Origin of the sequence: Tistrella mobilis (genome assembly GCF_041468085.1) — a bacterium.
In the GTDB taxonomy this organism is placed as follows: Bacteria; Pseudomonadota; Alphaproteobacteria; order Tistrellales; family Tistrellaceae; genus Tistrella; species Tistrella mobilis_A.
The window spans coordinates 1,300,828-1,357,655 of the sequence record NZ_CP121017.1; the positions used below are offsets into that span (position 1 = coordinate 1,300,828).

Sequence of the window (56,828 nt, forward strand, 5' to 3'; positions counted from 1 at the left end):
ACCGGGCTTGCAGTGATGGTGCTGGGGGCGGCATTGTTCCTGATAGGACATGCAGTCGGCCCCAGGCCCGACCCGGGCGTTTACGTTCCACCCAGGGTGGAAGACGGCCGGATCGTGCCGGGCCATTACGGGCAGGCTGGCCATGACGGGCAGGACTGACCGTGTCCCTCATACTTTTTTCGTCCCCCGTTCCAGCGTGACCCCCGCATCATGGCCGACGCCCCTGAACCCTTCTTGCCCGCGCGCACCGATCCCGTCCGAACCGATGTCGTGCTGCCGCCCGAAATGGCGGCGACACCCGTACGCCGGGTGTTCGCGGCCCTGGCGGCTGCCGGCGGCGAAGCGCGCTTCGTGGGCGGCGCCGTCCGCGACCTGATCTCGGGCGACCCCATCGGCGACATCGACGTTGCGACGACGCTGGAACCGCCGGCGGTGATGGCCGCTGCCGCCGCCGCCGGGATCAAGGCGGTGCCGACCGGCATCGAGCACGGCACCGTTACGCTGATCGCCGATCGTCTTCCGGTGGAGGTGACGACGCTGCGCCGCGACGTCGCCACCGACGGGCGGCGGGCGGTGGTGGCCTTCAGCCGCGACTGGGCTGAGGATGCCCGACGCCGCGACTTCACCGTCAATGCCATGTCGCTGGACCTTGCCGGCCGGCTCTACGACCCCTTCGACGGGCTGTCGGATCTGGCGGCCGGGCGGGTGCGGTTCATCGGCGATGCCCGGCGGCGGATCCTGGAAGACATCCTGCGCATTCTGCGCTTCTTCCGCTTTCAGGCGCGGCTGGGTCGCGGCGAACCCGATCATGCAGCGATCGATGCCTGCCGGGAATTCGCCGAGCGCATCCAGGCGCTGTCGGGCGAGCGGATCCGCGAGGAGTTTCTGCGCATCCTGGGCGGCCCGCGCGTCGCCGGCGGTGACGGTATCCTGCTGCTGATGGCCGATCTGGGCGTGCTCGACCAGGTGCTGGGCGGCATCGTCGATACGGGCCCCTTCGATGCGCTGGTCGCGATCGAAGAGGCGCTGGACATGACCGATGCCGCACGCCGGCTGGCGGTGCTGGCGGCCACCTGCGGCCCGGCCCTTGAGGCCATCGACCACTGGCGCCGGCGGATCGAGCGGCTGAAGCCGTCCAACCAGCTGGCGGCCCGGGTGGGGGCTCTGGCCGAGGCGAGCCTCCGCCTGCCGATCCGGCCGCCCGGCCCGCTGACGGTGCGGGTCCAGGCCTATCGCGAGGGCAGCACCACCATCCGTGACCGGCTGTTTGCCGGCTGGGCGCGCGGCCGGGCACGGGGTGTGCTCGATGCTGCCGACGAGGCCGGGTTCCGCACCGCGATCGAGGCGCTGTCGGGCTGGAGCCAGCCGCATCTGCCCCTGGGCGGTGCCGATCTGATCGCGCTTGGCCTGAAACCGGGGCCCGGGCTGGGGCAGGCGCTGTCGGAGATCGAAGCCTGGTGGCTGGACGAAGGCTTCGCCCCCGATCGTGGCGCCTGCCTTGCCGAGGCGCGGCGCCGCTTCGTGCCGCCCGGCGGCGGCACGACCGGGGGCAGCACGAGCGGGGGCAGCTGATTCAGGCGCTGCCGGCGCCGTGCACGGGGCAGCCGGCGGGGGTGAGAGCCGAGGGTTCGAAATGTGCCTCCTCCGCCGCCTCGCCGCCCTCGAACCAGGCGATCCAGCGCCGCAGGATGCGGCCGGTATAGAGCACCGGCATGTCGTGGCGATACAGCTCCTTGCGCATTTCGGCGAAGGCGGGATCCTGGTGGCTGGCATACCAGTGCTGACGATCGGTATCCAGGAAGGTGGGGCAGAGCCCGGTGTCGGTGATCGAGATGTAGTTCCGCACGGTGCGCTCGGCGAAGCGCTGCCAGAGTTCCGAAGCCCGGGTGAACAGGGCGCGGCGGGTGCGATGATCCGTGATCTCGAACACCTCGCAGTCATGCGCCTGCAGGCAGAGATCGCGGGTGAACATCGAAAAGGCATAAACGTCGGAGTTGAGGTTCGCGCAGACCACCGGAGCCGCCATCATCGGATCGTAGAGCGGGTCGGCCGGGTCTGCGGCGGCCGGGCAGAAGGCCACGGCATCGAAATCGTCGAAGAGCAGCCGCCGGTTGGTGACCGGGCAGGTCAGCTCGATCGCACGGTTCAGCTGGCCGCCATCGACCAGCGCCTCGGGCGGGCGGCTGGTCAGCACCGACATCAGATCCGCCATGCGCCGGATGGCGGTGGCGACCGGCTCCGGCGGCAGAATGCCGCCATCGGGGCGGGTGGCCACGAACAGCCCGGCGACCGTGCGGCGCGCCTCCAGGGCTTCCACGAAACCCGTGAAGGCGCGGCGCACGTCGTCGGGGGTCGCGACCGGGGCGATGTAGTAGCGGTTGCGGAGGAACTCGCGGCGGCCGGCGACACAGCCGAGGCCGCTGACCATCCAGTTGCGCAGCGTGTCGAGGGCGTCGTCTCGCAGGTCCGTCCCGGCGGATGTTTCCGGGGCGGCCTCGTCGGCGGGGGATGAGGGGATCATGGGACGAACCATTTCGGTCGTGGATCCGGGGTGCGAATTCATCTATCTATAATAGAACGCCAATGAGAATCATAATTATAAGTTGACGACCATGCCGTGATAATCGTTTCAGCTGCAGGATCGTCTCCCCCCGAACCACGCCCTCCGAGGTCTCTCCCCGATGACCGCCTCTTCGACCAATTCCGACCGGCCGGCGGCCGTGTCCCGCGACGATGATCGCAAGCAGCCCAGGGTCATGGCCGGGCTCGTGGCGGTCAACCTGCTGTCAGGGCTGGCACAGATCGTCCAGATCGGGGCGACTGCGCCGTTGCTGGCGCTTATGCTCGACGGGCGCGGCGTCGATGCCGGCACCATCGGCCTGGTGGCGGCAGCCCCCTGGGCGATGATCCTGCTGGTCTCGCGCTTCGTGCCGGCGATCATCGCCCGGCTGGGGCTGGCGGGAACGGTGGCGCTGGCGCTGATCGTGGGCATCGCGGCGCTTGCCGGCATGGCGGTGGTGGAAGATCCGATCGCCCTGGCGGGGTTGAACGCACTTGCCGGCATCGGGCTGATCCTGCGCTGGATCGCCTGCGACACCTGGATCGTGCGCATCGCGCCAGAGGCGATCCGCGGCCGTGCCATCGGCACCCATGAAACCCTGATGGGGCTTGGCATCGCACTCGGCCCCGGGCTGGTGGCGCTGACGGGGCATCAGGGCAGCCTGCCTTTCCTGGCGGCGGCGGCGGTGATGGTGGCGGCGATCCCGCCGCTGGCGGTGCTGAAACGGCTGGGCTTCGACGGCCGACCGGGTGTGGCCCCGGTGCGCGACGGCGCCGGCCGGCGATCGCGCTGGGGGCTGGTGCGGCTGCTGCCGGTGGCACTGACCGCAGCCTTCGCCTGCGGTGTGGCAGAGACGGCCTCCATTGCCTTTCTGCCGCTTTATGCGGCGGCGGCCGGCATGGGGGCGGTGGCGGCGCCGCTCTTTGCCACGGCCTTCGGCGCCGGCGGCACCATTCTGCAGATCCCGCTCGGCGCCATTGCTGACCGGCTGGGCTTCGACCGGGCCCAGGCGCTGGCGGCGACCGCCGTCATCCTGGGGGCCATCCTGCTGCCGCTGGCCGATGATGCCGTCCTGCCCTGGCTGATCGCCTTCCTGTGGGGGGGCGCGGTCGGCGGGCTGAACACGCTGGCGGTGATCGAGGCGGGCGCCCGGGTCGATGAGATGCGGATGAGCGCTGCCATGACCGCGATCGCCTTCTGCTACACGCTGGGCGGCTTCGCCGGGCCGGCCGCCGCCGGGCTCGCCACCGAAATGCTGTCGATGCACGGTCTGCCGATGGTGGCGGGCGCCGCCGCGCTGGTCGTGCTGGCGGTCTGGGCGGTCAGGCGCGGGGCTGAAAGCTGAGTCGACGGCCCCGCGGCTCAGGGCCACTTCGCATGCGGCGGCATGGACATCAGAATCGCCTCGGTGTTGCCGCCGGTCTTCAGACCGAACTGGGTGCCGCGGTCGTAGAGCAGGTTGAATTCGGCATAGCGGCCGCGGCGGATCAGCTGGTGCTCGCGCTCGGCCTCGGTCCAGGGCCGGTTCATATGTGTGCGGATGATGGCGGGGAAGGCATCCAGGAAGGCAAGCCCGACATCGCGGGTGAAGGCGAAGTCGCGGGACCAGTCGCCGCTGTCCAGATAGTCGTAGAAGATGCCGCCCACCCCGCGGGTCTCACCGCGATGGGGCAGGAAGAAATAGTCGTCGCACCATGCCTTGAAGCGCGGGTAATAGGCCGGATCATGGGCGTCGCAGGCAGCCTTGAAGGCGCCGTGGAAATGTGCGGTATCGGGGGCGTGCGGGGTGATCGGGTTCAGGTCGCCGCCGCCGCCGAACCAGCCGAGCGTGGTGCGGATATGGCGGGTGTTCATATGGGCTGCCGGAACGTGAGGTGACCACATATGGGCGACCAGCGACACGCCTGCGGCCCAGAACTGCGCACCGGCACCATCGGCGCCGCCGGGGGCCGGATCGCGGTCGGCACCGGGGATCTGCTTCGCGAATTCCGGCGAGAAGCTGCCGTGGACGACCGATATGTTCACGCCCACCTTCTCGAACACCCGGCCGCGCATCACCGACATCTCGCCGCCGCCGCCGCCCGGCCGCTCCCAGACCGTGCGTTCGAAGCGCCCGGGGGGCAGATCCGGGTTCATCGGCCCGGCATAGTCGTCCTCGATCGCCTCGAACGCCGCGCAGAGCCGGTCGCGCAGCTCGCGGAACCAGCCCGATGCCGCCGTGCGGCGTTCGGCCGCGATTTCGGGATCTTCCGGCGGGCTGGTGCGGGCGCGGGCGTCGAGCACGGCGCGGGCGTCGAAACTCATCGGCTGGTCTCCTCGGGGAGGACTGGCTGGGAGAGGGGAGGCTGGGAGGGGGCGGACGGTGCAGGAAAGCCGCCGGTCTGGCGCAGAGCCTCTCCCAATATCATGGATGCGGCGACGGCGACATTCAGCGATCGCATCCCCGGTACCATCAGGATCCGCACCCGGGCATCGGCCGCGTCGTGCACCGCATCGGGCACGCCGGCGCTCTCGCTGCCCATCAGCAGCACGTCGTCGGGCCGGAAAGCGAATGCCGTGTACGGCAGGGCACCGCGGGTCGTGGCCAGCACCAGGCGGCTTTCCGGTGCCTCTGTCGCCCGTGTCGCGACGAAATCCGCCCAGTCGGCATGGCGACGGATCGTCGCACGCAGGGCATAGTCCATGCCCGCCCGCTTCATGCGGGCGTCCGACAGGATGAAGCCGCAGGGCTCGATGATGTCGATACCGATCCCCAGGCACGCGCATAACCTTATGCAGGTTCCGGCATTTCCGGGGATGTCCGGTTCGTACAGGGCGAGGCGCATGGCGGGCTCCGGGTGAAGGAGACGTGTCTCTCTTGCCGCGGTCGGCGGAAAAATATCAGGGCGGAACACCGATGACGGGCGACGGACCGTCTGAGCGTCTGTAACATGCCCAGGGGGGCATCCTTTGCAAAGAGGGCGTTTTTTCGGTATACCCCTTTGCGACACGGCAGTAATCCACCCGTTCGGGCAAGAGGTGGTGCCTCGCTTCGGGCGTTGGACGAGTGGCCGTGATCGACGGGAGGAAAAGGAACGACGTCGGGGCTTCGCAAGGCCACCCTATGGTGGTGCGACAACCTGACGCATCCACCAGTCCGGGTGCCGCGGACAGTATCCGTGTATATCGGCGGATCCCCGGGAACGGGGAAACGGCGGGGACGGAGTGAGCGGTGTTCGGCCGGATCCCGTGCGACCGCAGGCGAGACCGAGGCTTTACGCCCGATAAGGTGTGAGAGCGACGAAAGGTTTGCGAAATGGCGAACACGGTGCCATCCGGCGACGGCCACCACGACCATGGTGACGATGCCACGCGCCGCGACTTCCTGATGCTGCTGGCGGGCGGCGGCGCTGCGGTGGGTGCCGCGGCACTGGCCTGGCCGCTGATCGACAGCATGAATCCGGCGGCGGACGTTCTGGCGTTGTCGTCCACTGAAGTGAACATCTCCCAGATCGAGGCCGGTCAGGCGGTGACCATCACCTGGCGTGGCAAGCCGGTGTTCATCCGTCACCGGACCGGGAAGGAGATCGAGGAGGCCCGGGCGGTCAATGTGGCCGACCTGCCCGATCCGCAGCCCGATGCGGATCGCGTCGAAAAGCCGGAATGGCTGGTGGTCGTCGGCATCTGCACCCATCTGGGTTGCGTTCCGCTGGGCTACCAGGGCGATTACGACGGCTGGTTCTGCCCGTGCCATGGTTCGCATTACGACACGTCGGGCCGCATCCGCAAGGGGCCGGCACCTGCGAACCTCGCCGTCCCGGAATATGCGTTCCTGGACGACAACACCATCCGCATCGGGTAAAACCAAGAACAAGGTTGGGGTTAGGCGATGAGCAGTCCCTCGACCGGCAGCCGTGTGTCGAACTGGATCGACCACCGTTTGCCGATCATCTCCTTCGCGCGGGAACACTTGATCGAGTACCCGGCGCCGCGGAATCTGAATTACTGGTGGAACTTCGGTTCGCTGGCGGGCATCGCGCTGGTCCTGCAGATCGTGACCGGCATCGTGCTGGCCATGGCCTACACGCCGCATACCTCGCTCGCCTTCGACAGCGTCGAGCGCATCATGCGCGACGTGAATTTCGGCTGGTTGCTGCGCTATGCGCATGCCAACGGCGCGTCGATGTTCTTCATCGTCGTCTACATCCACATCTTCCGCGGCCTCTATTACGGCTCGTACAAGGCCCCGCGTGAGATCCTGTGGTGGCTGGGCGTGATCATCCTGCTGCTCATGATGGCGACCGCCTTCATGGGTTATGTGCTGCCTTGGGGTCAGATGAGCTTCTGGGGCGCCACCGTGATCACCAACCTGTTCTCGGCCATACCATTGGTGGGTGAGAGCATCGTGACCTGGCTCTGGGGCGGCTTCTCGGTCGACAACCCCACGCTGAACCGCTTCTTCAGCCTGCATTACCTGCTGCCCTTCGTGATCGTCGGCGTGGTGGTCCTGCATCTGGCGGCGCTGCACACGCACGGCTCGAACAACCCGCTGGGCATCGACAAGAAGACCAAGAAGGACGTCATTCCCTTCCACCCGTATTACACGATCAAGGATCTGTTCGGGCTGGGTGTGTTCCTGATCTTCTTCTCCGTCTTCCTGTTCTTTGCGCCGAATTTCTTCGGCGAGCCGGACAACTACCTCCAGGCCAACCCGCTGGTGACGCCGGCGCATATCGTGCCGGAATGGTACTTCCTGCCGTTCTACGCGATCCTGCGTGCGGTTCCGAGCAAGCTCGGCGGCGTGCTGCTGATGTTTGCCGCGATCTTCGTGCTGTTCCTGCTGCCCTGGCTGGACACCTCGCGCGTCCGCAGTGCGAAGTTCCGCCCGGTGTTCAAGGTGTTCTACCTGCTTCTGCTGGTCGACATCCTGGCGCTCGGCTGGGCGGGTGGTCAGCCGGCCGAAGGCGTGGCCGTGATCATCGGCCAGATCGCCACGGTCTGGTACTTCCTGCACTTCCTGGTGCTGCTGCCGCTGCTGGGCTGGTTCGAACGGCCACGGCCGCTGCCCGAGAGCATCGCCTCTGCCGTGCTCGGTGACCGCGCGATGGAGAAGGCGTGATGCGTAAGCTCCTCATCAGCACCCTCGCCGGCCTCGGCGCCCTGATGGGCGTCCAGGCCACCGCGATCGCCGCCGAGGCGGTCGAACTGCCCGAGGTCTCGTTCAGCCATCAGGGTCCGTTCGGCACCTATGACCGCGCGGCGGCGCAGCGCGGCTTCCAGGTCTTCGAACAGGTCTGCTCGGCCTGCCATTCGGCCAAGTATCTGGCGTTCCGCAACCTCGCCGACCTCGGCTACAACGAGGACGAGATCAAGGCGATCGCGGCGAAGAAGCAGGTCCAGGACGGCCCGGACGACAATGGCGACATGTTCATGCGCCCGGCCGTCGCCTCGGATCGCTGGCCCAGCCCCTATGCCAACGAGAAGCAGGCCCGCGCCTCCAATGGTGGTGCCTATCCGCCGGATCTCTCGCTGATGGCGAAGGCTCATCTGGGCGGCGAGAGCTACATCTACGCCCTGATGACCGGCTATACCGAGCCGCCGGCAGGGGTCGAGGTGCGGCCGGGCATGTACTACAACGCCTATTTCGCCGGCCATCAGATCGGCATGCCGCCGCCGCTCGCCGCCGATGTGGTGCCTTATGGCGACGGCACGCCTGCAACCGTCGAGCAGATGGCGCATGATGTCTCCGTCTTCCTGACCTGGCTTGCCGAGCCGAAGATGGAGGAGCGCAAGCAGACGGGTATCAAGGTGATCCTGTTCCTGATCGCGCTCACCATCGTCTTCTATGTCGCCAAGCGGCGGATCTGGGCCCGCATCCATTGATGCAGCCTGGCTGATCCGTCCGGATCGAAACGGGGGTCGCCCTTTTGCAGAGGGGCGGCCCCTGTTGCGTTTGGGGTTGTTGCATTCCGGCCACGGCTCGGCCAGGGTGTGCCGCTCGGGATGTGCAGGAAAGGGCGCCGCGTCGCGGGAACCTGATGGCGGGCGCTTAACGCAGGGTAGAAAATTCCCGCCGAACCACGCAGAATGCGAGCAGCCGGGAAGAGCAGGGCCCCACAGATGGAACCGGGGGCCGGATGACGAGACGAACCAGACGAGGGGTGACGGGCATGGCATCGACCAGTGCAGCGGGCGCAGGCATCGGATTGGGCAGCGACGGCCGCCCGGTGATCGGCATCATCGGTGGCAGCGGCGTCTACGACATTCCGGGCCTGACCGATATCGGCTGGCGGCGGATCTCCTCGCCTTTCGGGGCGCCTTCGGATGAGCTGATGTTCGGCCGGCTGGGCGATGTGCAGCTGGTCTTCCTGCCGCGCCACGGCCGCGGCCATGTCCACGCGCCGTCGGACCTGAACTATCGCGCCAATGTCGACGCGATGAAGCGGGCGGGTGTGACCGAGATCCTGTCGGTGTCGGCGGTCGGCTCGCTGAAGGAAGATCTGCCGCCCGGCACCTTCGTGATCGTCGACGATTTCATCGACCGCACCTTCGCGCGCGAGAAGAGCTTCTTCACCAGGGGCTGCGTTGCCCATGTCTCCATGGCCCATCCGGTCTGCCGGCGTCTGGGCGATGCGGTGGAAGCGGCAGGCCGGCGGCTCGGCCTCGATATCCGCCGCGGCGGCACGTATATCGCCATGGAAGGCCCGCAATTCTCGACGCTGGCGGAATCGAAGCTCTACCGCAGCTGGGGGGCGAGCGTGATTGGCATGACCAACATGCCCGAAGCCAAGCTCGCCCGCGAGGCGGAGCTGTGTTACGCGACGGTCGCCATGGTGACCGATTTCGACTGCTGGCACCCCGAGCACGACAAGGTGACGGTGGAGCAGGTGGTGAAGGTGCTGCTGGGCAATGCCGATCATGCCCGCGCCCTGGTGAAGGAGGTGGCGCCCGCGCTGGCCGACCGCCGCGAGCCCTGCCATGCCGGCTGCCACACGGCACTCGATCATGCCCTGATCACCGCACCCGAGAAGCGCGATCCCGAGCTGCTCGCCCGGCTCGACGCCGTCGCCGGCCGCGTGCTCGGCGCCTGATCCGCCTACAGATCCGGAGCCCCGCCCCATGGACGAGAGCCGTTTCACCCACCGCACCGTCTGGCTGGAAGCCGACGGGCGGACCGTCGGCATCCTGGACCAGACCCGGCTGCCCTTCGAGACCGTGGATGTCCGGCTGACCAGCCTTGCCGACGCGGAAACCGCCATCCGCGACATGCTGGTCCGCGGCGCGCCGCTGATCGGCGCCGTCGGCGCCTATGGTATGGCGCTCGCGCTGGCGGAAGACCCGTCGGATGCCATGATCGCCACCGCCTATGACCGGCTGTTCGCGACCCGGCCGACCGCGATCAACCTGCGCTGGGCGCTGGATGATCTGCGCGAACGGGTGGCACCGCTGCCGGAAGCGGCGCGGGCCGATGCGGCCTATGCCCGGGCGCGGGAGATCTCTGACGAAGATGTGGCGATCAACCGGGCGATCGGCGAGAACGCCTTCCGGCTGATCGAGGCCCGTTACGAGGCGATCGGCCGCAGCCGGCCGGTGGAGATCCTGACCCATTGCAATGCCGGTTTCCTGGCGACGGTGGGCTGGGGCACGGCGCTGGCCGGCATCTTCCTGGCCCATGCCCGGGGCATTCCCGTGCATGTCTGGGTCGACGAGACCCGTCCTCGCAGCCAGGGCGCCTATCTGACCGCCTGGGAGATGCGCTGGGCCGGCGTGCCGCACACGGTGATTGCCGACAATGCCGGTGGTCATCTGATGCAGCATGGCCGGGTCGACATGTGCATCGTCGGCACCGACCGGGTCGCGGCCAACGGCGATGTCTGCAATAAGATCGGCACCTATCTGAAGGCGCTGGCCGCCCATGACAACGGCGTGCCGTTCTATGTGGCGCTGCCCTATCCGACCATCGACTGGCGGATTGCCGACGGCGTGCGCGACATTCCGATCGAGGAGCGCTCGGCCACCGAGGTGACGGTGGTGCGCGGGCGGCTGCCCGATGGCGGCATCGCCGATGTGACGGTGATCGAGGACAGCCCCGCCGCCAACCCCGCCTTCGACGTGACCCCGGGGCGCCTGGTCACCGGGCTGATCACCGAACGCGGCGTCTGTGCCGCTTCGGCCGAGGGGCTGCGCGGCCTTTATCCCGAGCGTGCCGCGGCCGAGTGACCGCGCACCTGCCCCGGCCTGCCCGCGAATTGAAGCTGAGGTGAAGACGATGCAGAACCGCTGGTCCGATGCCGATGCGGCCGCCATGGTCGCCCGCTATGTCGATCGGGGTGTGAACGAGGATCTGGCGCTCAGGGTCTATACCACGCGGCTGCTCGGCTCGGATCCGCGGCTGGTGCTGCATGGCGGCGGCAACACCTCGGTCAAGACGCGGCTGACCGATATCCTGGGCGATCAGCTGGACGTGCTGTGCGTGAAGGGCAGCGGCTGGGATATGGGGGTGATCGAACCCGCGGGCCTGCCGGCGGTGCGGCTGGAGCCGCTGCGCCGGCTGGAACGGCTGGAGGCGCTGACCGACGAGGATATGGTCAATGTCCAGCGGCTGAACCTGCTGGACTCGACCGCGCCCAACCCGTCGGTCGAGACCCTGCTCCATGCCTTCCTGCCGCAGAAATTCATCGACCACACCCATGCCAATGCGGTGCTGTCGCTGACCGACCAGCCGGATGGCGAGGCGATCGTTCGCGAGCTGTATGGCGACCGGGTCGCCTATATCCCCTACATCATGCCGGGCTTTCTGCTGGCCAAGACAGCAGCGCGGATCGTGCGCGAGACGCCGGGCGTGAGGGGCATGGTGCTGCTGAAACATGGCATCTTCAGCTTCGATGATGACGGCCGCACGGCCTATGAGCTGATGATCGACTTCGTGTCGATGGCGGAAGAGCGGCTGGCCCGTGGCCGGCGGACGCTCGTCCAGGCGGCCGTCCCCGCGGGGCTGGCGCCGGTGGCCATGGTGGCGCCGGTGCTGCGCGGCCTGACGGCACTGGCCGACCCCGCCGCCGAGGGCGGGCGCCGGCCCTTCGTTCTGGAGCATCGCGACGGACCGGCGGTGATGGCGTTCGTGAACGCCGCGGATCTGGACCGGATCGCCAATTCGGGGGTTGCCACGCCGGATCATGTGATCCGCACCAAGCCGGCGCCGCTGATCCTGCCGGCTCCGCGGGCGGATGATATCGCCGGCTTCAAGGCTGCGGCGGAGGCGGCGCTCGGCCGCTATGTCGAGGCCTATCACGCCTATTTCGCCCGCAACAATGCGCGGCTCGGCGGCATCAAGACCGAACTGGATCCGATGCCGCGGATCGTGGCGGTGAAGGGGCTCGGCATCTTTGCCCTCGGCAAATCGTCGAAGGAGGCGCGAATCGCCGCCGACGTCTACGAGGCCGCGATCGAGGTGATCACCGGTGCCGAGGGCATCGGCCGCTTCGAGAGCATTTCCGAAGCCGATCTTTTCGATGTGGAATACTGGTCGCTGGAACAGGCGAAGCTGGGCAAGGGCGGCGAGAAACCGCTGCAGCGCCGGGTCGTCGCCGTTACCGGCGGGGCAGGGGGGATCGGTGCCGCCACCGCCCGGGCTTTTGCCGCGGCCGGTGCCGAGGTGGCGGTGCTGGACCTGAACCAGGAGGCGGCGGTCCAGGTGGCGAGGCCGCTGGGCGGTATCGGCATCGCCTGCGACGTGACCGACCCGGCCTCGGTCACCGCCGCGATCGAGGCGGTGGTGGCGCGCTTCGGCGGACTCGACATTCTGGTCAGCAATGCCGGTGCCGCCTGGCAGGGCCGGATCGGCGAGGTCGACGAGGCGGTGCTGCGGCAGAGCTTCGAGCTGAATTTCTACGGCCATCAGCGTGCCGCCCAGGCGGCGGTGAAGGTGATGAAGGCCCAGGGCTTCGGTGGCCAGCTGCTGTTCAATGCCTCGAAACAGGCGGTCAATCCTGGCCCCGATTTCGGCCCCTACGGCCTGCCCAAGGCGGCGACGCTGTTCCTGTCGCGGCAATACGCGCTCGATCATGGCCGCGACGGCATCCGCTCCAATGCGGTCAATGCCGACCGGGTGCGGTCGGGGCTGTTGACCGACGAGATGGTGGCCGCGCGCTCGAAGGCGCGCGGGCTCAGCGAGGCGGATTACATGGGCGGCAACCTGCTGGGGCGCGAGGTGACCGCGGCCGATGTCGCCCAGGCCTTCGTCGATCTGGCTTTGGCGTCGAAGACCACCGGCTCCGTCACCACGGTCGACGGCGGCAATATCGCTGCGGCGCTGAGATAATCGGGTAATCGCGACACAAAACAGAAGAGGGGGCGGCTGCCCCCTCTTCTTAAACGCGGACCAGACCGGGCCGTATCAGGCCGGGCTGCCGGAGCGGCCCAGCGCCTTGCGCAGCTGGGGTTCGACCAGATCGGCGAGTTTGCGCATCGCCCGGCTTTCGATCTGGCGCACCCGCTCTTTCGAGATGCCGAGTTCCGAGCCCAGCGCATCCAGTGTCGCCGAGGCCTCGGCCAGGTGACGGCGGGTGATGATCAGCCGCTCGCGGGCGTTCAGCGCCCCCAGCGCACCGCGGACGATGCGCTTGCGGAACGAGGCGAGATCACTCTCGACCAGCTGTTCCTCCTGGTCGGGCTTGTCATCGGCCAGCTGGTCCAGCCATTCATCGCCGCTGTCGGCCGACATCGGCGCGTTCAGCGACTGGTCGCCGCCGGACAGCCGCATCTCCATCATCCGCACATCGCGGTCGCGCACGCCCAGTGTCGTGGCGATCTGGCCGACATCGGTGGGATCCAGGCTTTCCGAGGCGCGGCTTTCGTCGCTGCGGCGCAGCCGCGCCTTCAGCTTGCGGAGGTTGAAGAACAGCGCCTTCTGGGCAGCGGTGGTACCGATGCGCACCATCGACCAGGACCGCAGGATATAGTCCTGGATCGCCGCCTTGATCCACCACATGGCATAGGTGGCCAGCCGGACGCCGCGCTCGGGATCGAAGCGCTCCACCGCCTGCATCAGCCCGATGGAGCCTTCCTGCACCAGTTCGTTCATCGGCAGGCCGTAATTGCGGTAGCGCGAGGCGACCTTGATCACCAGGCGCAGATGGCTGCGGACCAGAATATCGGCGGCATCCCGGTCGCCGGCCTTCACCCGCATCGCCAGATCGGCCTCTTCCTCGCGGGTCAGCAGGGGCTGACGCTGCACGGCCGAAAAATACCGGGTGTCGCCGCGATCCTGGCTGCGCCCCGCGGCACGGACATTTCTGGTCAGCCGGTCGATCATGACGTCCCTCCAGACTCTCATGGCCTTCGCAACACCGTGAATATACAGGATTCCATATCCCGTGTCCGGTGGGAACGCCAATCCGCACCGGAATGGTCCGAATTTCTCACAGGCTTTCGATCTGGTATGGACCGCCTCATCAACTATGTTTGAACAGAGGCAGTTCCGCCCTCGTCCATCAACCCAGGAGGACGCCCCGTGCCCGAGATCAAGGACGCCGAGACCCGGATCATCGACGCAGCCCTCGCCCGTGCCGCCATCGACGGCTGGGACGGGCTGACGCTGGCCGGCATCGCCGAAGAGGCGGGGATGTCGCTGTCCGAACTTGCGGGGCATGTCGGCTCCGTTTCCGAAATCCTGGACGCCTTCTCCCGGCGCATCGACCGCGCGATGCTCGCCGAAGCCGAAGATGAGCCCGAAGATTTCGCAGCCCAGCCGGTGAAGGACCGTCTGATGGCGCTGATCATGGCCCGGCTGGATGCGCTGGAGCCCCATCGTGCGGTGATGCAGCGTCTGGCCGACCGGTCCGATCGCGGTATCCCGGCGCTGGATCTGATCTGCGGTCAGGGGATGCGCCTGCAGCGCAGCATGGGCTGGCTTGCCGCGGCGGCGGGGCTTGAATCCCGCGGCATCGCCGGGCTGGCCCGCCGCCAGGGGCTGGCGGCGATCTACCTCGCCACGCTGCGTGCCTGGCTGAAGGACGACAGCGACGACCGGGCGAAGACCATGAAGACGCTGGATCGCCTGCTCGACCGGGCCGGGCGCTGGTCGCGCATGGCCGGGCGCATGGCTGGTGGCCGCCGCGGTTTCCGGCCGGAATCGGGGGCAGGTCCGGCGGGATCACCGGCCGCCGATACCCCCGCGGCGGGATGACGATCTGCGCGATTTCAACGCAACCGAAAAGTGCGGTCGCCTGTGACCGTCATCGCGCCGCCATTTTTGTGCAATGCAAAAACCGCCCTTGACCTTCCGGGTCCGATGCCGCATATATGGCTGAGGATTTTGCAGCGCAGCATAAACCCCGACGCTGCGCCGCGAGCGACCAGATGCCACGCCATGCCATCGGTCGCAAAAGGCGAACGGAGGTTTTGAAATGGCCGAGAAGATCAATCCCCTCGACTACACCAAGATGTTCGGCGAGTTCAAGATGCCGGCGGTTCCCGCCGTCGACGTCGAGGCGATGATGAGCACCGCCCGCCGCAACTACGAAGCGGTTGCCCAGGCGAACAAGCTGATCGCCGAGGGCTTCCAGGCCCTGGCCAAGCGCCAGGCCGAAGTCGCCCGCGCCTCGTTCGAGGATGCGTGGAAGGCGACCCAGGAAGTCATGAACGCCGGCACCGTCGAGGCGAAGGCCGAGAAGCAGGCCGAGGTCGTGAAGGCCGCGGTCGAGAAGGCGGTTGCCAATGCCCGCGAGCTGACCGAGCTGGCGACGAAGTCGCAGGGTGAGGCGTTCGACGTCCTCAACAAGCGCTTCATCGAGAGCGTCGACGAGGTCAAGACCCTCGCCGTCGTGAAGTGATCCGGCGCCGGGCTGATCGCCGCCCGGTCTGATCGCTGACAGGTTCCGAAGGGCGCCGCTCCCGCAAGGGGGTGGCGCCCTTCGGCCGTTCCGGGGCAGGATGGCGACATCTTCGATGTCCGCCGAGGTCCCGACCCCATGACCGATGCCAACCCTGCCTCTCAGATCGGCTTCGACGATTTTCTGAAGGTCGACATCCGTGCCGGAACCGTGCGGCGCGCCGAGCCCTATCCCGAGGCCCGCAAGCCCGCGATCAAGCTGTGGATCGATTTCGGCCCCGGGATCGGCGAGAAGCGGAGTTCGGCCCAGATCACCCATCTCTACACACCGGAGACGGTGGTGGGCCGCAAGGTCGCCGCGGTGGTGAACTTTCCGCCCCGGCAGATCGGCCGCTTCATGTCTGAAGTGCTGGTGCTGGGTTTCCCCGATGCCGACGGGCGAATCAGCCTGATCGCGCCGGATCATGACGTCCCGGACGGCGCCCGCCTGGGTTGAACCTGCCGCGTCGTCACCTTTCCGCGCTTTTCCCGTCGCTCTGCCCGGTGTATTTCCTGGTAAGAGAGGAAGGAGCGGTGCATGCAGATCAGGGCCGGGTCCTGGACCCATAAGCTGAGTTCGATGTCGGTTTTCCGGCAGGTGACGCTGATGATCTGCGTCGCAGTGGTCGGTGCCGATCTGCTGACGGCTTTTTTCTACTGGTATTTTGAATTCGATCGCCTGCCGCTGGATATTCTTCTGACCACGATCATCGTTCTGATTGTGGGCTATCCTCTTGGTTTTTTCTTCATCGGACAGAATGTCAAACTGCGCGAGATGGCGCTGGAACTGGACCGGTTGTCGAAGATCGATGACCTGACCGGCCTGTTCAATCGCCGGACTTTCTTTGCCGAGGCCCGGCGGCTGGTGGCAGAACAGGTGGCGTCACGCGATCAGGGCGCGATCCTGTTCATCGATGTGGACCACTTCAAGTCGGTCAACGACGACTTTGGTCATGCCACCGGTGATGCGGTGCTGAGGGAGCTGGGGGCGATCATCCGGACGGTGGTCGGCGAGGCCGGCATCGCCGCCCGACTGGGGGGCGAGGAATTCGCGGTCCTGCTGCACGGCGCCGAAGGGCGGCGGGCCGACGAGATCGCCGAGCGCGTCCGCCGCGGGGTCGCCAACTGCGCCCGGGTGATCCCGGGGCTGGAGCGCAGCGCGGTGACGGTGAGCATCGGCATCGCCTCGATCCGTGCCGGCCATGATTTCGAGGACGCATTGCTGCGGGCCGATCGCAGCCTCTACACCGCCAAGGAAAGCGGCCGTGATCGTGTGGTGCGCGAGGACGAGACGGCGGCGTACGGCTGAGCATTACCGCCTATAAACCATGGTTTACCGGGCGGCTGCCGGTCTGCGTCAGGGGCCCGGGGCCGAACGGATACTGCCTGCGGTCGGCCGCAGAGCCGGTCTTGTCAGCATCCGAGGTCTTCCATGCTTCGCAGCCTCGCCTTGGGCATGATGGTCGCCCTTTCCCTTGCCGCATCCGGCCCGTATTCCGCGGCCCGGGCCGAAAGCTCCATCGCCGGCCGCTACACCTATACCGGCACCGACACCGACGGCAGCGCCTATGACGGCGCTGGCGAGGTGGTCGTGACCAAGGCCCCGTCGGGCGCCTACGAGATCGTCTATGACGGCGGCGCCTATACCGGTGTCGGCCAGGTCACCGGTGACACCTTCTCCTTCGCCTCGATGGCCGAAGGCAAGAACAGCATCTCGATCGGCACTATCCGCCCCGACGGGTCGATCGTCACCCGCTGGTGGCGCTACAGGGACAACGGGTCCAAGGGCACCGAAACCTGGGTCCGGAAATGACCACCGATCAGGGGGATGTGATCAGACCGGCAGGTCGAGCACGACCCTGAGCCCGCCGAGCGGGCTGCCTTCCAGCCGGATATCGCCGCCATGGCCACGCATCACGTCGCGGGCAATGGCGAGGCCGAGGCCGACACCGGTGATGCCCGAGGCAAGGCCGGTTCCCGAGTCGACCGGGGGATCCGTGTCGTCCAGCCGCCGGAAGGGGCGGAAGGCCTCGACGCGCAGATCGGCCGGAATGCCCGGGCCGTCATCGTCGATCAACACCTGGATCGACTGGCGCCCGGGCAGGATGGTCACCTCCACCCGGTCGGCATGACGGATGGCGTTGTCGATCACATTGCCCAGGCAGCGGCGGAAGGCCTGGGTGCGGACCAGGACCATGGCGTGATCGGCGCCCTTCAGGTCGATCCGGGTCTCCGACAGGCCACGGGCGCGGAAAACCACCTGCTGTACCAGCTGGGCCAGATCGGCCAGAACTGCGGGCTCTTCGGCACCCTCGCCGCGGGCAAAGGCGAGATAGCCTTCGACCATCCGCGTCATCTCCTCAACGTCGGCTTCAAGCTCGGCAACATCGGGCGACGGGGGCATCAGGGCCAGTTGCAGCTTCATGCGGGTGAGGGGGGTGCGCAGATCATGGCTGACCCCCGCCAGCATCTCGGTGCGCTGATTCACCTGCCGGTGGATGCGATCGCGCATGCGGATGAAGGCATGTGCAACCTGCCGGACCTCGGTCGCGCCCGAGGGCTTGAAACCGGCCAGATCATCGCGGCCCTTGCCCAGATTGTCGGCCGCCGTGGCCAGCCGGCGCAGGGATCGCATCTGGTTGCGCAGGAAGATCATCGCCACGATCATCAGGGTCAGCGAAATGCCGATCAGCCACATGATGAAGATGTAGGTCGTGGCGCTGGTCACGCGCTTGCGGGGGACTTTGACCCCCAGAACCCCGTCCTGCAGCTGGACGTCGATGATCACCCAGTTCTCGTCCGACACCGCATCCAGCACGAAGGGTCGGTAGACCCGGCTGTCGAGCGCCGAGGTCATCATCCGCTCCAGCAGGGTGTTCACCGTCCGCCGGCCGGTATTGGGCAGGATTTCCCCCGGCCGGAAATCGAAGCGGATATCGGTATAGACCTGGATCAGCCGCAGCAGGCGATCGCGTTCCTCGCCCTCGGGATAGTTGCGCAGCACCTCCACCGTCAGCGCGATGTCGCCGGCCACCGCCAGTGTCATGTGCCGGGTGACATTGTCCCAGTGCCGATTGTAAAACAGATAGGTCGACAGGCCGAGCAGCACCACCAGCGGCGCCACGATCATCAGAAAGGACCGCCCGTAGAGAGAGCGGGGCAATATGGTCCTCAGGATGCGGTCGACAGGGGTCACGCAGGGTCTCCGGGGCGGATCAGCCGTCGGTGCGCAGCGCATAGCCGGCGCCGCGCAGGGTGTGGATATGGCGCGGATTGCGCGGGTCGTCTTCGATCTTGCGGCGCAGCCGGACGATCTGCACGTCCACCGCCCGGTCGCCGCCGCGGATCTGCGCCCGATCGGCCAGTTCATCGCGGCTGATCGGGCGGTTGGGGGCGGCCGCAAGCACGCCCAGAAGGGTGGCCTCGCCCTGGGTCAGATGCACGATCTCTCCATTGCGGCGCAGTTCCTGGCGGCCCAGATCGAAAGTCCAGGGGCCGAAGCGCAGCGTCACCCCCTGAAGCCCGCCGGCGAAGGCCGGTGCCGCCGCGGCCGCGCGTGGTACCGAACGCCGGAGGATCGATTTCACCCGGGCCAGCAGCTCGCGCGGCTCGAAGGGCTTGGTCAGATAGTCGTCGGCCCCGGTCTCCAGCCCGGCGATCCGGTCTTCCGCCCCGTCCATGGCGGTCAGCAGCAGGATCGGCAGGTCGCCGTCGCGGCGCAACGCCTGGGTGAGGTCCAGCCCGCTTTCGCCCGGCATCATCACGTCGAGCACCAGCAGATCGACCGTGAGCATGGCAAGCTTGGCCCGCGCCTCGGCGGCGTCATGGGCGGTTGAGACCATGAAGCCGCTCTCCCGCAGCAACCGGGCGATGAGCCCACACAGCCGGCGGTCATCATCCACCACCAGGATATGGGGGGCATCGGGGTCGGGTGGCGTGGCCACGCCCTGCGCCGGCTGCATGGCAGACGATCCGGCGCCGCAGACCTCCGGCAGCTTGTCCTGACTGTTCTGTCCGCTCATGGACGGTTGAACCCGTCGCGCTCGGGATCGTCCATCACGCCCAGCATCACCTTGCGAAACCCTTCGACCGCTTCGGCCCCGGCCTCACGATAGGCACGGGCCATACGCTTGCGCTGATTTCCCGAGAGTTCGCGTTCCAGCGCCTTGCCGGTCTCGGTCAGATACAAAAGTCTCTGCCGACGATCGCGGAGGCCGGATTGCTGATCGATCAGTCCCTGATCGATCAGCTGTTTCAGAACCCGGCTCAGAGATTGCTTGGTGATGCGCAGGATCCGCAACAATTCTGTAATGGTCGTCCCGGGATTGCGACCCACGAAGTAGATCGCCCGGTGATGCGCGCGGCCCAGGCCATGCTTTTCCAGGATGCGATCCGGCTCGGCGGTGAAGTCGCGATAGCCGTAGAACAGCAGTTCGATGCCCTGGTTCAGCTCCTCCTCGCGGAGGAAGAGCGGATTCGGATTAGCGTTCGGATTGGACATTACGGCAGCCATGTTGACATAGTTGGAACGGAATGTTACTCATCCCATCCAGTTTTTGTTCGCAAATTAGCCAAGGCGCGCGACAATGGCACTCATCCCCTTCGACGACCGCGACGGCTGGGTCTGGTTCGACGGCAAGCTCACCCCGTGGCGCGAGGCACGCATCCACGTGCTCAACCACGGCCTTCACTATGCGAGCTGCGTGTTTGAAGGCCAGAGGGCGTATGACGGTGTGGTTTTCAAGCTCAACGAGCATTCTGAGCGGCTTGCCCGTTCGGCACAACTGCTCGGCTTCGAACTGCCCTATACGCCAGCCGAAGTGAATGCCGCAACCGCGGAACTTCTGGCAGCGAACGGCCTCTCGGATGCCTATGTCCGCCCGGTGGCGTGGCTGGGCAGCGAGCAGATGGGCGTCTATACCCGCGGCTCGAAGGTCCATATGGCCATCGCCTGCTGGGAATGGCCGTCCTACTTCTCTCCCGAAGAGAAGCTGAAGGGCATCCGGCTGGAGATCTCGCGCTGGAAGCGCCCGGCGCCCGACACGGCGCCGACCGAGAGCAAGGCCGCCGGCCTCTACATGATCTGCACCATGAGCCGCCGCGAGGCGGATGGTCGCGGCTTCGACGACGCGCTGATGCTCGACTATCGCGGCTATGTCGCCGAGGCGACCGGTGCGAACATCTTCTTCGGCCGCGGCAAGGAACTGCACACTCCGACCCCGGACTGCTTCCTGGACGGCATCACCCGCCGCACGGTGATGGGCCTGGCGCGCGAGGCGGGCTACACCATCGTCGAGCGCCATATCCGTCCGGAAGAGATGGCAGAGTTCGACGAGTGCTTCCTCACCGGTTCGGCCGCTGAAGTCACCCCGGTCCGGCAGATCGGCGACTACAACTTCAAGCCGGCCGAGGCCTGCTCGACCCTGCTGCACGCCTATTCCGACCTGGTGCGTGCCGAGGGCCGTGCGGCCCGCGCCGCAGCGGCGGAGTGATCGTTCTCCGGTCCTGTCCTCCCCCGCCTGACGGCACCGCCTGACGGAACCGCGCCTGAAACGACGAAGCGCGCCCGCCCCGGGGAACCGGAGCGGGCGCGCTTCGTTGTATGGAAGGTCGGTCGATCAGGGAGGTCGTGGCCGGCGATCAGCGTGGCGCGGAAGCGGCGCGGCGCCAGCCTTCAACCACCAGTTCCGAGGTGAGGTCCTGCATCTCGCGATCGCGGGCGGCGACGCGGGCAAGGGCGTCTTCCAAGGCCTCGGGGCTCGCCATCGGGGTGGCGCGGATCACGGCCTTCAGCTCGCCGCGCGCATCCTTGAGGGCCATGAGCCGCTGCCGAAGCTCGGGCCTGCGGGCCTCGAAGGCCGTCTTCACGGCATCGCGCTGCGGCTCGGGCATGTCGTGGAGCAGGCGATGGATGCCGCGGTCGTGTCCGCCGGGCCGCATCAGCACGCCCGACAGGAAGATGCCGGCCACGAACAGGTTCAGCGCCAGGCTGGCGATCAACGCGCTCACCACCCAGCGGGCCCGGCGTCCGGTCAACGTCATGGCGCCTCCTCCAGGCTGCCCTGTTCGCCATAGAGCACGGCGGCAAGATCGATGTCGGCGCCGTCCAGCGCCAGCGCCGGGGCCGCGACCCAGCCATTGCCGCCGATCAGCAGCCCCATCACCAGGGCCGCCGCGGCGACGGCACCGCCCAGCCGGGCGACGAAGGCGGGGCTGTGCCCGCTGCCCCGGGAGGCGCGCGATGCGGCCGGGCGCGTGGCTCCGAGGGGCGTCGCGATCTTCGGCGGCTGCGGCTGAGATGTCGGCGCGCCCCGGCCGCCTTCGATTACGGTGATCTGGGGCCGGGCGGCCGGGATCGCCTTCAGCCGGTCGAGAAATGCGGTATCGCGGGCTGTCGCATCACGCCCGGCACCGCCGCCTCCGCTGCCCGGTGCGGCGGCGCGGATCAGGCTGTCCAGCCGGCGGGCCTCGTCCAGCACCGCGCGGGCGGCCGGCTCGGTCGCCAGCAGCACCAGGGCGTCGTCGCGGGCGGTTTCGGGCCAGCGCGCCGGATCGCCGCCATGGGCGTCCAGCAACGCCCGGAAGCCGTCGATATCCATCACGCGCCTCCCTCGTCTTCCTCGTCCATCAGGGGTCTGAGCCCGGTGCGCAGGCTGCGCCGGGCCCTGACCAGAAGCTGTTCCATCGCACCGGCGCTGACCCCCATCGCCTCCGCGGCCTCCGCGCCGCTCAACCCGGCGTCGTAAACCAGGGCAATCGCCATGCGCTGGCGTTCGGGCAGGGTTTCGATCGCATCGGTCACCTGGCGGAGCACCCGGTCCCGCTCCAGGCGCTCCAGCGCGCCGGGGGCAGGGTCGGGCGGGTCGATGGCATCGGTGAGTTCACCCATGCGCGGCCGGCGCAACTGGTCCAGGCAGCGATTGGCCACCGCCCGCCAGAGCCAGGTACCGAAGCGCGCGCCGCCCGGTCGCCACCGCGCCGCCGCCCCCGCCCAGAGGCGGGTGAAGACATCCTGAACGGCATCTTCGGCGTCGGCACGGCTGCCGAGCATGCGGGTCGCCACGGCGAGCGCACGCTCGCCATGGCGGTCCACCAGCCGCCCGAAAGCGGCGGCATCACCCGCGGCCACGCGGGCCAGCAGGAGGTCATCCTCGTCATGTGGCCGCCCGGCGGCCCCGGTATCCGACGAGGATGCGACCATGATCACCCGCCGGTCTTCGGCGCATCGGCCGGCTTGTCGGCGGCCGGGCCGTTATTGCGCATGTAGTCGCGCATCCGCTCGCGGGCGGTTTCGCGTTCCGCCTTGGTGATCTGGCCGTCGCCATCGGCATCCAGGCGGGCAAACATCTTGTCGGCGCCGGCCATGAATTCATCGCGCGAGATGACGCCGTCGCCATTGGTGTCGGCCATGCGCGCCATATGGTCGCCGCGCGGGCCCTTGTGGCCCCAGCCGGGCATGCCGTCGCCGGCCTTGCCGTCGTGCATCATCGCGCGCCCGGCCTTCATCTCGTCGCGGCTGACGCGGCCGTCCTGGTTGGTGTCGAGCTTCTGGAAGCGTTCGGCGGTGCGCGCCTGCATCTGTTCCAGCGTCATGCCGTCGGCGTTCGGGCCCTGATTACCGGGCCCGGCAGCGATGGCGAGGCCAGGCAGTGCCAGAAGAGTGGCGAAGCCGGCGGCGAGGGCAGTCCTGCGGAAGCTGTTGCGGGTCATGGATCGGGTCTCCTTGGGAGCCACCATGGATGGTGGGGGGAGCATAAGAGAGCGGCGGTTCGAACCGTTGGAAGAACCGGGCGTCGTCCTGCCCCGTTCCTGCAGCTTTCACGCGCGCGCCGCCGCTTCCCTACGCGGCTCCCCGTTTTCCGCCCGAAGGCGTCTGCCATCTGAGGGCGGCGTCGTCGTCGCTCGACTTCGCGGCCACCCATCGTTCCCCATCCGGTGTTTCTTCCAGTTTCCAGAACGGCGCCCGGGTCTTCAACCAGTCGATCAGAAAGGCGCAGGCATCGAAGGCGGCCGCCCGATGGGCGGAAGCCGCGATCACCAGCACGATCCGTTCCCCCGGCATCAACCGGCCGACGCGGTGGATGATGCGGATGGCCTGAAGCGGCCAGCGCTCGGCGGCCTCCCGCGCGATGCGGTCGATCTCGCGCTCGGTCATGCCGGGATAGTGCTCCAGGGTCATGGCCGCCACCTCGTCGGCGCCGTCCCGGCCGCGCACCTGGCCCACGAACAGCGCGACGCCGCCCGTGGCGTGGCCGTCCGCGGCCGCGGCATATTCGGCGCCGACATCGAAATCCGCCGTCTGGACCCGGATATCGATCGTGCAGCCAGGGGCCTCCGCCCCCGATCCGCCGGTCACCGGCGGGAAAATCGCGATCTCGTCGCCGTCATGCACCGCGGCATCTGGGCCGGCATAATCCTGGTTCACCGCCACCCGCACCGCCGACCGGTCGGCGAGCGCCTGGGCATGGGCGGGGCTTACCCCCGCCAGGTGGTCCAGCAGGGCGCCCACGGTCGACAGAGCCGGCGTCCAGACGATCTCTTCCTCGCCGCGACCGATCCGGGCGCGCATCCAGGCGAAATAAAGGATCTGCAGGGGCATGGGGAGCGTCTCCGTCAGCGTCGGTCGGCGGCAAGAAGATGGCGCATGCCGCCCTGCATATAGCTCCAGCCGGTCACCACCGTCAGCGCCGCCGCAAGCCAGAGCAGGATCTCGCCCGCCCACCAGGCCCAGGCACCCAGCGCCGGCAGCAGCAGCAGGGTGGCGATCGCGACCATCTGCACCGTGGTCTTCCACTTGGCGAGTTTCGAGACCGGCACCGAGACGCGGTCGCTGGCCAGATGTTCCCGCAGCCCGGAAATCAGGATCTCGCGGCAGAGGATGATCAGCGCGGGCAGGGGATGGGCGCGGCCGTCGGCAACCAGCATCAGCAGGGCAGCGGTGACCAGCAGCTTGTCGGCGATCGGGTCCAGGAACCGGCCGACCGCCGAGACCACGCCCCAGCGCCGCGCCAGCCAGCCGTCGAACCAGTCGGTGACGGACGCCGCGGCGAACAGGCCGAAGGTGACCCAGGCGCCGGCCACCGGATCGAGCGTGAACCCCGCGATGAAGAACGGGATCACCACGATCCGCGACAGGGTGAGGAGATTGGGCAGGCTCTGGCGCATGGGATCCGTCGCGATTGGGGTCGCGGGACAGTCTACAGGAAGCGGGCCGTTTCCGTCAGCCTTCGGGGGAGATCATCAGCCGTCGGGATGGAAGAAGCCGTAGATCTGGCGGGCGACGGCGGTCGAGATGCCCTCCACCCGGGCGATGTCGGCCAGGCTTGCCGCCCCCACCGCCTTGGCGGAGCCGAAATGGTGCAGCAGGGCCTTCTTGCGCTTCGGCCCGATACCGGGGATCTCGTCCAGGGCCGAGGTGCCGATGGCGCGGCTGCGCCTCGCGCGATGCTGGCCGCCGGCGAACCGGTGCGCCTCGTCGCGCAGGCGCTGCAGGAAATACAGCACCGGGTCGCGCTCGGGCAGGCGGAAGGGCGCGCGGCCGGGCAGGAAAAAGCGTTCGCGCCCGGCATCGCGGTCGGGGCCCTTGGCGATGGCGGCGACCATGATCCGTCCGGTCAACCCCGCCGCCTCCAGCTCTTCGGTGCCGGTCTGCAACTGGCCTTCGCCGCCGTCGAGCAGCACCAGATCGGGCCAGCCGGCGACGCGGTCGGTCTCGCCCCCGGCCTCTTCCAGCTCGCGGGCCAGCCGGCCGAAGCGACGGCGCATCACCTCGCGCATCATGGCATAGTCGTCGCCGCCGGCTTTGGCCGGGTCGATATCGCGGATGGTGAAGCTGCGATAGGACCTGCGGTCGAAGCCTTCGGGGCCGGCGACGATCATGCCGCAGACGGCATGTGTGCCCGAGATATGGGCGTTGTCGTAGACCTCGATCCGCTGCGGTGCCCGCTCCAGGCCGAAAACCGTGCGCGCACCCTCCAGCAGCCGCTTCTGGCTAGATGTTTCGGCCAGCTTGCGGCCCAGCGCCTCGCGGGCATTGGTGGCGGCATGGGTCACCGCCTGCAGCTTGTCGCCGCGCCGCGGCACGGTCAGCCGTACCTTGTGGCCGGCCCGCACCGACAGCGCCTGGGCGACCAGATCGGCCTCGTCGGGCTCGCGGTCCAGCACCACCTCCCGCGGTGGCAGTTTGTCGGCATAGAACTGGCCGAGAAAGGCCGAGAGCACCTCGGCCGCACTGCTGCCGGCCTCGTTGGCCGGGAAATAGGCCCGGTTGCCGTAGTTCTGGCCGCCGCGGAAGAAGAAGACCTGGATGCAGGTCTGGCCGCCGTCTTCGGCGATCGCCACCACATCCACATCTTCCAGCCCCTGGAAATTGATCCCCTGGGTGGCGGTGACGCGGGCGAGCGCCTTGATCCGGTCGCGATAGACCGCGGCGGTTTCGAAATCGAGATCATTCGCCGCCTCGGCCATGCGGTCCTGCATCGCCTGGCGAACACCGGCCGAGCGGCCGCGCAGGAAGTCGCGGGCTTCGGCCACCAGACGGCCATAGCTCTCGCGGTCGACATAGGCACAGCAGGGCGCGCTGCAGCGTTTGATCTGATATTGCAGGCACGGCCGGCTGCGGCCTTCGAACACCGAATCCGAGCAGTTGCGCAGCAGGAACGCCTTCTCCAGCACCGCCAGGGTTTCGTTGACTGCGCCGGCGCTGGCGAAGGGGCCGAAATACTCGCCCTTGCGGTTGCGGGCGCCGCGATGTTTCAGGATTTGCGGAAAATCGTGGTCGCCGGTGATCAGGATATAGGGGAAGCTCTTGTCGTCGCGCAGCAGCACGTTGAACCGCGGGCGCAGACGCTTGATCAGATTGGCTTCCAGCAGCAGCGCCTCGGCCTCCGAGGCGGTGGTGACGATCTCCATGGTCCGGGTCTCGGCCACCATCCGCATCAGCCGCGGTTGAAGCTGATTGACCCGGGTATAGCTCGCCACCCGGCGCTTAAGATGCTTGGCCTTGCCGACATAGAGCACGTCGCCATGGCCGTCGAGCATGCGATACACCCCCGGACCATCAGGCATGGTCTTCAGCGCCGCCAGGATGGCCCCGCGGCCAGTACGCAGCTGCGGGTGGCGGGAGAGGGGGCGGGCTGTCGCTGAGGCCTCCGCCGAGCCTTCAAGGGGCGCAGGGGCCGGGCCCGCATCGTCCTCTGTGGCCTGCGGCTCATCCGCATCGCCGTCGGTGTCCTCTCCGGCGGATGCCTCGTCGCCCGCTTCGAGACGCACCCAGCCCGGATCGCCCTGTTCATGGCGCGGCCGGCGGCTGCGCTGCGGGCGGCCGGACGAGGCATCATCCACCAGCACATCCTCGGACGGGGCGCCGGCAGCATCGTCGGCGTCCCCGTCGTCTCCGTCGTCGCCGTCTTCCGCATCATCCGCGCCGTCTTCGGCCGCGGGCTTTGCCGCATCTTCGGGCGCTGCGGCGCGGCGGGTCAGAAGGCGGGTGAGGGCCGGCGTGTCGAGGGCGGCCGCATCGCCTTCCCAGACGATGTCCTCAACCCCGCTCTCCGCCTGCGGGGTGTCGGCAGCGGCGGCTTCAGCCTCCGCTTCGGCAGCAGGGCGGTGGATATCTTCGGGCCGCTCGGTCATGTCCGTCTCACAAGCGTCATCTGATCGTCAACATATCCACGGAAACTGTGGATAACCATGTGTATATCGTGTTGAGGGCCGGTGCGACGGGGCTGTCCGCTTGGTTTTCCATCGCTTTGCCCAAAAAATAGGCAAATGTTAAGTCCTTGATTTTCTGTTCTTTTTGTCAAAATGGGCTGCCAGCCACGTACCATCAAGGGCTTAGCCCGCCGATTCGCTGTCAAGCGCTTTATTGTGGGGCCCCTGTGTAAAAAAAAGCTGGTGTTGCACCGGCTGCATGGCGTTCCCGACCCGTTCAGGGGAAGAGAAGGCATACAAAAGCATTCACGCCGAACGATTCGGCATGGGGAAACATCTGCTTGCGCAAGCTCGTTCCGCCAGCGCTCAGGCGCGCATACGCTCGATTTCCACGCCGACGCCGGCGGCATCGTGGAACACGTCGAGCTTCTCGATGCGGATTCGCGCGACAAGCACGCGATCGTCCGAAAAACACAGGGCAGCCACGCGTTCGGCGAGGGTCTCAACCAGATTGACGTGCCCGCTGCCGGCAAGGGCCCGGATGCCCACGACCAGATCCTCATAGGACAACACACAGGACAGATCATCCGCCGCCGGCGGGCCATCGTCGCGCAGCGTGAGGTCGATGTTGAACGCCACCCGCTGCGGTTGACCATGTTCATGCGCATGGACACCGATATCGCAGGCGATCACCAGATCGCGGATGAACAGGCGGCGCCGCGACGGCCGGTGGTCCGGCTGAGGAACGGCGCGCAATTGGATCGGATCGGTCAAGGGGCTCTCCCGGATGGGGGCGGCATCGGATCGCGGGCAGGGCCGGATCACGGGCAGCATCAGATCGCAGGCGGTACCGGAAGACCGGCCCGGGCGGCAGCAGTCCTACACCGCCCGGCGCCTCGCGTCGAGCCTCAGTCCAGTGCCGCATCATGTGCATGGGGCGGCTGGGCCCAGCCCAGATGCTGGCCGCCATCCAGCGCCAGCATCTGCCCCGTCATCGCCTGGGCGCCGATCAGGAAACGCACCGCCTCGGAAATTTCTTCGGGCGAGGTGCCACGCCGCAGGGGCATCTTCTCACACTGTTCGCGGAAGCCGGCATCGTCCTGATGGATGCTGGCGAGGGTGGGGCCGGGGCCGATCGCATTCACCCGGATCCGCGGTGCCAGCGCCATGGCCAGCGTGCGGGTCAGTGTCCAGAGCCCGGCCTTGCTGACCGTATAGGTCATGAAATGCGGCGTCAGGTTCCAGACCCGCTGGTCGATGAGGTTGATGATCGCCCCGCCGGCCGCGGCCGGCAGCTGATGCACGAAGCCCTGCGACAGCACGAACGGTGCCCGCAGATTGACTTCCATGTGGAAATCCCAGCTTTCGCGGGTGGCCGTGGTGACGGCGTCGTATTCGAAGGTCGAGGCATTGTTGACCAGCACCCCGATCGGCCCCAGCGCTTCTGCAGCCCGCGGCATCAGCGAGGCGACCTCGTCTTCCACCGCCAGATCGGCCTTGAGCGCCACGGCCCGGCCGCCGCCGCTGCGGATCTCGGCCGACACCGCCTCGGCCGCCTCGGCCGAGCCGTTATAATGCACCGCAACCGCATAACCGTCGGCCGCGAGGTCGAGCGCGATGCGCCGGCCGATACGTTTCGCCCCGCCGGTGACGAGGGCGGCCCGCGGCAGGGCCGGCAGGGGGCGGGCCCCGTCTCTGGGATGGGACCCGTCTGCAGGGCGGGATGTCGGGCTGGTGGTCATCGGGACGTCCGTTGCTGGTGTCGGGGACCGAAACGACGCCGGCGCCCGATGGTGCCGCCCCCGGGATTATTCCCCGGGGCCGGGCAACGGACGGCCTGGCGCGGTCTCGCGGGCGGTGGTGCCATGCTCGCTGCCATGGCCCTCCGCACCGACATGGGCCGGGGGATGGTTGCGGTCAAGCTCGGTCAGGCGCTTTGCGATCGAGCCCGCCGGGCGGGTGAAGCGTGCCAGCATCGCATAGAGCACCGGCACCAGGAACAGGGTCATGACGGTGGCAAGCGACATGCCGCCGATCACCACCACCGCCAGCGCGCTGCGGCTTTCGACACCGGCCCCATGGCCCATGGCCAGCGGCACGGCGCCGAGCACGGTTGCAATCGTGGTCATCAGGATCGGGCGCAGGCGCAGCACCGCCGATTTCCGGGCGGCGGCGGCCGGCGACAGGCCCTCCTCGTCGCGGAGCTGGTTGGCGAACTCCACGATCAGGATGCCGTTCTTGGCCATCAGCCCGACCAGCATCACCATGCCGATCTGGCTGTAGATGTTGAACGTGCCGCCCGAGAGCCAGACCCCGGCGAGGCCCCCGGTCAGCCCCACCGGCACCGCCAGGAGGATGATCACCGGGTGGATCCAGCTTTCAAACTGGGCTGCCAGCACCAGGAACACGATCAGGATGGCGAGCGCGAAGACGATCATCACGCCGGCACCCGCATCGACATATTCGCGCGACTGGCCGTCGAAGGTGACACGGGCGGCCGTCGGCAGTTCCTCGGCGGCGATCCGGCGGACTTCCTCGATCGCGTTGCCGAGGCCATAGCCCTCGGCGAGGCCCGCCTCGATGGTGATGGCGGGCAGGCGGTCGACGCGGCGCAGCTCCGGCGGCACCGCCACCTCTTCCATGCGCACCAGATTGGACAGCGGCACCAGCGAGCCGTCGGTGCCGGCACGCACGAAGACATTGGAAAGATCACGCGCCGCAGCGCGGTCGTCATCGGCGGCCTGAAGCACCACGTCGTACTGCTCGCCGCGGTCTTCGAAACGGGTCACGGTCCGGCTGCCGAACATCACTTCCAGCGTGCCGCCGATCTCCTCTGCGGTGATGCCCAGCGCGGCCGCACGCTCGCGGTCAACCGAGACGTCGAGCTGCGGCTTGGTCTCTTCATAGTCGGTACTGACGTTGGTGAGCTGCGGGTTCTCCTGCAGCCGGCGGAGCATGGTATCGGCCCAGGCCTTCACGTCCTCGCGGTCGAGGCCGGCGACCACCACTTCGAGCGGATCGGAAAAGCCGCGCTGGCCGAGGCCCGGCGGGTTGACCGGTACGGCACGCACGCCCGGCACGGCCGAGAGTTTGGGCAGGACCTCGCGTACCAGGTCGGACTGGCGGACATCGCGTTCCGACCAGGGCGCCAGACGCACGATCACGAAGGCCCGGTCGACGGGCGAGGGGCGGTTGGTGCCGGGGGAGACGATGGTGAAGACGATCGAGGCGACACCGCGATCGACCAGCGGTCGCAGGATCTCTTCCACCTTTTCGACATTGCGGCTGGTGTAGTCGTAGCTCGATCCCTTCGGCGCCTCGACGACCACGATGAAGCTGCCCCGGTCTTCCGTCGGAGCGAATTCGCGCGGGATGACCTCGTAGAGGATGCCGGCAATCACCGAGATGCCGATGGCGATTGCGATCACCACCAGCTTTGCCGCCATGGCCCAGCCAAGGATGCGGTCATAGACCCGGTTCATGCCGTCGAAGAAGCGCTGGCTCAGCCGTTCCGCGGCATTGGCCTTGCCAGGCGCGCGCAGCAGCTTGCTGCACATCATCGGGGTCAATGTCAGAGCGACCAGCATCGAGAAGGCGACCGAGGCCGCCATGGCGATGCCGAATTCGCCGAACAGCCGGCCGGTGCGGCCTTCCATGAACGAGATCGGCACGAAGACCGCGATCAGCACCAGCGTGGTCGCGATCACCGCAAAGGCGATCTGGCGCGAGCCGCGCAGCGAGGCGAGCAGCGGCGGCTCCCCCTCTTCGATGCGGCGGTGGATGTTCTCAAGCACCACGATCGCGTCGTCGACCACCAGACCGATCGCCAGCACCAGCGCCAGCAGGGTCAGCACGTTGATCGAGAAGCCGAGTGCGCCCAGCACGGTGAGCGAGGCGATCACCGAAACCGGGATCGCCACCGCGGGAACCAGTGTGGCGGCGATCGAGCGCAGGAAGATGAAGATGATGCCGACCACCAGCAGCAGCGCGATCACCAGCGCGTGCAGCACCTCGTAGATCGCTTCCGAGATGAACAGGCTTTCGTCATAGGAATAGGCAACCCGGATATCCGGCGGCAGGCTGGTGCGGATCTGCTCGATCTCGGCGCGTACGCCATTGGCAACGTCGAGCGTATTGGCCTTCGACTGCCGGATCACGCCGACGCCGATGCCGGACATGCCGTTGGAGCGGATCTCGTTCTTGTAGTCTTCGGCACCGACCTCGACCCGGGCGACGTCTCCCAGCCGGATCGGGCTGCCATCGGTGCCGCCGGCGATGATCAGGCGGCGGAAATCCTCTTCGCCGGCGAAGCGTGTGTCGGTGCGGATCGTAACCTCGCGATTGGTGGTCTCGATGCTGCCGGCGGGAAGTTCCAGATTCTCGCGGTTGAGTGCTGCCGTGATGTCGGTGACGGTCAGCCCGCGGGCGGCCAGGGCCTGACGGTCAATCCAGATCCGCATCGCATAGCGCCGCTCGCCGCCGATATAGACCGAGGCGACGCCCGGTACCACCGACAGCCGGTCGACGATGTAGCGGTCGGCATAGTCGGTGAGGGCAAGCGAATCGCGCGCATCCGAGGTCAGCGTCACCCAGAGCATCGCCCGGGCATCGGCATCTGCCTTGGAGATGATCGGCTGATCGGCCGTCTCCGGCAGGTCGTCCATCACCTGGGCGACCTTGTCGCGGACATCGTTGGTCGCGGCTTCCAGATCCCGGTCGACATTGAATTCGATCGAGACATAGGACCGGCCGTCGCGGCTGACCGAGCGCATGCTGCGGATGCCTTCGATGCCGCTGACCGCGCCCTCGACGATTTCGGTGATCTGGGTTTCGACCAGAGAGGCCGGCGCGCCGCGATAGGCGGTTGAGATCGACACTTCCGGCGTGTCGACATCCGGGTATTCGCGCACCGCCAGGCGGATGGCGGCAGAGAGGCCCAGAACCACGAGCAGCAGCGACAGGACGGTCGCGAAGACCGGGCGCTTGATGGAGACGTCCGACAGGATCATGACGGCACCCGAATCGACAGCGGGGAGGGCATCAGCCGGCGGTGGCCGGCCGGGCGCCGGTTCCTGTGGTGCCGGTGCCCGTGGCGACGGTGATCGGTGCGCCGTCGCGCAGGCGCTGATGGCCGGCGACGACCACCGGCTCGCCCGGCTCCAGACCTTTCAGAACCTCGATCAGCCCGTCCTGGCGGCGGCCGGGCTCGATGATCCGCCGCTTCGCGATGCCGTCGGCACCGGCGACGTAGACATAGGCGAGCCGGCCTTCGCGGATCATGGCGGTCTCAGGGATGGTCGGCATGTCGGGGCCGGGATCGAGGGTGAGGGTGACGGCCATGAACATGCCCGGCTTCAGCCGCCCGTCCGGGTTGTCGACCGCGGCTTCCACCGTCACCGCGCGGGTGGCGACGTCGATGCGGGTATCGATGAACTGCACCCGGCCGGCAAACGCCTCGTCGGGATAGGCGGCGCTGCGGGCGGCCACGGTCTGGCCGGCGCTGAGCTGGGCGAGGGCGGTTTCGGGCACGGCGAAGGAGAGTTTGATCGGGTCGATGTCGTCGAGCGTCGTGATCGCGGTGTCGGGTCCGATCACCGCGCCGATGCTGACCTGACGCAGGCCCACCCGGCCGGTGAACGGCGCCACCACCTTGTGATCGGCAAGCTCCGCCCGGGCGGCGGCGAGCTGGGCGCGGGCTGCCGCCAGCGACGTTGTGCGGGTGTCGAATTCCGCGGCCGAGACGGCGTTGCGCTGCCGCAGCTGCCGGGTCCGCTCCAGCTGGGTCTGAGCTTCGTGAACCGCTGCTTCAAGCTGGGCGACCGTGGCCCTGGCGGCGGCATCGTCGAGCGAGGCCAGCACGCGGCCCGCCTCCACCGTGGTGCCAGGGGTGAAGTTCAGGTCCGAAATCCGGCCGGAAATCTTGGTGGAGACCGTCACGGCATCCATGGCACGGGCGGTGCCGACCGCCTCTACCACCCGGGCGAGCTGGCGGGGCGTGACGGCGGCGAGTTCCACGGTCACCGGCCGCACGGTCGCGGGTGTCACCGTCGCCGAGGCCTGGCCGGCTTCGCCCCCGGCCAGGTGATCCCAGCCGTACCAGGCGCCTGCGCCGGCCGCGGCAAGGCCCGCGATCAGAATGATCTGCCCGATGATCCGCACGTCCTGGTTCCCCCACTCGGCATCCGTGGCCGCCCTTCGGCGTGTCCGTCCGGTGCCGTCATGCCCCGAATCCGGTCCCGTTGCACCGCCCGATGCCCGTGCCCGGTGCTGCGCAACGACGATGATACGATGCGACGGCAGCTTCTCCTACGCGCGCTTCCGGGGGGCGGATCGATTTTCGGGGCAGCGGCTGTGACAAAGGCCACGCCGTCGTTCCCATGCCGCAGTCAGCCGCGCTTGCGTCCGGTGGGTTTGCCGGATTTGAGCGCGCCGCGCCGGCCGCCGGTCTTGGCGCCGCCTGCCACCCGGGCTGCCCGTGAATCCAGCCGGCCGCCGCGCCCCTTCGGCGGAGCAAGGGCCGGACCTGCCCCCTCGGCGAGACCCAGTTCGGCGGCATCCAGGCGCTTGAGCTCGTCGCGCAGCCGGGCCGCCTCCTCGAATTCCAGATCGGCCGCCGCTGCCCGCATCCGCTTCTCCAGATCTTCCTTGTAGGCGCGGAGATTGTGGCCGACCAGATGGCCCTGATCGGCGTCTTCGACCTCTACTTCCAGATAGTCGGCCTCGTAAACACTGCCCAGCGCGTCGCCGATGGTCTTGCGCACGCTTTCGGGCGTGATGCCATGCTCCTGATTATAGGCCATCTGCTTGGCGCGGCGGCGTTCGGTCTCGGCGATGGCGTAGGACAGGCTCTCGGTCATGTGATCGGCATAGCAGAGCACCCGGCCGTCGATATTGCGGGCCGCGCGGCCGATGGTCTGGACCAGAGAGGTTTTCGAGCGCAGGAAGCCTTCCTTGTCGGCATCCAGGATCGCCACCAGCGCACATTCGGGAATGTCGAGGCCTTCGCGCAGCAGGTTGATGCCGATCAGGATGTCGAACACGCCCTTGCGCAGGTCGCGGATGATCTCGATGCGCTCCAGCGTCTCGATGTCCGAATGCAGATAGCGGACCTTCAGGCCGGCTTCGTGCATGTACTCCGTGAGGTCTTCGGCCATGCGCTTGGTCAGCGTGGTCACCAGCACCCGATAGCCCTTCGCGATGGTGTCGCGCGCTTCGGCCAGAAGATCATCGACCTGGCGGGTGCAGGGCCGCACGATCACCGGCGGATCGATCAGCCCGGTGGGGCGGATGACCTGTTCGACGAAGGTGCCGCCGGTGCGCTCCAGCTCCCAGGGACCGGGGGTCGCCGACACGAAAACCGATTGCGGCCGCATCGCGTCCCATTCCTCGAATTTCAGCGGCCGGTTGTCGGCACAGGACGGCAGACGGAAGCCGTAATCCGACAGCACGGATTTGCGCTGGAAGTCGCCGCGGAACATGCCGCCCACCTGCGGCACGGTCACATGGCTCTCGTCGACGAAGAGCAGGGCGTCGTCCGGCAGGTATTCGAACAGGGTCGGCGGCGGCTCGCCGGGTGCGCGGCCCGACAGATAGCGGGAATAGTTCTCGATGCCGGCGCAGGATCCCGTCGCCTCGATCATCTCCATATCGAAGGTGGTGCGCTGTTCCAGCCGCTGGGCCTCCAGCAGCTTGCCTTCGGCCTCGAACTGCGCAAGCCGGGCCTTCAGCTCTTCCTTGATGTGTTTCACCGCCTGGGCGAGCGTCGGCTTGGGCGTGACATAGTGGCTGTTCGGGTAGATGCGCACCTTGGGGAAACTGCCGGTCTTTTCGCCGGTCAGCGGGTCGAATTCGACGATCGCCTCAACCTCGTCGCCGAATAGGCTGAGCCGCCAGGCGCGGTCTTCCAGATGGGCGGGGAAGATTTCGACCACATCGCCGCGCACCCGGAAGGCGCCGCGCTGGAAACCGGTATCGTTGCGACGATACTGCAGCTCGACCAGTTTTTTCAGCAGAACCGTCCGGTCGATCGTCTCGCCCTTCGCGATATCCAGCGTCATCCGGGCATAGGTTTCCACCGCGCCGATACCGTAGATGCACGACACCGAGGCCACGATCACTACATCGCGCCGCTCCAGCAGGGCACGGGTGGCCGAGTGGCGCATCCGGTCGATCTGCTCGTTGATCGAGGCTTCCTTCTCGATATAGGTATCGGAGCGGGGCACATAGGCTTCGGGCTGATAGTAGTCGTAATACGAGACGAAGTATTCTACCGCGTTCTCGGGGAAGAACTGTTTCATCTCGCCATAGAGCTGGGCGGCCAGCGTCTTGTTCGGCGCCAGGATCAGGGCCGGACGGCCCTCTGCGGCGATCACCTGGGCCATGGTGAAGGTCTTGCCCGAGCCGGTGACACCCAGCAGCACCTGATCGCGTTCCCGGTTGCGGATGCCGTCGAGCAGTTCCGCGATGGCGGTCGGCTGATCACCCGCGGGTTCGAAGGCGCTGACCAGGTTGAAGTCCGCCCGACCGGTCGGACGGGTCGGCATCGGATCCGGGACCTCGCGGTCGTCGAAGGTGCGGCCGGGCATCAGGACGGGCATGGGCGCTCGGATCTCCAGACGGTCAGGACGTATGGTCGCCGCTCACGCAGCGGGGCCACTGCCATATATAGGATTTTCAGCCGGATTTTCAGCGATTGAGTGCGGCGGATACCGGCACCTCCTGACAGGTGATGTCAGGAGGGCGGAGGGCCCTCGCATGAGGGCTTTTCCGTTGAAAGCCCCGGGGGGCGGGAGTACGTTGCCGCACGACCTCCGCCGCGCGCCCGAGCGTCGTCTCGCGACCGGCCGGCATGTCGCTCATCCCTCCAGTCCCCAGCCGAAGAGCCGATCCAAATGTCCGTGATCGCCGACCGCCTGTCCCGAATCAAGCCGTCGCCGACGCTCGCCGTCACCGCCAAGGCCGCCCAGCTCAAGGAAGCCGGGCGCGACATCATCGGCCTGGGCGCGGGCGAACCCGATTTCGACACGCCCGACAACATCAAGGAAGCCGCGATCAAGGCGATCCGCGACGGGCAGACCAAGTACACGCCGGTGCAGGGCACCAAGGCGCTGGTCGAGGCGGTGCGCAACAAGTTCAAGCGTGAGAACGGGCTGGATTACGCGGCGAACCAGATCGTGGTCGGCACCGGCGGCAAGCAGGTGCTCTACAACGCTTTCATGGCGACGCTGAACCCGGGCGACGAGGTGATCATCCCGGCGCCGTACTGGGTTTCGTATCCCGACATGGCACTGCTGGCCGAGGGCGTGCCGGTCTTCGTCGAGGCCGGCCGTGAGACCGGCTTCAAGATCCAGCCCGCACAGCTGGAAGCGGCGATCACGCCCCGCACCAAATGGCTGATCCTGAACTCGCCCAGCAACCCGAGCGGCGCCGCCTACAGCGCTGCCGAGCTGCGGGCGCTGGCCGATGTGCTGGTCCGCCATCCGCATGTGCTGGTGCTGACCGACGACATGTACGAGCACATCCTGTTCGACGGTTTCGAGTTCGCGACCATCGCCCAGGTCGCGCCGGAGCTTTATGACCGCACGCTGACGGTCAACGGCGTGTCCAAGGCCTATTCGATGACCGGCTGGCGCATCGGTTATGCCGGCGGCCCGGCCAACATCATCAAGGCGATGACCGCGATCCAGTCGCAGTCGACCTCGAACCCGTCCTCGATCAGCCAGGCGGCTGCCGTCGAGGCGCTGAACGGCCCGCAGGATTTCATCGCCGAGCGCGCGGCCCGTTTCCAGGTCCGCCGCGATCTGGTCGTCCGCCTGCTGAACCAGGCCCCGGGCCTGGTCTGCCCGGTGCCGGAAGGCGCCTTCTATGTCTATCCGTCCTGCGAGGGCGTGTTGGGCAAGAAGACCCCGTCGGGCCAGGTCATCGGCTCGTCCGAGGACTTCGCCACCTACCTGCTTGAGCATGTCGGCATCGCCGTCGTCCATGGCGCCGCCTTCGGCCTCGACCCCTATTTCCGCATCTCTTACGCCACGGCCGACGAGGTGCTGGAAGACGCCTGCGGCCGCATCGCGCGCGCCTGCAACGAACTGGTCTGATCCCCCGGGATCCGGTTCTGACAAAGCCCCCCGGTCGCGTTCTGCGGCCGGGGGGCTTTGTCTTGGGGGGGCGTCTTGAGGGGGCGATCACGCCTGCGTGAGCGGTGACGTGAGGTCTTTGCGCGGGCGGCCGTGGCATCCATTATCCGGAGAGGCGCGTATCTCCCTGAACGTCGCCAGTCTTTTCCGCAGGTCAGGAGCCGGACCCATGCGCATCATCCGCCGCCGCAGCTGGGAGCTGCCCGAGCGCGCAGTCACCCCCGAAACCGTCTGGCGTGACCGCCGTTCCGTGCTGAAGGGGCTGGGCCTGGGGGCGGTCGGGGCGGTTGCGGGCGGGCTGGGCGGCAGCCTGCTGATGCCCGGCCGTGCCTTCGCCTATCAGCCGGGCGATCCCACCCCCGACACGCCCTGGGGCGATCTCTACCCCGCGAAGACCAACCCGGCCTATGCCGATGCGGGCCGGCCGGTGACGGTCGAGAAGACCGCGTCTTCTTACAACAATTTCTACGAATTCGGCACCCATAAGCGGATCTGGCCCGATGCCCAGAAGCTGAAGGTCCAGCCCTGGACGGTGACCATCGACGGCATGGTCGAGGCGCCGCAGACGCTGGATGCCGACGCCCTGATCCGCCGGATGGCGCTGGAAGAGCGGATCTACCGCTTCCGCTGCGTCGAGGCCTGGTCGATGGTCGTGCCCTGGAGCGGCTTCCCCCTTGCCGACCTGGTGAAGCTGGCGCAGCCCAAGGCCGGGGCGACATATCTGCGCATGGAGACCTTCGAGGATCGCGAGATGGCTCATGGCCAGCGCTCGATCTGGCTGCCCTGGCCCTATGTCGAAGGGCTGACCATGGCCGAGGCGACCAACGAACTGGCCTTCATCGCCACCGGCATCTATGGCAAGCCGCTGCCCCGCCAGCATGGTGCGCCACTCAGGCTGGTGGTGCCGTGGAAATACGGCTTCAAGTCGATCAAATCGATCGTGCGCTTCACCTTCACCGACCAGCGCCCGGTGAGCTTCTGGGAGCAGTTGCAGGACCAGGAATACGGTTTCTGGGCCAATGTGAACCCCGAGGTGTCGCATCCGCGCTGGAGCCAGGCGCGTGAGCAGGTGATCGACACCGGCGAGGAGATCCCGACGCTGAAGTGGAACGGCTATGGCGATCAGGTCGCCGGGCTCTATGCAGATGTCCGGGATGGTGACCGTCTGTTCCGCTGACCGCTCGCAAGACCGTCCCGCAGCGCCAAAGTTTCAACCAGGGAAGACAGTCCGCCGCCCTTCGTGCCATTCCGCTATGCAGCAAACGCAGAACGGACTTGCGCGGAACGGCGGGCTGCGTCATATTGGCGCACATCGTCGGACCGGACGACAAGACGGTCGCGACAGGCTGAAGGCGGAGCTGGGGAGGTTCGCCTGCGGCCTGATGGACGGAACGGCCGATGGCGGCCGCGCAGCGATGCGATTGCGGATACTCGATCACCCTGCCAGGCCTGGCAGCGCACACGACACCCCGAGGCGCGCGAGACACGCCCCGGATCCAGGCCCGGCCCCGGATTGACCTCCGGAATGGTGAGCGCCCGCATCGCGGCAGCATCCTTCGGGTGCTGCAGTCCTGAGGGGAGGGGAGGCCCCTTGCGGAACCGCTGCGCAGGCCCGTCGGCCGCTTCCGTCCTTCGCGCTTCCGCTGCGGCAGATGCTGCGCCGGGCCGAGGTGGTGCAGGAGGAAACGCTCGCCCTTTCCGGACGCCCGAAGATGGCGCCGGATGACCACAGGAGCAGCCGCAAGAGCTGCCGGCCCGGCACGAACCGGGCCTCGCGACGAGACGCGCGAAACAGATAAAGACAGACAAGCTCAGCAGAGACTGACAGACCAGGACGACAGGCCCGGGCGGGGCCGGCCAGACATCCCCGCCCGGGCCTTTGCATGAAGAGGCCCGGCGGCCAAAAAAAAGCCGGGCCCGAAGGCCCGGCTGAAGTCTGACAGGGAGGCTTCACGTCTGGGAGACGCAAAAAGGTCAGGGAGACCTGACATCCGGGGGGAGACCCGGACGCGGAAACAAGCGGGGGAGCCGCCGGCTTCCGTGGCATCGGAGGCTAACCTCGACGATGTTGCAGTGCATATAGGATGCCTGAGATCGAAGTGCCAGAGGCACGACGTCAGTTCAGCCATGCACGTTGTGCATGGCTTTCTTTTTGCACGTAAGCATTGTGACAGACGGATGAAAAGCAGCAGGTCACCACTGCTTTACGCATCATGAACCAACGTCTCACGCCGTGTTGCGGACACATGATGCAATCCGGCCGTGAAACAACCGCCGCCGAGGCTGCATCGGTAGGCATCTCCCTGCATTGTTGATAATCTCTACCCCGGTGAACGGGTCACCATTGCCGTATCCCGTCATGTCACAGATGACCTTTGCGAGCGACAATCCGGGGGGATCAACTGCGTGCATCGGCTGATGAAGATGCTGGCGACGGCCGTCATCGTCGTGGCCGGTATCCTGGGGCAGGCGGTGATGGCGGCAGGTGCGGAACCGCAGGTGGTGAAGGTCGGGGGGTATCAGTTCGCCCCCTACATGTCGTTCGGCGAGGGCGGAGCGGAACCGCACGGGCTGACGGTGGATCTGATCGCCTTGCTGAACCAGGCGCAGGACAGATGGCGCTTCGAGCTGATGCCGACCACGCCGCTCCGGCGTTATGACGATTTCGCCCGCGGCCGCTTCGACGTGATGTTCTTCGAAATGGCCGGCTGGGGCTGGGGGCGCCGCGATATTCCGCTCGACGTGTCCGACACGATCGCGACCGATCGCGAAGTCTTCATCGCGCAGCTTTACGCCGGCCGTGACAAATCCTGGTTCGGCAATGTGCGGGCAACCAAGATCGCTGCGATGCTGGGCTACCACTATGCTTTCGCGGATTTCGCCGGCGACCCCGATGAGATGCGGAAGCGCTTCGATCTGGTACTGGTCAACGACAATGCCGCGGTCATCGAACTGGTGCTGCTGGGCCGGGTGGAGGCGGGGGTGGTGACACAATCCTTCCTCAGCCGCTATCTTGCCGACCGGCCCAATGATCTGGCGCGGTTGCTGGTGTCGGATCAGGCCGATCAGCTCTATGACCTGCGGGTACTGACCCGGCCGGGGCTGGATCCGGATGCGGCCGCGATCCGGGCGCTGCTTGTCCGGCTGGATCGTGCCGGCCAGCTTGCACCGCTCTGGCACGCCTATGGGCTCGACCCGGCGCCGCTCAGGGAAGACTGAAAGGGGAGGAACGGCGAGCGATGCGCCGGATGCGGGCATGACGGAAAAACGCGAGACGCTGACCGGGGCGGTGATCGGCCGGCCACCGGCTGCGGGGGCGCCGAAGCGCTCGCTGGCCGCCAAGCTGTTCCGCCGCACCCTGCCGGTGGTGATGCTGATCGTGCTGCTGATCCAGGGCAGCATCGCCTGGATCACCTGGACCGATCAGCGCCGGGCGCTGGAACGCCGCGCCGGCGTGCTGACCGACCTGACCGCAGCTGCCATCGCCACCCCGCTCTGGTATCTGGACCGCACGGTGTTCGAGCCGCAGGTCGAAGCCCTGATCAGCGACCGGGGCTTCCGCTACGCCCGGGTGCTGAACGACAATGACGAGATGCTGTTCGAGACCGGCACCCCGCCCGAGGCGGGCAGCGGCGCGATCACCGTTTCGCGTGAAATCATAGAGCCGCAGGGGCATATCAAGGCCGGTACGCTGGAAGTGGTGTTCGCCACCGACGAACTGAACCGGATCGCCATCCTGCAGGTGGCGACGGCCGCTTTTGCCGTGCTGCTTTTGACCGGCGCGCTGTCGATCACCGTGCAGTTCGCCATGCGCCGGCTTGTCGTCCAGCCGCTGGGGCGGATGCTGCGGGCGATGCGCCAGGTGGAGCATAAGAGCTGGACCACGCTCGACGAACCGGCGGATGACGAGCTGGGCCAGGCGGCTGCGGCCTTCAACCGCATGGTGGCCGGCCTTCGGGCCGGTGATGATGCCCGCCGGCTGCTGGAGGCGCTGCAGGACGCCCAGGCAGCGCTGGTTGAGAAGAATGTCGAGCTGGAGACCGCGAACCACCAGGTGATGGAGAGCATCCGCTATGCCCGTCGGATCCAGGAAGGCATCCTGCCCGATCCGACGGTTCTGGCGCCGGCGATGGCTGATGTCGCCCTGCTCTGGGAGCCGCTGGATGTGGTCGGCGGTGACTATTGCTGGATGGAACGGCGCGATGGCAAATGCCTGATCCTGCTGGCGGATTGTACCGGCCACGGGGTGCCGGGCGCCTTCATGACCCTGGTCGTGGCCTCCGAGCTGCAGGCGATCCTGGATGTGGCGGGGGTGCCGGAGCCCGATCAAATTCTGGGCGCGCTGGACCGGCGCCTGCGCATGCGGCTGCGCCAGGACCGACCGGATCCGGGCGGCCGCGATGCATCCGATGATGGGGTCGATGCTGCGGTCTGCATCTATGACGAGGCAACCGGCACGATCGCTTTCGCCGGCGCCGGCCTGTCGCTGACCGTGGTCGGCCCCGACGGCGTATCGTCGATCACCGGCGTACGCCGCAGTCTGGGCTATCGCAGCCTGCCGCCGCCGGGGCGCATTCCGGTTCACCTGCATCAGGTCCGGCCAGGGGAAAGCTTCCATCTCTGGACCGATGGTGTGACCGACCATGTCGGCGGGCCGTCGCGCCGGTTGTTCGGCCGCCGCCGGATGGCGGCCCTGCTGGCCACCCATGCCCATCTGCCGCTGGCGGAACGGCTGCAGGCACTGACGGTGGCGCTTGACGAATGGCGCGGCACGGAGGTCCGTCGCGATGACATGACCATGGTCGCTTTCCGGCCGCAGACGGCCGGGCCCCCGGCTGGCGGAGATCCGGCTGGCGGGGATCCGGTCACCAACAGTTCCAACGCCCCCAACCCCTGACGAACCGTAACGCGCCGACGTCGCATGCGATGTGGCATCTGTCCGAGGAGCCGAGAGGTGCTGGCCCGAGACCTTTACGATTTCCGCACCCAGATACAGGCCAACAAGCTGATGCTGATCTACAGCGGCATCATGTCGGAAGGCATCCTGTTCTCGCTGGGCGAGGCGCTCCGCCGCAAGCTGGAGCAGGACGACACGGACCGCAACCTGACCCGCCGGGTGTTCTCGGTGTTCGTCGAGCAGGTCCAGAACATCATCCGTTATTCCGATGACGCCGACGGCCCCGCCGATGATGCCGCCCGCTCGGGCATCGTGACGGTGGGCAAGGAGGATGGCCGGTTCTTCGTGATCTGCGCCAATGTGATCGACGCCGCACGCGCGCCGCGCCTGAGGCAGCGGCTGGACGAGATCGCGGTTCTGTCTCCCGAGGAACTGAAGGCGCTCTATCGTCAGAAGCTCAAGGAAGACCCTGATGTCGACAGCAAGGGTGCGACGCTCGGCCTGATCGAGATCGCCCGTCGCGCCAGTGCCCCCATCGAGTATGATTTCTTCGAAATCGATGCTCAGACCACCTTCTATGGCCTCAAGGTGTTCATATGACCGCTTCCGACTCTCCCCTCGCCATCGATCTCGCCGCCACCCACCGCTCACCGGCGGTGCGTTTCGACCCGGCTGCCGGCCGGTTCTCGATGGCGGGCGAGTCCTATCCCGAGGATGCCGCTGCCTTTTTCGGGCCGATCCTGTATGCCCTGCGCAGCTTTCTTGCTGAAGACGGGCCAAGCGTCACGGTCGACATCACGCTGGTCTATTTCAACTCGTCGAGTGCCAAGGCTTTGATGAATATTTTCCAGATGTTGGAAGAAACGGCGGCGGCAGGACGTTCAGTCACTGTAAACTGGCACTTCGCCCCGGATGATGAGACGATGGAGGAATTCGGGGAGGATTTTGCGTCCGACCTGGAGCACATCGACTTCGTCATGTGCGCGGACGGCGACAGTGGCGACTGATCGGGATGACGTGAGATGACCAGGCCCAAGGTGTCCAGGGTGAAGACCCTGCCCGAGCCGGCGACGACGGGGGACTTCTCGCTCTTCGACCAGGAAGAGGCGATGATCGCCCAGAGTGAGGAGATGCTCCGCAAGCTGGAGGAGGTCTCCGACGGCGTGCGCACCCTGATGCGCGCCTATCGCCAGGGCTATCGGGAGCAGCGCCGTCTGGTCCGTCTTTCCGATCGTATGCAGGACGAACTGCGCCGTCTGAACCAGCGGCTGGAAGCCGAGGTCCGCGCGCGTGAAGCCCTGGCCCATCGGCTGGAGGCGCTGGCCGCGGTGGATGAACTGACGGGTGCCGCCACCCGCCGGCATTTCATGGATGTCGCGGCCCATCTGGCCGATCAGTGGCGCCATGAGGGTCGGTCGTCCGGCGTGATCATGGCCGATCTCGACCGCTTCAAGACGATCAACGACCGCTTCGGACATGCGGCCGGCGACGAGGCGCTGCGCCTGTTCGTGGGCCGGATGTCCGAGACGCTGCGGGAGGATGATCTGGTCGGCCGGTTGGGTGGAGAGGAGTTCGCGGTGCTGCTGCCGGGGATCGGCGCGGCAGAACTGGACGAGGTGGCAGAGCGCCTGCGCGCCGCCACCGCCGCCATTCGCATGCCCTGGAAGGGCGACGAGATCCGGCTGACGGCAAGCTTCGGTCTGGCGCGGTTCTCGGCCCCCGGCGACGATATCGACCGGGTGCTCTCCAGGGCCGACAAGGCGCTTTATGCCGCCAAGCGATCCGGCCGCAACCGTGTCGCCACCGGTGACGACATCACCGAAGCGGCAGAGACCGACTGAGTCTCTGCCGCCGGATCTTCGTCTTCGGGCGCCTTAGAGCCCGTCCGAGAAGTGATCTATAATTTCCGGCTCCTTGCGATTCTGCGCATCATGATCCGGATCATCGCGAGACGGAGGAATGCCAAAGCCATCGTGAGAGGTTCTCGAAGTCCTTGGCCAGCCTGCGGCAGCGGCCGAGCCATCCGAAGGTCCGTTCGACGATCCAGCGTTTGGGCAGAACCTGGAAGCCCTTGGCGGTATCCGAACGCTTGACGATTTACAGGTGCCAGACACCGAGTTCACGCACGGCGGCAGCCGTGGCGGCCCCTGGTAGCCACCATCGGCGAAGATGCGCTCGATGAAGGGGAACAGGCGGCGGACCTCCTTCAGCACCGGCAACGCGCCGTCCCGATCCTGGATGTCGGCAGGCTGGATCTGCGCTTCCAGCATCATGCCGAGCGTGTCGACGACGATGTGCCGCTTCTTGCCTTTGACCTTTTTGCCCGCGTCGTAGCCCGACGGATCGATCCGCGCCAGCGTGCCATCCCATTCCCGCAGACCCGGATATTCATGCACCGCCGCTCCGCGGCGGCAGATCCTTGGGCGGAGCCCACCATTGGCAGCCGGTCATCAGCACATAGAACACGCCAATCAGAACGTCGCGGATATCGACCGTGCGCTGTTGACCACCCCGCTTCGCGGGCGGGATCAGCGGTTCGACCAGCACCCATTCTTCATCCGTCAGGTCGCTCGGGTATCTCAGACCCGGCCGCTCTTAAACCCGGCGGGTTTCCGTCGCCCACATTCTGTCCGCTCCCTTTTTCTCTGGCGCGGCATAGAATCACAACGGATTCACCGGATTCGATAACCTTCCGGACGGGCTCTTAGCGCAGGCTCTGCTCGATTTCCCGGATCAGGAAATCGCGGAACACGGCGATGCGTTTCGAATGGCGCAGTTCTTCGTGATAAACGAAGTAAACCTCGGATTGCGGGCCTTCCAGCTCGGGCAGGACCTGCACCACATTGCCGTTCTCGCGCACCATGTAATCGGGGATCGAGGCGACGCCGAGGCCGCTCTCCACCGCGCGCATGATACCGTAGATATTGTTCACCTTCAGAATCGGCCGCCGGGCCTTGCCGGGGGTGGCTCCTGCATCCAGGATCCAGTTGGCGTTGGAAATGGGCGCGGCCGTGTCTTCGCCGAAGACGATCAGCTTGTGATCGTCCAGCTCGGCCGGGGTCTTGGGCATGCCCTGGCGGTTGACGTAATCCGGCGAGGCATAGATGCCGTGCCGGATGGTCATGAGCTTGCGTTTGACCAGATCCGGCTGGCGGGGCGGCGACATGCGGATGGCGATATCGGCCTCGCGCATGCCCAGATCCAACTCGCTGTCATCCAGCAGCAGGGTGATGGTGACGTCGGGATGCAGGCTGAGGAAGCCATGGATCCTGGGCGTCAGCCAGACCGAGCCGAAGGCGACCGTGGTCGTGACCTTGAGCGGGCCCTTGGGGCGTTCGCGGCTTTCGGTCAGCATGGCTTCGGCCATGGACAGCTTCGCGAACACATCGCGGGCGGTGTTGCGCAGCAGCTCCCCCTGTTCGGTGAGGATCAGGCCGCGGGCGTGGCGGTGGAACAGGGGGACGCCCAGGCTCTCCTCCAGCGCACTGATCTGTCGGCTGATCGCCGACTGGCTGAGGTTCAGCAACTCGCTTGCATGCGTGAAGCTGCCGGCCTCGGCGACGGTGTGGAAGATCTTGACCCGGTCCCAGTCCATATCAGGCTCGCGCGGCTCCGCTGATGCTGCCGGATGGCGACGTCTGGCTCCCTGCCGTCACCCGGTCCGCTGCTGGTGTTTTGACGATCTTACGGCGCGATGCGCCGGTCTTCAAAGGTCCTGAGCACGGCCGCACCGTTTTCGGTGCAGCCGCATGTGCTCATTCTGCGGCGGCATCGGCCGGCGCATGGGTGGTTCCGGCCAGGAAGCGTTCGGCCTCCAGCGCCGCCATGCAGCCGGTACCGGCTGCGGTGACCGCCTGACGGAACACCTTGTCCTGAACGTCGCCGGCCGCGAACACGCCCGGAATGCTGGTCCGGGTGCTGTCGGGGCGGGTGATCAGATAGCCTTCCTCGTCCAGCTCCAGCTGGCCGCGGAACAGGGCGGTCGCCGGTGCATGGCCGATCGCGATGAACACGCCGTCGACATTGAGGTCCCGCAGGCTGCCGTCGGCGGTGTCCTTCAGGCGCACGCCGGTCACGCCGCGCGGCTCGCCGCCGGCCAGATAGCCGTCGACCACGGCGTTCCAGATCATCTCGATCTTCGGATTGGCGAACAGCCGCTCCTGCAGCATCTTCTCGGCCCGGAGCGCGTCGCGCCGGTGGATCAGATACACCTTGTCGGCATGGTTGGTGAGGTAAAGCGCCTCTTCGACCGCGGTATTGCCGCCGCCGACCACCGCCACCGTGCGATTGCGGTAGAAGAAGCCGTCGCAGGTCGCACAGGCCGACAGTCCGAAACCCTTCAGGAGTTCTTCGTCGGGCAGGCCCAGCCATTTCGCCTGGGCGCCGGTGGAAATGATCACGGCATCCGCGACATAGCGGTCGCCGCTGTCGCCGGTGGCGATGAAGGGGCGGGTGCTGAGGTCGATATCGGTGATGATGTCGTGATGGAAGCGGGTGCCGACATGCTCGGCCTGCTTCTGCATCTGCTCCATCAGCCAGGGGCCCTGGATCACGTCGGGGAAGCCCGGAAAGTTCTCGACATCGGTGGTGATCGTCATCTGGCCGCCCGGCTGGAGCCCATGGACCAGGATCGGCTCCAGCATGGCACGCGAGGCGTAGATCGCCGCGGTCAGGCCGGCGGGGCCGGATCCCAGGATGAGAACCTTGGTGCGATGGGTGGCACTCATGACGTGTCGGCCTTTCCAGAGCAGGACATGTGACGGGCGGCGGACGGCCTGAACCCCGACTCGCCTTGCGGCAGCGGGGAGGGGCGGGGAAGCTAGCGGGAAACGGCCGGATTTGCCAGCACCAACCGCCGGATCCGCGCCGCCACCGCCTGGGCATCACCCAGGGGCGGGTAGCGCCAGGCGATCTCGCCCCGGGCGACGAAGTCCGCATCGAGCGGGCGGGCTGCGCCCAGAGCATAGAGTGCCCGGTGCAGCCGTGCCTCTTTCGACGCCTCCCCCGTCATGGGCAGGATCGCGACCGGCCGGCCGGTGCTGGCGGCTTCCGAGGCCATCGACATGCTGTCGCCGGTGACCACGATCAGATCCGCCACACCCAGTATGCCGAAATAGGGATTGTCACCGCTCTTTGCCACATCATGCAGCCAGAAAGCGCCCGGCCGTGTGGTCTGGAACACGTCGCGGAGGGCGGCAGTCACCTCCGCGCCACTGCGACGGCTGTTGGTCGCCAGGATCCGGGCATCGTGGCGGGCGGCCAGATCGGCGACCAGCCTGGCCAGATGGCGGGCATCTTCGGCGCCGAAGGGCATGCGCTTGGTTGTCCCGCCGACCAGCAGGCCGATCCGGGGCGTCGGGCCCGCCCCCATGCCGGCAGCGGCGAAGCGGGGTTCCCACTCCGCGGCAGCCCCGGCAAGGCGAACAGGGGTGACACGGTTGGGCGCGCCCAGGGTCACCAGCAGCCGCGGGTCGCGGTCGCTCTCGCGGGCGATGCGGTCATGGGCCGGCACGGCGATCAGGTCCAGCCCGCGGCTGGGTTCGCCGGGCCACATGATCTGCACGGCGACCATCTGCGGAAAGCGCCGCTTCAGCCGGCGGAGCGCCGGCGTCGCCCGCCGTCCGGCCGCGATCGCGACATCGGGTACCGCTACGGCATCGAGCGCTGCCGCCGCAGCCGTCGTAAGCCCAAGCGTGGAGGTGCCACGAACCAGGTTGGGCAGGCGGATCAGCCGGCTGTAGGAAAGACGGATGTCCGTGATCGGCCAGCCCAGCGCCTCGGCAACGCCCAGAGCTTGCGCATTGTTACCGGCGCGGTCATCGGTCAGCACGCAGACGTGTGGCAGCGACTGCGGCTGTCCCAGGTTGCGCGGATCGGTCATGGCTGCCTGCGGTATGACATTACGGAAGGTCGGTCCTGAAAGATCGTTTCGTGCTTGAGAGCCCCACCGGCGGACTATAAAGTCCGCGGCGCCGGAACGGAACCGCTTCGCCTCGGGTGCTGAGGGGCAACCTCCGGCCGCGGTTCGCCTGCAACCGGCAACAGATGAAGACTATCGAATGGCCCATGGGTCGCGACAGAACCGCAAACTGCCGCTATGGGTCCGGGTAATATTGCTATAGACTGCCCAGCGATCACGTTGGCCCGCGCGCACGGGCCCGTGACGGGGGAAGGGAGTCAGCGACACTATGGCGCGGGTAAAACTCGATACCATCGACCGGAAGATCCTTGCCGATCTCCAGTCCGACGGTCGCATCACCAATGTGGAACTCGCCCGCCGGGCGGGCATCTCGGCACCGCCCTGCCTGCGGCGCGTCCGGGCCCTCGAAGAGGCGGGCTTCGTGCGCGGGTATCGCGCGGAGCTGGATCCTGAACATCTCGGCTTCTCGGTCACCGTCTTCGCCCGGGTCGGGCTGGAGAGCCAGGCCGATCTCGACCTCAAGAAGTTCGAGGCGCTGGTCCAGAGCTGGCCCGAGGTCCGCGAGTGCTACATGCTGGCGGGCGAGACCGATTTTCTGCTGAAGATCGTGGCCAAGGACTGGGACGCCTATCAGCGCTTCCTGACCACCCGGCTGACCGCAGCGCCGCCGGTGCGCCATGTCCGCACCTCGCTCACCATCCGGACCTCGAAATACGAGCCGGGGGTGCCGATCGAGCTGCTGGAAGCCGAAGAGCCTTCCGGCGACGACGACTGATCCCGAACCGCCCGAGTTGCAGGACGATCCTGAGCCGTGCGGAAACCGCAGACCCCTGGGGGCGGGGGTGGTGGTTGTGCAACCTGGCTGATCATGGTTCGGTGCAAAACGATCCGAACGGCCGCTTTCGGGTGAAGGCGGCCGTTTTCGTTTGCGGAAGAGCCGATCCGATGTCGTTGCAGACCCTCCCCCCCTGGTTGCGCTGGCTGCTGCTGCCGATCGTGTCCGTGCCGCTGACGGCGGGGCTGATCTGGATCCAGCTGCCGGCGGCGTTGCTGCTGGGGCCGATGGTCTCGGGGATTCTGCTGGCGCTCGGCGGCGTCGGGCTCAAGATGCCGCGGATCACCTTCCTGATGGCTCAGTCGGTGCTGGGGTGCATGATCGCAGGCTCGGTACGGCCCGAGATCCTGGTGACGGTGGCTGCAGACTGGCCGATCTTCCTCGGTATCGTGCTGTCCACCATCCTGCTCAGCGGTGCGCTCGGCTGGGTGATTGCCCGCAATCACATCCTGCCCGGCACCACCGGTGTCTGGGGGACATCGGCCGGTGCCGCCTCTGCGATGGTGGTGATGGCGGAAGCCTTCGGGGCCGATGCCCGGCTCGTTGCCTTCATGCAGTATACCCGCGTGCTGTTCGTGGCTTTCGCCGCCGCCCTGCTCGCGCATTTCCTGCTGGCGGGGGAGGCGGGGGCCGCCATCCCGATCGTCTGGTTCCCCACGATCGATCCGCTTGCCTTTGCCGAGACCCTGGCCCTCGCCGCAGCCGGTGTGGCGGCCGGCCGGCTGATCCCGGTGCCCGCGGCGGGGCTGCTGCTGCCGATGATCGGGGGGGCCGTGCTCAGCGCCACCGGCCTCATGACCATCCAGCTGCCGCAATGGCTGCTGGCGGCCAGCTATGCCGTCCTCGCCTGGAGCGTGGGGCTCGGCTTCACCCGGGTGGTGCTGATGCATGCGCTGAAGGCGCTGCCCACCATCCTGGTTTCGATCGCGGTGCTGATCGGCTTCTGCGCCGGCCTCGCCTGGGTGCTGACCCGGCTGACCGGCATCGACCTTCTGTCGGCCTATCTGGCGACCAGCCCCGGCGGGCTCGACACGGTCGCAATCATCGCCGCCTCCAGCCGCGGCGTGGATATCGGCTTCGTCATGGCCCTGCAGACCATGCGCTTCTTCCTGGTCGTCCTGCTCGGCCCCCCGCTCGCCCGCTTCGTGGCGCGGCAGGTGCGGGAGTGACGGCCGAGGTGAGCTGCTGAACGGAAAAGGGCCGGCCCCTCCGCTCGGGAAGGGCCGGCCCTTCACGTCTTCGACGGAGCGTCCGGCGTCAGCTGAAGCTCACCGCCATGATTTCGTAGGAGCGGCGGCCCTTGGGGGTCGCGACCTCGACGGTCTCGCCCACCGCCTTGTTGATCAGCGCGCGCGCCATCGGCGACGTCACCGAGATGCGGCCGATCTTCAGGTCGGCCTCGTCGACGCCGACGATCTTGTAGCTGGTCTCTTCCTCGGTCTCTTCGTCGACGACGGTGACCGTCGCGCCGAACTTGACCCGATCGCCCGACAGCTTGGTGGGGTCGATCACCTCCGAGCGGGACAGCTTGTCCTCCAGCTCGGCGATGCGGCCCTCAATGAAGCTCTGGCGTTCGCGCGCCGCGTGGTACTCGGCGTTCTCCGACAGATCGCCATGCGCCCGGGCTTCGGCGATCGCGTTGATCACCTCGGGACGGGCCACCGTCTTCAGATGCTTGAGTTCGGCGGTCAGTCGGTCGAAGCCTTCCAACGTCATGGGAACTTTTTCCATGGGTATGACGCTTTCCACGTTGGTCGTCGAACGGTCAGGCGATCGTCGGAGGGAATGCCGTTCCGCGGTTGACAGGAATTCATGCCGCAGCAGTTCTGCGCGCGGCGGCCGGGCTTTCCGGCCGCCGAACGTCGGTTGTGCACGAGATCGCTGTGCACCTGCAGCACGACAACAGGAACACATGCGGGGCCGATTTTCATCGGCCCCGCATGTCGATCAGCCGTTTTCTGCGGCCTTCTCAGGCAGAATAGGATTGCAGGGACCGGACTTCAAGCGTGCCGGCCCGGATGGCCGCGATCGCCTGAACGGTCGCCCGGCAGCCGGCGACGGTGGTGAAATAGGGCACCTTGTTCATCAGGGTTTCGCGGCGCAGCGAATAGCTGTCCGAAATCGCCTGCGACCCGGCGGTGGTGTTGAACACCATGTCGATCCGGCGGTCCTTGATCTGGTCGATGATGTTCGGCCGGCCCTCATGGGCCTTCTTGACCAGTTCGACCTGGATGCCCGCATCGGTCAGCACCCTGGCAGTGCCGCGGGTGGCGACGATCTCGAAGCCCTGGGCCTTCAGGCCGCGGGCGATCTCGACCATCGCCTCTTTGTCGTCGTCGCGCACCGACACGAAGACCCGGCCCGAGGTCGGCAGGCGCACGCCCGCCGCCAGCTGCGCCTTGGCGAAACTGCGGCCGAAATCGGTGTCGAGGCCCATGACCTCGCCGGTCGACTTCATCTCGGGGCCGAGCAGGATGTCGACGCCGGGGAAGCGGGCGAAGGGGAAGACCGCTTCCTTGACCGCGATATGGTCGACCTTGCGTTCGGCCAGATCGAAGGCACTCAGCTTCTCGCCCGCCATGATCCGGGCAGCGATCTTGGCGATCGGCCGGCCGACGGCCTTGGCGACGAAGGGCACGGTGCGGCTGGCGCGCGGGTTGACCTCCAGGATGTAGATCTCCCGGTCCTTGACCGCGAACTGCACGTTCATGAGCCCGACCACGCCGAGCTTCAGCGCCAGCGCCTCGGTCTGGCGGCGGATCTCGGCGATGATCGCGTCGTCCAGCGAGTAGGGCGGCAGCGTGCAGGCGCTGTCGCCCGAATGGACGCCGGCCTCTTCGATATGCTCCATGATGCCCGCGACCACCACGGTCTCGCCGTCGCAGAGCGCGTCGACGTCGACCTCGATCGCATCGGTCAGGAAGCGGTCGAGCAGCACCGGCTTGTTGCCGAATTCGCGCACCGCCCGGCGCATATACGAGGACAGGCCACCCAGATCATGGACGATTTCCATCGCCCGACCGCCCAGCACATAGGACGGACGCGCAACCAGCGGGAAGCCGATGCGCTGGGCGATGGCCAGTGCCTCTTCCTCGCTGTGGCAGGTGTCGTTGGCCGGCTGCTTCAGCGCCAGATCGTTCAGCAGCTTCTGGAAGCGGCGCCGGTCCTCGGCCAGGTCGATCGCATCCGGCGAGGTGCCGAGGATCGGCACCTGGGCCTTTTCCAGCGGCTCTGCCAGCTTCAGCGGGGTCTGGCCGCCATACTGCACGATCACGCCCTTGAGCGTGCCGCGCGAGGTTTCCACCCGCACCAGCTCCAGCACGTCCTCGACCGTCAGCGGCTCGAAATAGAGCCGGTCCGAGGTGTCGTAGTCGGTGGAGACCGTCTCGGGGTTGCAGTTGACCATGATGGTCTCGTAGCCCGCCTCCGAGAGGGCATAGGCTGCGTGGACGCAGCAATAGTCGAACTCGATGCCCTGGCCGATCCGGTTCGGGCCACCGCCGAGCACGATGATCTTGGTGCGATCCGAGGGCTGCGCCTCGCATTCGACGATGCCGTCGAAGCCGGGCAGCTCGTAGGTCGAGTACATGTAGGGGGTGCGCGCCTCGAATTCGGCCGCGCAGGTGTCGACCCGCTTGAACACCGGGTGCACGCCGGCCTTCCAGCGCCGGGCGCGGACGATCTCTTCGTCGAGGCCGGCGAGCTTCGCCAGCCGCGCATCCGAGAAGCCCAGAGACTTCAGCCGGCGCCAGCCGGCGGCATCTGCCGGCAGCCCGTCCTCGATCACCTGCTTCTCGGTGGCGACCAGCCCGGCCAGACGCTCGATGAACCAGGGATCATAATCCGAGGCCTCGTGGATTTCTTCCGGCGTCAGGCCGGCGCGCAGCGCCTGGGCGATCACCAGCAGCCGGTCCGGGGTCGGCATCGCCAGGGCGGAGCGCAGCGCATCGACTTCGCTGGTGCCGGGGCCGCCTGCAACCTCGACCTCGTCCAGACCGGTCAGGCCGGTTTCCATCGAGCGCAGGGCCTTCTGCAGCGATTCCTCGAAGCAGCGCCCCATGGCCATGACCTCGCCCACCGCCTTCATCGAGGTGGACAGCGTGCGCGCGGTGCCCGGGAACTTCTCGAAGGCGAAGCGCGGGATCTTGGTCACGACATAGTCGATGGTCGGCTCGAACGAGGCCGGCGTGACGCCGGTGATGTCGTTCTGCACCTCGTCGAGCGTGTAGCCGACGGCGAGCTTGGCCGCGACCTTGGCGATCGGGAAGCCGGTCGCCTTCGAGGCGAGCGCGGACGAGCGCGACACGCGCGGGTTCATCTCGATCACGACCATGCGGCCGGTCTCGGGGTCGATCGCGAACTGCACGTTCGACCCGCCGGTGTCGACGCCGATCTCGCGGAGAACCGCGAGCGAGGCGTCACGCATGATCTGGTATTCCTTGTCGGTGAGCGTGAGTGCCGGGGCGACGGTGATGCTGTCGCCGGTGTGCACGCCCATCGGATCGATGTTCTCGATCGAGCAGACGATGATGCAGTTGTCCGCGCGGTCGCGGACCACCTCCATCTCGTATTCCTTCCAGCCGAGCACCGATTCCTCGACCAGCACCTCGTTCACCGGCGAGGCGTCGAGGCCGCTGGCCACGATCTCTTCGAATTCCTGCCGGTTATAGGCGATGCCGCCGCCGGTGCCGCCCAGGGTATAGGAGGGGCGGATGATCGTCGGCAGGCCGACGAACTCCATCGCCTCGCGGGCGGATTCCATGTCGCGGACCACGCGGCTGCGCGGGCTGGACAGACCGATGCGGTCCATCGCCTCGCGGAACAGCTGCCGGTCTTCGGCCTTTTCGATCGCCGCCTCGTTGGCGCCGATCAGCTCGACGCCGAACTTCTTCAGCGTGCCGTCGCGCGACAGGGCGAGGGCGGTGTTGAGTGCGGTCTGGCCGCCCATGGTCGGCAGCAGGGCGTCGGGGCGCTCCGCCTCGATCACCTTGGCGACCAGTTCGGGCGTGATCGGCTCGACATAGGTCGCATCCGCCAGGCCCGGATCGGTCATGATCGTGGCCGGGTTGGAGTTGACCAGGATGATCCGGTAGCCTTCTTCGCGCAGCGCCTTGCAGGCCTGGGTGCCCGAATAGTCGAATTCGCAGGCCTGACCGATGACGATGGGGCCTGCGCCGATCACCAGGATCGACTTGATATCGGTACGCTTAGGCATCGGTCTTGGTCTTCTCGATGAGGCGCGCGAAACGGTCGAAGAGGTAGTGGCTGTCCTTCGGTCCCGGCGAGGCTTCGGGATGGTACTGCACCGCGAAGACCGGACGATCGGTCAGGCGGAAGCCTTCCAGCGTGTCGTCGAACAGCGAGACATGGGTCACCTCGGCATTGGCCGGCAGCGAGGAGGCCACGACACGGAAGCCGTGGTTCTGCGAGGTGATCTCGACCCTGCCCGTGGTCAGGTCCTTGACCGGCTGATTGGCGCCGCGATGGCCGCGGCCCATCTTTTCGGTCGAGGCGCCGACGGCCAGCGCCAGCAGCTGATGGCCCAGGCAGATGCCGAAGGTCGGCTTGCCGGTCTCGATCAGCTTGCGGATCTGGGGCACGGCATATTCGCCGGTCGCAGCAGGGTCGCCGGGGCCGTTGGACAGGAAGATGCCGTCGGGCTCGTGCGCCAGGATCTCGTCTGCGGTTGCGGTCGCGGGCACCACCACCACCTCGGCACCGGTGCCGGCCAGGCAGCGCAGAATGTTGCGCTTGGCGCCATAGTCGACCGCCACGACCTTGAAGCGCGGGCTTTCCTGGCGGCCGAAGCCCCGGCCCAGCTCCCACGGGGTCTCGTCCCAGGCATAGGTCTGGGCGCAGGTGACCGTGATCGCGAGATCGAGGCCTTCCAGGCTGGGCGCCGCCTTCGCCTGCGCCTTCAGCGCATCCAGATCCGCCGTGCCGGCCTCACCATGCCAGATCACCGCATTCTGCGGACCCTTGTCGCGCAGCAGGCGGGTCACGCGGCGGGTGTCGACGCCGGCGATGCCGACCAGCCCGTGCGCCGCCGTCCAGTCCTGCAGGCGGCGGGTGGAGCGGAAATTCGACGGCTCGGTCGGCAGCGCCTTCAGGACGAAACCGCGCGCCGCCGGCGTCGTGGTCTCAAGATCCTCGTCATTCGTGCCGACATTGCCGATATGCGGGAAGGTGAAGGTGATGATCTGACCGGCATAAGAGGGATCGGTCAGGATCTCCTGATAGCCGGTGATCGAGGTGTTGAAGCACAGCTCGCCCTCGGCGATGCCTCGTGCGCCGACGCCCAGGCCCCAGAAGACCGTGCCGTCGGCCAGAACGAGGGCGGCCGTAGCCGCCAGGGCGGGCGAGTTCGACGCCTCTTGCATGATAGCGAGCCCCCAGGATGATGCGACGCGGCCGCCCGGGAAGCCCCAAGGCGGCCGATGATAGCGAATGCGTGGTCCATCCGGGGACGCTGGCCCGGCTCGCGGACCCGGCCGGCCGACGTCCCGGCCGCGGAACTGCGGCACAAGGCGGGGCATCGGAGGGGGTCACGGGCGCAACCTGTAAACGACCTGGCAGGCAGGCAAGGCGGTTGCGGCAGCGAAGAGGGCGCGTGCGTAGACGCCCGGCGGGTGGGCGCCGGATCGACCGGACGGACCATACGCAAACCCCTCCCCCCGGTCAAGCCGCGGGCTCCGCTGATTTCGCAAGGGGGGCGTCCGCGTGCCGGCCATTGAAACCCGGGGGGCTGACACGCAATATGAAAGCTTGTCACATCGTCCGTGCCCCCGTTAACTGCCCCGCACCGCCACGATGCCGCCGCCTCTGTCATGATCTGCGGCATCCGGGGCCGGGTTCCCGGCTGCCGCGGTGCGACGGGGCCGCCGGTTTCCGTCTTTTCGAGGGATCGACTTCCATGCTTCGTGAGCGCCTCAAGGACGCGCTTGCCCAGGCCGAACAGCAGGGCGACAGCGAAGAGCTGGCCGTGCTTCGCCTGATCCGGACGGCGATCAAGGACCGTGACGCGGCCGCCCATGTGAGGGGGCGGGATGCGATCGACGATGCCGAGATCCACGACATGCTCCGCACCATGCTGCGTCAGCGCGACGAGAGCATCGGTGCCTATGAACAGTCGGGCCGCATCGAACTGGTCGAGCAGGAGCAGCTGGAGCAGCGGGTGATCCGCCGCTTCCTGCCGCCGCAGATGTCGCAGGACGAGATCGAGGCGGCGGTGCGCGCCACGATCGCCGCCTGCTGCGCCAAGGGGCTGAAGGATCTGGGGCGCACGGTCGATGCGCTGAAATCGGCCTATGGCCCCGAGATGGATCTGGGCTGCGCCAGTTCCGCGGCCAAGCGCCTGCTCCGCAACTGCCAGCCCGGCTGACCCGCACCTCATGGCGCTGCCCCCCGGCTTCATCGAGGAACTGCGTGCCCGCATCCGCCTGTCGGATGTGGTCGGCCGCCGGGTCAAGCTGATCCGGCGCGGCCGCGAGCACACCGGTCTCTGCCCGTTCCACAACGAGAAGACGCCGAGCTTCACGGTCAGCGACGACAAGGGTTTCTATTACTGCTTCGGCTGCGGCGCCAAGGGCGACGCCATCGACTTCGAGATGAAGCTCGGCGGGTTCGACTTCCGCGAGACCGTGGAGCGGCTGGCGGGGGAGGTGGGGCTGACCGTCCCCGCCGAAGATCCGGATGCGAAGCGCAAGGCCGAGCGCCGCGAGGGGCTGGTCGACGTCGTCGAAGAGGCCTGCCGCTGGTTCGAAAGCCGGCTCGGCACGGACGAGGCGGCACCGGCGCGCGACTATCTGGTGCGGCGCGGTTTCGGGCCCGACAGCTGGGGTCGGTTCCGGTTCGGCTATGCGCCCGACCGGCGCGACGTGCTGATCCGCACCTTCGAGCAGCGCGGCATCGCGCTGGACCGGCTGGTCGAATCGGGACTGGCGCGCCGGCGCGAGGACCGCTCCGCCTTCGATTATTTCCG

The 56,828-nt window shown here is 67.3% G+C and carries 51 protein-coding genes and 1 pseudogene (2 of these 52 only partly in view); 26 read left to right on the plus strand and 26 right to left on the minus strand.

The window, feature by feature from the left end; translation table 11 throughout:
- Both P7L68_RS11700 and P7L68_RS11705 read left to right on the plus strand, forming a co-directional pair.
- Positions 1-159, plus strand: partial view of a DUF6111 family protein gene (locus P7L68_RS11700; RefSeq protein WP_372005488.1) — the 3' portion only. Its footprint begins 129 nt before the window's first position; 159 of the gene's 288 nt are visible here — the last part of the coding sequence; the start codon falls outside the window, past its left edge; its stop codon occupies positions 157-159.
- Between the two features lie 51 nt (positions 160-210).
- Complete coding sequence (locus tag P7L68_RS11705) at positions 211-1,572, plus strand: CCA tRNA nucleotidyltransferase (protein ID WP_372005491.1); 1,362 nt, start codon at positions 211-213, stop codon at positions 1,570-1,572.
- Between the two features lies 1 nt (position 1,573).
- On the opposite strand, the gene P7L68_RS11710 is transcribed toward P7L68_RS11705, so the two are convergent.
- Positions 1,574-2,521, minus strand: a complete 948-nt coding sequence (locus P7L68_RS11710) for a hypothetical protein (RefSeq protein WP_372005493.1) — start codon at positions 2,519-2,521, stop codon at positions 1,574-1,576.
- 160 nt (positions 2,522-2,681) lie between these two features.
- Between P7L68_RS11710 and P7L68_RS11715 the strand changes: the two genes are divergently transcribed.
- A complete protein-coding gene (locus P7L68_RS11715) occupies positions 2,682-3,905 on the plus strand; it encodes an MFS transporter (protein ID WP_372005496.1) in 1,224 nt (407 codons plus the stop codon).
- A gap of 17 nt (positions 3,906-3,922) precedes the next feature.
- Here P7L68_RS11715 and hemF read toward each other — a convergent pair whose 3' ends face one another.
- Together hemF and P7L68_RS11725 are read right to left on the minus strand one after the other, a co-directional pair.
- Positions 3,923-4,864 (minus strand): oxygen-dependent coproporphyrinogen oxidase, encoded by a 942-nt coding sequence (hemF, locus tag P7L68_RS11720; protein WP_372005498.1) that lies wholly within the window; start codon positions 4,862-4,864, stop codon positions 3,923-3,925.
- Positions 4,861-5,385: a tRNA (cytidine(34)-2'-O)-methyltransferase gene (locus P7L68_RS11725; RefSeq protein WP_372005501.1), complete on the minus strand. Its 525-nt coding sequence runs from the start codon at positions 5,383-5,385 to the stop codon at positions 4,861-4,863. The genes hemF and P7L68_RS11725 overlap by 4 nt, the downstream gene beginning before the upstream one ends.
- Before the next feature lie 470 nt (positions 5,386-5,855).
- Here P7L68_RS11725 and petA point away from each other — a divergent pair, with 470 nt between their 5' ends.
- The 6 genes from petA (at position 5,856) to P7L68_RS11755 (ending at position 12,860) form a co-directional block, all read left to right on the plus strand.
- On the plus strand, positions 5,856-6,401 hold the full coding sequence (gene petA, locus P7L68_RS11730; protein ID WP_372005503.1) for a ubiquinol-cytochrome c reductase iron-sulfur subunit: 546 nt from the start codon (positions 5,856-5,858) through the stop codon (positions 6,399-6,401).
- A 27-nt stretch (positions 6,402-6,428) separates the two neighbouring features.
- A complete protein-coding gene (locus P7L68_RS11735) occupies positions 6,429-7,658 on the plus strand; it encodes a cytochrome bc complex cytochrome b subunit (protein WP_372005505.1) in 1,230 nt (409 codons plus the stop codon).
- Entirely contained in the window at positions 7,658-8,422 is a 765-nt protein-coding gene (locus P7L68_RS11740) for a cytochrome c1 (RefSeq protein ID WP_372005507.1), read from the plus strand. The genes P7L68_RS11735 and P7L68_RS11740 overlap by 1 nt, the downstream gene beginning before the upstream one ends.
- Before the next feature lie 287 nt (positions 8,423-8,709).
- Positions 8,710-9,630: an S-methyl-5'-thioadenosine phosphorylase gene (locus P7L68_RS11745; protein WP_372005509.1), complete on the plus strand. Its 921-nt coding sequence runs from the start codon at positions 8,710-8,712 to the stop codon at positions 9,628-9,630.
- A gap of 28 nt (positions 9,631-9,658) precedes the next feature.
- Entirely contained in the window at positions 9,659-10,759 is a 1,101-nt protein-coding gene (gene mtnA, locus P7L68_RS11750) for an S-methyl-5-thioribose-1-phosphate isomerase (RefSeq protein ID WP_372005512.1), read from the plus strand.
- A 49-nt stretch (positions 10,760-10,808) separates the two neighbouring features.
- Positions 10,809-12,860, plus strand: coding sequence for a bifunctional aldolase/short-chain dehydrogenase (locus tag P7L68_RS11755; protein WP_372006824.1), 2,052 nt, complete (start codon positions 10,809-10,811; stop codon positions 12,858-12,860).
- A gap of 75 nt (positions 12,861-12,935) precedes the next feature.
- On the opposite strand, the gene P7L68_RS11760 is transcribed toward P7L68_RS11755, so the two are convergent.
- The gene (locus P7L68_RS11760; protein ID WP_372005515.1) at positions 12,936-13,853 is read right to left on the minus strand and encodes an RNA polymerase factor sigma-32; all 918 of its coding nucleotides are present in this window, start codon (positions 13,851-13,853) and stop codon (positions 12,936-12,938) included.
- 198 nt (positions 13,854-14,051) lie between these two features.
- On the opposite strand from P7L68_RS11760, the gene P7L68_RS11765 reads away from it, so the two are divergent.
- The 5 genes from P7L68_RS11765 to P7L68_RS11785 all read left to right on the plus strand — a co-directional run bounded on the left by P7L68_RS11765 (position 14,052) and on the right by P7L68_RS11785 (position 17,223).
- Positions 14,052-14,726, plus strand: a complete 675-nt coding sequence (locus P7L68_RS11765; RefSeq protein WP_372005517.1) for a hypothetical protein — start codon at positions 14,052-14,054, stop codon at positions 14,724-14,726.
- Positions 14,727-14,946: 220 nt separating this feature from the next.
- Positions 14,947-15,372, plus strand: coding sequence for a phasin family protein (locus P7L68_RS11770; RefSeq protein ID WP_014747745.1), 426 nt, complete (start codon positions 14,947-14,949; stop codon positions 15,370-15,372).
- A gap of 138 nt (positions 15,373-15,510) precedes the next feature.
- Entirely contained in the window at positions 15,511-15,867 is a 357-nt protein-coding gene (locus P7L68_RS11775; protein ID WP_372005520.1) for a tRNA-binding protein, read from the plus strand.
- Positions 15,868-15,948: 81 nt separating this feature from the next.
- Positions 15,949-16,719, plus strand: coding sequence for a GGDEF domain-containing protein (locus tag P7L68_RS11780; RefSeq protein WP_372005521.1), 771 nt, complete (start codon positions 15,949-15,951; stop codon positions 16,717-16,719).
- 123 nt (positions 16,720-16,842) lie between these two features.
- A complete protein-coding gene (locus P7L68_RS11785; RefSeq protein ID WP_372005523.1) occupies positions 16,843-17,223 on the plus strand; it encodes a hypothetical protein in 381 nt (126 codons plus the stop codon).
- Between the two features lie 21 nt (positions 17,224-17,244).
- Here P7L68_RS11785 and P7L68_RS11790 read toward each other — a convergent pair whose 3' ends face one another.
- From P7L68_RS11790 to P7L68_RS11800, 3 genes are read right to left on the minus strand one after another with little or no spacing between them, the layout of a single operon-like run.
- Entirely contained in the window at positions 17,245-18,606 is a 1,362-nt protein-coding gene (locus tag P7L68_RS11790) for an ATP-binding protein (protein ID WP_372005525.1), read from the minus strand.
- Positions 18,607-18,625: 19 nt separating this feature from the next.
- Complete coding sequence (locus tag P7L68_RS11795; RefSeq protein WP_372006825.1) at positions 18,626-19,372, minus strand: response regulator; 747 nt, start codon at positions 19,370-19,372, stop codon at positions 18,626-18,628.
- Positions 19,373-19,428: 56 nt separating this feature from the next.
- Complete coding sequence (locus tag P7L68_RS11800) at positions 19,429-19,911, minus strand: MarR family winged helix-turn-helix transcriptional regulator (protein WP_014747739.1); 483 nt, start codon at positions 19,909-19,911, stop codon at positions 19,429-19,431.
- Positions 19,912-19,996: 85 nt separating this feature from the next.
- On the opposite strand from P7L68_RS11800, the gene P7L68_RS11805 reads away from it, so the two are divergent.
- Positions 19,997-20,902: a branched-chain amino acid aminotransferase gene (locus tag P7L68_RS11805; protein ID WP_372005526.1), complete on the plus strand. Its 906-nt coding sequence runs from the start codon at positions 19,997-19,999 to the stop codon at positions 20,900-20,902.
- Between the two features lie 148 nt (positions 20,903-21,050).
- Here the strand turns inward: P7L68_RS11805 and P7L68_RS11810 are convergent, their stop codons facing one another.
- The 12 genes from P7L68_RS11810 to uvrB all read right to left on the minus strand — a co-directional run bounded on the left by P7L68_RS11810 (position 21,051) and on the right by uvrB (position 35,659).
- Positions 21,051-21,452: a periplasmic heavy metal sensor gene (locus P7L68_RS11810; RefSeq protein WP_372005527.1), complete on the minus strand. Its 402-nt coding sequence runs from the start codon at positions 21,450-21,452 to the stop codon at positions 21,051-21,053.
- Positions 21,449-22,009: a hypothetical protein gene (locus P7L68_RS11815; protein WP_372005529.1), complete on the minus strand. Its 561-nt coding sequence runs from the start codon at positions 22,007-22,009 to the stop codon at positions 21,449-21,451. The genes P7L68_RS11810 and P7L68_RS11815 overlap by 4 nt, the downstream gene beginning before the upstream one ends.
- Positions 22,009-22,611 (minus strand): sigma-70 family RNA polymerase sigma factor, encoded by a 603-nt coding sequence (locus tag P7L68_RS11820; protein WP_372006826.1) that lies wholly within the window; start codon positions 22,609-22,611, stop codon positions 22,009-22,011. Before P7L68_RS11820 ends, P7L68_RS11815 begins: the two co-directional genes overlap by 1 nt.
- Before the next feature lie 2 nt (positions 22,612-22,613).
- Positions 22,614-23,120: an EF-hand domain-containing protein gene (locus P7L68_RS11825; protein ID WP_372005532.1), complete on the minus strand. Its 507-nt coding sequence runs from the start codon at positions 23,118-23,120 to the stop codon at positions 22,614-22,616.
- Positions 23,121-23,250: 130 nt separating this feature from the next.
- Positions 23,251-24,009, minus strand: a complete 759-nt coding sequence (moaE, locus tag P7L68_RS11830; RefSeq protein ID WP_372005534.1) for a molybdopterin synthase catalytic subunit MoaE — start codon at positions 24,007-24,009, stop codon at positions 23,251-23,253.
- A gap of 14 nt (positions 24,010-24,023) precedes the next feature.
- Entirely contained in the window at positions 24,024-24,575 is a 552-nt protein-coding gene (pgsA, locus tag P7L68_RS11835; protein WP_372005538.1) for a CDP-diacylglycerol--glycerol-3-phosphate 3-phosphatidyltransferase, read from the minus strand.
- Between the two features lie 75 nt (positions 24,576-24,650).
- Positions 24,651-27,044: an excinuclease ABC subunit UvrC gene (gene uvrC / locus P7L68_RS11840; protein WP_372005541.1), complete on the minus strand. Its 2,394-nt coding sequence runs from the start codon at positions 27,042-27,044 to the stop codon at positions 24,651-24,653.
- 384 nt (positions 27,045-27,428) lie between these two features.
- The gene (locus tag P7L68_RS11845) at positions 27,429-27,836 is read right to left on the minus strand and encodes a dihydroneopterin aldolase (RefSeq protein WP_372005544.1); all 408 of its coding nucleotides are present in this window, start codon (positions 27,834-27,836) and stop codon (positions 27,429-27,431) included.
- A gap of 134 nt (positions 27,837-27,970) precedes the next feature.
- Positions 27,971-28,804 carry an SDR family oxidoreductase gene (locus P7L68_RS11850; RefSeq protein WP_372005546.1) on the minus strand — a complete coding sequence of 278 codons (834 nt, stop codon included), beginning with the start codon at positions 28,802-28,804 and terminating at the stop codon, positions 27,971-27,973.
- 66 nt (positions 28,805-28,870) lie between these two features.
- Positions 28,871-32,071: an efflux RND transporter permease subunit gene (locus P7L68_RS11855; RefSeq protein ID WP_372005548.1), complete on the minus strand. Its 3,201-nt coding sequence runs from the start codon at positions 32,069-32,071 to the stop codon at positions 28,871-28,873.
- A 31-nt stretch (positions 32,072-32,102) separates the two neighbouring features.
- A complete protein-coding gene (locus tag P7L68_RS11860; protein ID WP_372005551.1) occupies positions 32,103-33,221 on the minus strand; it encodes an efflux RND transporter periplasmic adaptor subunit in 1,119 nt (372 codons plus the stop codon).
- Positions 33,222-33,448: 227 nt separating this feature from the next.
- The gene (gene uvrB / locus P7L68_RS11865) at positions 33,449-35,659 is read right to left on the minus strand and encodes an excinuclease ABC subunit UvrB (protein WP_372005553.1); all 2,211 of its coding nucleotides are present in this window, start codon (positions 35,657-35,659) and stop codon (positions 33,449-33,451) included.
- A 294-nt stretch (positions 35,660-35,953) separates the two neighbouring features.
- On the opposite strand from uvrB, the gene P7L68_RS11870 reads away from it, so the two are divergent.
- The 7 genes from P7L68_RS11870 to P7L68_RS11900 all read left to right on the plus strand — a co-directional run bounded on the left by P7L68_RS11870 (position 35,954) and on the right by P7L68_RS11900 (position 43,933).
- Complete coding sequence (locus tag P7L68_RS11870) at positions 35,954-37,156, plus strand: pyridoxal phosphate-dependent aminotransferase (RefSeq protein ID WP_372005556.1); 1,203 nt, start codon at positions 35,954-35,956, stop codon at positions 37,154-37,156.
- A gap of 208 nt (positions 37,157-37,364) precedes the next feature.
- Positions 37,365-38,372, plus strand: a complete 1,008-nt coding sequence (msrP, locus tag P7L68_RS11875; protein WP_372005558.1) for a protein-methionine-sulfoxide reductase catalytic subunit MsrP — start codon at positions 37,365-37,367, stop codon at positions 38,370-38,372.
- Between the two features lie 1,229 nt (positions 38,373-39,601).
- Entirely contained in the window at positions 39,602-40,414 is an 813-nt protein-coding gene (locus P7L68_RS11880; protein WP_372005560.1) for a substrate-binding periplasmic protein, read from the plus strand.
- Between the two features lie 37 nt (positions 40,415-40,451).
- Entirely contained in the window at positions 40,452-42,092 is a 1,641-nt protein-coding gene (locus P7L68_RS11885) for a PP2C family protein-serine/threonine phosphatase (RefSeq protein ID WP_372005562.1), read from the plus strand.
- Between the two features lie 57 nt (positions 42,093-42,149).
- The gene (locus P7L68_RS11890) at positions 42,150-42,692 is read left to right on the plus strand and encodes a SiaB family protein kinase (RefSeq protein WP_372005564.1); all 543 of its coding nucleotides are present in this window, start codon (positions 42,150-42,152) and stop codon (positions 42,690-42,692) included.
- Positions 42,689-43,099: a DUF1987 domain-containing protein gene (locus tag P7L68_RS11895; RefSeq protein ID WP_372005566.1), complete on the plus strand. Its 411-nt coding sequence runs from the start codon at positions 42,689-42,691 to the stop codon at positions 43,097-43,099. Before P7L68_RS11890 ends, P7L68_RS11895 begins: the two co-directional genes overlap by 4 nt.
- 15 nt (positions 43,100-43,114) lie before the next feature.
- Positions 43,115-43,933, plus strand: coding sequence for a GGDEF domain-containing protein (locus tag P7L68_RS11900; RefSeq protein WP_372005568.1), 819 nt, complete (start codon positions 43,115-43,117; stop codon positions 43,931-43,933).
- A 56-nt stretch (positions 43,934-43,989) separates the two neighbouring features.
- Here the strand turns inward: P7L68_RS11900 and P7L68_RS11905 are convergent.
- The 4 genes and pseudogenes from P7L68_RS11905 to P7L68_RS11920 form a co-directional block, all read right to left on the minus strand.
- Positions 43,990-44,675: pseudogene (locus P7L68_RS11905) on the minus strand (IS5 family transposase).
- Between the two features lie 121 nt (positions 44,676-44,796).
- Entirely contained in the window at positions 44,797-45,687 is an 891-nt protein-coding gene (locus P7L68_RS11910) for a LysR family transcriptional regulator (RefSeq protein ID WP_014747716.1), read from the minus strand.
- A gap of 160 nt (positions 45,688-45,847) precedes the next feature.
- Positions 45,848-46,819: a thioredoxin-disulfide reductase gene (gene trxB / locus P7L68_RS11915; protein ID WP_372005570.1), complete on the minus strand. Its 972-nt coding sequence runs from the start codon at positions 46,817-46,819 to the stop codon at positions 45,848-45,850.
- Between the two features lie 92 nt (positions 46,820-46,911).
- The gene (locus tag P7L68_RS11920) at positions 46,912-47,973 is read right to left on the minus strand and encodes a mitochondrial fission ELM1 family protein (RefSeq protein ID WP_372005572.1); all 1,062 of its coding nucleotides are present in this window, start codon (positions 47,971-47,973) and stop codon (positions 46,912-46,914) included.
- A gap of 307 nt (positions 47,974-48,280) precedes the next feature.
- Here P7L68_RS11920 and P7L68_RS11925 point away from each other — a divergent pair, with 307 nt between their 5' ends.
- Both P7L68_RS11925 and P7L68_RS11930 read left to right on the plus strand, forming a co-directional pair.
- Positions 48,281-48,787, plus strand: a complete 507-nt coding sequence (locus P7L68_RS11925; protein WP_372005575.1) for an Lrp/AsnC family transcriptional regulator — start codon at positions 48,281-48,283, stop codon at positions 48,785-48,787.
- A 176-nt stretch (positions 48,788-48,963) separates the two neighbouring features.
- Positions 48,964-50,016: an AbrB family transcriptional regulator gene (locus P7L68_RS11930; RefSeq protein WP_372006828.1), complete on the plus strand. Its 1,053-nt coding sequence runs from the start codon at positions 48,964-48,966 to the stop codon at positions 50,014-50,016.
- A gap of 88 nt (positions 50,017-50,104) precedes the next feature.
- Here P7L68_RS11930 and greA read toward each other — a convergent pair whose 3' ends face one another.
- The 3 genes from greA to carA form a co-directional block, all read right to left on the minus strand.
- A complete protein-coding gene (gene greA / locus P7L68_RS11935; protein WP_372005577.1) occupies positions 50,105-50,578 on the minus strand; it encodes a transcription elongation factor GreA in 474 nt (157 codons plus the stop codon).
- Positions 50,579-50,816: 238 nt separating this feature from the next.
- A complete protein-coding gene (carB, locus tag P7L68_RS11940) occupies positions 50,817-54,062 on the minus strand; it encodes a carbamoyl-phosphate synthase large subunit (protein ID WP_372005580.1) in 3,246 nt (1,081 codons plus the stop codon).
- Positions 54,055-55,227 (minus strand): glutamine-hydrolyzing carbamoyl-phosphate synthase small subunit, encoded by a 1,173-nt coding sequence (gene carA, locus P7L68_RS11945; RefSeq protein WP_372005583.1) that lies wholly within the window; start codon positions 55,225-55,227, stop codon positions 54,055-54,057. Before carA ends, carB begins: the two co-directional genes overlap by 8 nt.
- 533 nt (positions 55,228-55,760) lie before the next feature.
- Between carA and P7L68_RS11950 the strand changes: the two genes are divergently transcribed.
- Positions 55,761-56,228, plus strand: a complete 468-nt coding sequence (locus P7L68_RS11950; protein WP_372005586.1) for a GatB/YqeY domain-containing protein — start codon at positions 55,761-55,763, stop codon at positions 56,226-56,228.
- A 10-nt stretch (positions 56,229-56,238) separates the two neighbouring features.
- A protein-coding gene (gene dnaG / locus P7L68_RS11955) for a DNA primase (RefSeq protein WP_372005588.1) crosses the window boundary here: on the plus strand, positions 56,239-56,828 show its start. 1,309 nt of this gene lie beyond the right edge of the window; only the first 590 of its 1,899 coding nucleotides appear in the window; its start codon is at positions 56,239-56,241; the stop codon falls past the right edge of the window.

What these genes read in the sequence shown, in the direction of transcription:
- P7L68_RS11760 (WP_372005515.1), bottom strand. Translation starts at nt 13,853, where the DNA reads ATGATCGACCGGCTGACCAGAAATGTCCGTGCCGCGGGGCGCAGCCAG.
- msrP (WP_372005558.1), top strand. Translation starts at nt 37,365, where the DNA reads ATGCGCATCATCCGCCGCCGCAGCTGGGAGCTGCCCGAGCGCGCAGTC.
- P7L68_RS11900 (WP_372005568.1), top strand. Translation starts at nt 43,115, where the DNA reads ATGACCAGGCCCAAGGTGTCCAGGGTGAAGACCCTGCCCGAGCCGGCG.
- P7L68_RS11785 (WP_372005523.1), top strand. Translation starts at nt 16,843, where the DNA reads ATGCTTCGCAGCCTCGCCTTGGGCATGATGGTCGCCCTTTCCCTTGCC.
- moaE (WP_372005534.1), bottom strand. Translation starts at nt 24,009, where the DNA reads ATGCCCCTGCAGATCCTTTATTTCGCCTGGATGCGCGCCCGGATCGGT.
- P7L68_RS11705 (WP_372005491.1), top strand. Translation starts at nt 211, where the DNA reads ATGGCCGACGCCCCTGAACCCTTCTTGCCCGCGCGCACCGATCCCGTC.
- P7L68_RS11895 (WP_372005566.1), top strand. Translation starts at nt 42,689, where the DNA reads ATGACCGCTTCCGACTCTCCCCTCGCCATCGATCTCGCCGCCACCCAC.
- uvrC (WP_372005541.1), bottom strand. Translation starts at nt 27,044, where the DNA reads ATGACCGAGCGGCCCGAAGATATCCACCGCCCTGCTGCCGAAGCGGAG.
- P7L68_RS11715 (WP_372005496.1), top strand. Translation starts at nt 2,682, where the DNA reads ATGACCGCCTCTTCGACCAATTCCGACCGGCCGGCGGCCGTGTCCCGC.
- P7L68_RS11805 (WP_372005526.1), top strand. Translation starts at nt 19,997, where the DNA reads ATGGCACTCATCCCCTTCGACGACCGCGACGGCTGGGTCTGGTTCGAC.
- P7L68_RS11815 (WP_372005529.1), bottom strand. Translation starts at nt 22,009, where the DNA reads ATGGATATCGACGGCTTCCGGGCGTTGCTGGACGCCCATGGCGGCGAT.
- P7L68_RS11775 (WP_372005520.1), top strand. Translation starts at nt 15,511, where the DNA reads ATGACCGATGCCAACCCTGCCTCTCAGATCGGCTTCGACGATTTTCTG.
- trxB (WP_372005570.1), bottom strand. Translation starts at nt 46,819, where the DNA reads ATGAGTGCCACCCATCGCACCAAGGTTCTCATCCTGGGATCCGGCCCC.
- P7L68_RS11850 (WP_372005546.1), bottom strand. Translation starts at nt 28,804, where the DNA reads ATGACCACCAGCCCGACATCCCGCCCTGCAGACGGGTCCCATCCCAGA.
- P7L68_RS11770 (WP_014747745.1), top strand. Translation starts at nt 14,947, where the DNA reads ATGGCCGAGAAGATCAATCCCCTCGACTACACCAAGATGTTCGGCGAG.
- P7L68_RS11820 (WP_372006826.1), bottom strand. Translation starts at nt 22,611, where the DNA reads ATGGTCGCATCCTCGTCGGATACCGGGGCCGCCGGGCGGCCACATGAC.
- P7L68_RS11885 (WP_372005562.1), top strand. Translation starts at nt 40,452, where the DNA reads ATGACGGAAAAACGCGAGACGCTGACCGGGGCGGTGATCGGCCGGCCA.
- P7L68_RS11925 (WP_372005575.1), top strand. Translation starts at nt 48,281, where the DNA reads ATGGCGCGGGTAAAACTCGATACCATCGACCGGAAGATCCTTGCCGAT.
- P7L68_RS11825 (WP_372005532.1), bottom strand. Translation starts at nt 23,120, where the DNA reads ATGACCCGCAACAGCTTCCGCAGGACTGCCCTCGCCGCCGGCTTCGCC.
- P7L68_RS11795 (WP_372006825.1), bottom strand. Translation starts at nt 19,372, where the DNA reads ATGCAGCCGGCGCAGGGCGTGGCCACGCCACCCGACCCCGATGCCCCC.
- carB (WP_372005580.1), bottom strand. Translation starts at nt 54,062, where the DNA reads ATGCCTAAGCGTACCGATATCAAGTCGATCCTGGTGATCGGCGCAGGC.
- P7L68_RS11800 (WP_014747739.1), bottom strand. Translation starts at nt 19,911, where the DNA reads ATGTCCAATCCGAACGCTAATCCGAATCCGCTCTTCCTCCGCGAGGAG.
- P7L68_RS11740 (WP_372005507.1), top strand. Translation starts at nt 7,658, where the DNA reads ATGCGTAAGCTCCTCATCAGCACCCTCGCCGGCCTCGGCGCCCTGATG.
- P7L68_RS11710 (WP_372005493.1), bottom strand. Translation starts at nt 2,521, where the DNA reads ATGATCCCCTCATCCCCCGCCGACGAGGCCGCCCCGGAAACATCCGCC.
- P7L68_RS11950 (WP_372005586.1), top strand. Translation starts at nt 55,761, where the DNA reads ATGCTTCGTGAGCGCCTCAAGGACGCGCTTGCCCAGGCCGAACAGCAG.
- hemF (WP_372005498.1), bottom strand. Translation starts at nt 4,864, where the DNA reads ATGAGTTTCGACGCCCGCGCCGTGCTCGACGCCCGCGCCCGCACCAGC.
- P7L68_RS11755 (WP_372006824.1), top strand. Translation starts at nt 10,809, where the DNA reads ATGCAGAACCGCTGGTCCGATGCCGATGCGGCCGCCATGGTCGCCCGC.
- greA (WP_372005577.1), bottom strand. Translation starts at nt 50,578, where the DNA reads ATGGAAAAAGTTCCCATGACGTTGGAAGGCTTCGACCGACTGACCGCC.
- uvrB (WP_372005553.1), bottom strand. Translation starts at nt 35,659, where the DNA reads ATGCCCGTCCTGATGCCCGGCCGCACCTTCGACGACCGCGAGGTCCCG.
- pgsA (WP_372005538.1), bottom strand. Translation starts at nt 24,575, where the DNA reads ATGCGCCAGAGCCTGCCCAATCTCCTCACCCTGTCGCGGATCGTGGTG.
- P7L68_RS11870 (WP_372005556.1), top strand. Translation starts at nt 35,954, where the DNA reads ATGTCCGTGATCGCCGACCGCCTGTCCCGAATCAAGCCGTCGCCGACG.
- P7L68_RS11910 (WP_014747716.1), bottom strand. Translation starts at nt 45,687, where the DNA reads ATGGACTGGGACCGGGTCAAGATCTTCCACACCGTCGCCGAGGCCGGC.
- P7L68_RS11725 (WP_372005501.1), bottom strand. Translation starts at nt 5,385, where the DNA reads ATGCGCCTCGCCCTGTACGAACCGGACATCCCCGGAAATGCCGGAACC.
- carA (WP_372005583.1), bottom strand. Translation starts at nt 55,227, where the DNA reads ATGCAAGAGGCGTCGAACTCGCCCGCCCTGGCGGCTACGGCCGCCCTC.
- P7L68_RS11855 (WP_372005548.1), bottom strand. Translation starts at nt 32,071, where the DNA reads ATGATCCTGTCGGACGTCTCCATCAAGCGCCCGGTCTTCGCGACCGTC.
- petA (WP_372005503.1), top strand. Translation starts at nt 5,856, where the DNA reads ATGGCGAACACGGTGCCATCCGGCGACGGCCACCACGACCATGGTGAC.
- P7L68_RS11745 (WP_372005509.1), top strand. Translation starts at nt 8,710, where the DNA reads ATGGCATCGACCAGTGCAGCGGGCGCAGGCATCGGATTGGGCAGCGAC.
- P7L68_RS11810 (WP_372005527.1), bottom strand. Translation starts at nt 21,452, where the DNA reads ATGACGTTGACCGGACGCCGGGCCCGCTGGGTGGTGAGCGCGTTGATC.
- P7L68_RS11780 (WP_372005521.1), top strand. Translation starts at nt 15,949, where the DNA reads ATGCAGATCAGGGCCGGGTCCTGGACCCATAAGCTGAGTTCGATGTCG.
- mtnA (WP_372005512.1), top strand. Translation starts at nt 9,659, where the DNA reads ATGGACGAGAGCCGTTTCACCCACCGCACCGTCTGGCTGGAAGCCGAC.
- P7L68_RS11735 (WP_372005505.1), top strand. Translation starts at nt 6,429, where the DNA reads ATGAGCAGTCCCTCGACCGGCAGCCGTGTGTCGAACTGGATCGACCAC.
- P7L68_RS11920 (WP_372005572.1), bottom strand. Translation starts at nt 47,973, where the DNA reads ATGACCGATCCGCGCAACCTGGGACAGCCGCAGTCGCTGCCACACGTC.